General features: G+C 67.3%; 49 protein-coding genes (1 of these 49 running past the window's edge). 16 read left to right on the plus strand and 33 right to left on the minus strand.

From position 1 onward, the window contains the following. Positions 1–54: 54 nt before the first annotated feature. The 4 genes from AB1I47_RS11850 to AB1I47_RS11865 form a co-directional block, all read right to left on the minus strand. Positions 55–1,296 (minus strand): cyclopropane-fatty-acyl-phospholipid synthase family protein, encoded by a 1,242-nt coding sequence (locus tag AB1I47_RS11850; protein WP_354683944.1) that lies wholly within the window; start codon positions 1,294–1,296, stop codon positions 55–57. 214 nt (positions 1,297–1,510) lie between these two features. Beyond that, positions 1,511–2,149: a pyridoxamine 5'-phosphate oxidase gene (pdxH, locus tag AB1I47_RS11855; protein ID WP_354683945.1), complete on the minus strand. Its 639-nt coding sequence runs from the start codon at positions 2,147–2,149 to the stop codon at positions 1,511–1,513. A 146-nt stretch (positions 2,150–2,295) separates the two neighbouring features. Further along, the gene (locus AB1I47_RS11860) at positions 2,296–3,489 is read right to left on the minus strand and encodes an MFS transporter (protein ID WP_354683946.1); all 1,194 of its coding nucleotides are present in this window, start codon (positions 3,487–3,489) and stop codon (positions 2,296–2,298) included. 365 nt (positions 3,490–3,854) lie between these two features. Next, positions 3,855–6,152, minus strand: coding sequence for an AsmA family protein (locus tag AB1I47_RS11865; protein ID WP_354683947.1), 2,298 nt, complete (start codon positions 6,150–6,152; stop codon positions 3,855–3,857). A 213-nt stretch (positions 6,153–6,365) separates the two neighbouring features. On the opposite strand from AB1I47_RS11865, the gene tcdA reads away from it, so the two are divergent. Next, positions 6,366–7,214 carry a tRNA cyclic N6-threonylcarbamoyladenosine(37) synthase TcdA gene (gene tcdA, locus AB1I47_RS11870; RefSeq protein ID WP_354683948.1) on the plus strand — a complete coding sequence of 283 codons (849 nt, stop codon included), beginning with the start codon at positions 6,366–6,368 and terminating at the stop codon, positions 7,212–7,214. Positions 7,215–7,225: 11 nt separating this feature from the next. Here the strand turns inward: tcdA and AB1I47_RS11875 are convergent, their stop codons facing one another. Then, the gene (locus AB1I47_RS11875) at positions 7,226–7,804 is read right to left on the minus strand and encodes a P-loop nucleotide/nucleoside kinase family protein (RefSeq protein WP_354683949.1); all 579 of its coding nucleotides are present in this window, start codon (positions 7,802–7,804) and stop codon (positions 7,226–7,228) included. 123 nt (positions 7,805–7,927) lie between these two features. Here AB1I47_RS11875 and AB1I47_RS11880 point away from each other — a divergent pair, with 123 nt between their 5' ends. After that, entirely contained in the window at positions 7,928–8,368 is a 441-nt protein-coding gene (locus tag AB1I47_RS11880) for a bacteriohemerythrin (RefSeq protein WP_354683950.1), read from the plus strand. A gap of 5 nt (positions 8,369–8,373) precedes the next feature. Here the strand turns inward: AB1I47_RS11880 and AB1I47_RS11885 are convergent, their stop codons facing one another. Together AB1I47_RS11885 and trxA are read right to left on the minus strand one after the other, a co-directional pair. Beyond that, positions 8,374–8,751 (minus strand): cupin domain-containing protein, encoded by a 378-nt coding sequence (locus tag AB1I47_RS11885; protein WP_354683951.1) that lies wholly within the window; start codon positions 8,749–8,751, stop codon positions 8,374–8,376. 81 nt (positions 8,752–8,832) lie between these two features. Next, positions 8,833–9,678, minus strand: coding sequence for a thioredoxin (trxA, locus tag AB1I47_RS11890; RefSeq protein WP_354683952.1), 846 nt, complete (start codon positions 9,676–9,678; stop codon positions 8,833–8,835). 224 nt (positions 9,679–9,902) lie between these two features. Between trxA and AB1I47_RS11895 the strand changes: the two genes are divergently transcribed. Further along, entirely contained in the window at positions 9,903–11,609 is a 1,707-nt protein-coding gene (locus tag AB1I47_RS11895) for a long-chain fatty acid--CoA ligase (RefSeq protein WP_354683953.1), read from the plus strand. 145 nt (positions 11,610–11,754) lie between these two features. Here the strand turns inward: AB1I47_RS11895 and AB1I47_RS11900 are convergent, their stop codons facing one another. Then, a complete protein-coding gene (locus AB1I47_RS11900; RefSeq protein ID WP_354683954.1) occupies positions 11,755–12,555 on the minus strand; it encodes an ankyrin repeat domain-containing protein in 801 nt (266 codons plus the stop codon). A 17-nt stretch (positions 12,556–12,572) separates the two neighbouring features. Beyond that, on the minus strand, positions 12,573–13,340 hold the full coding sequence (locus AB1I47_RS11905) for a gamma-glutamylcyclotransferase (protein WP_354683955.1): 768 nt from the start codon (positions 13,338–13,340) through the stop codon (positions 12,573–12,575). 256 nt (positions 13,341–13,596) lie between these two features. Here AB1I47_RS11905 and AB1I47_RS11910 point away from each other — a divergent pair, with 256 nt between their 5' ends. Continuing rightward, the gene (locus AB1I47_RS11910) at positions 13,597–13,917 is read left to right on the plus strand and encodes a hypothetical protein (protein ID WP_354683956.1); all 321 of its coding nucleotides are present in this window, start codon (positions 13,597–13,599) and stop codon (positions 13,915–13,917) included. A gap of 43 nt (positions 13,918–13,960) precedes the next feature. On the opposite strand, the gene AB1I47_RS11915 is transcribed toward AB1I47_RS11910, so the two are convergent. The 7 genes from AB1I47_RS11915 to AB1I47_RS11945 form a co-directional block, all read right to left on the minus strand. Then, a complete protein-coding gene (locus AB1I47_RS11915) occupies positions 13,961–14,308 on the minus strand; it encodes an FKBP-type peptidyl-prolyl cis-trans isomerase (RefSeq protein ID WP_018008195.1) in 348 nt (115 codons plus the stop codon). A gap of 61 nt (positions 14,309–14,369) precedes the next feature. After that, on the minus strand, positions 14,370–14,918 hold the full coding sequence (locus AB1I47_RS11920) for a YaeQ family protein (RefSeq protein ID WP_354683957.1): 549 nt from the start codon (positions 14,916–14,918) through the stop codon (positions 14,370–14,372). Positions 14,919–15,041: 123 nt separating this feature from the next. Further along, the gene (locus AB1I47_RS11925; RefSeq protein WP_354683958.1) at positions 15,042–15,350 is read right to left on the minus strand and encodes a hypothetical protein; all 309 of its coding nucleotides are present in this window, start codon (positions 15,348–15,350) and stop codon (positions 15,042–15,044) included. Between the two features lie 111 nt (positions 15,351–15,461). Continuing rightward, positions 15,462–16,055, minus strand: coding sequence for a YceI family protein (locus AB1I47_RS11930; RefSeq protein ID WP_354683959.1), 594 nt, complete (start codon positions 16,053–16,055; stop codon positions 15,462–15,464). Positions 16,056–16,058: 3 nt separating this feature from the next. Then, on the minus strand, positions 16,059–16,442 hold the full coding sequence (locus AB1I47_RS11935) for an MAPEG family protein (protein WP_354683960.1): 384 nt from the start codon (positions 16,440–16,442) through the stop codon (positions 16,059–16,061). A gap of 82 nt (positions 16,443–16,524) precedes the next feature. After that, positions 16,525–16,758, minus strand: coding sequence for an RNA-binding S4 domain-containing protein (locus tag AB1I47_RS11940; protein WP_354684025.1), 234 nt, complete (start codon positions 16,756–16,758; stop codon positions 16,525–16,527). Next, complete coding sequence (locus tag AB1I47_RS11945; RefSeq protein WP_354683961.1) at positions 16,758–18,515, minus strand: glutamine--tRNA ligase/YqeY domain fusion protein; 1,758 nt, start codon at positions 18,513–18,515, stop codon at positions 16,758–16,760. Before AB1I47_RS11945 ends, AB1I47_RS11940 begins: the two co-directional genes overlap by 1 nt. A gap of 273 nt (positions 18,516–18,788) precedes the next feature. On the opposite strand from AB1I47_RS11945, the gene AB1I47_RS11950 reads away from it, so the two are divergent. Next, complete coding sequence (locus AB1I47_RS11950; protein ID WP_354683962.1) at positions 18,789–20,228, plus strand: CoA transferase; 1,440 nt, start codon at positions 18,789–18,791, stop codon at positions 20,226–20,228. A gap of 13 nt (positions 20,229–20,241) precedes the next feature. On the opposite strand, the gene AB1I47_RS11955 is transcribed toward AB1I47_RS11950, so the two are convergent. The 4 genes from AB1I47_RS11955 to AB1I47_RS11970 all read right to left on the minus strand — a co-directional run bounded on the left by AB1I47_RS11955 (position 20,242) and on the right by AB1I47_RS11970 (position 24,719). Further along, positions 20,242–20,859, minus strand: coding sequence for a pyridoxamine 5'-phosphate oxidase family protein (locus AB1I47_RS11955; protein WP_354683963.1), 618 nt, complete (start codon positions 20,857–20,859; stop codon positions 20,242–20,244). A gap of 56 nt (positions 20,860–20,915) precedes the next feature. Next, positions 20,916–21,776, minus strand: a complete 861-nt coding sequence (locus AB1I47_RS11960; RefSeq protein ID WP_354683964.1) for a PhzF family phenazine biosynthesis protein — start codon at positions 21,774–21,776, stop codon at positions 20,916–20,918. A gap of 292 nt (positions 21,777–22,068) precedes the next feature. After that, on the minus strand, positions 22,069–23,694 hold the full coding sequence (gene ggt, locus AB1I47_RS11965) for a gamma-glutamyltransferase (RefSeq protein WP_354683965.1): 1,626 nt from the start codon (positions 23,692–23,694) through the stop codon (positions 22,069–22,071). Between the two features lie 47 nt (positions 23,695–23,741). Continuing rightward, entirely contained in the window at positions 23,742–24,719 is a 978-nt protein-coding gene (locus AB1I47_RS11970) for a Bug family tripartite tricarboxylate transporter substrate binding protein (RefSeq protein WP_354683966.1), read from the minus strand. Positions 24,720–24,894: 175 nt separating this feature from the next. Between AB1I47_RS11970 and AB1I47_RS11975 the strand changes: the two genes are divergently transcribed. Both AB1I47_RS11975 and katG read left to right on the plus strand, forming a co-directional pair. Beyond that, positions 24,895–25,782, plus strand: a complete 888-nt coding sequence (locus AB1I47_RS11975) for a LysR substrate-binding domain-containing protein (RefSeq protein WP_354683967.1) — start codon at positions 24,895–24,897, stop codon at positions 25,780–25,782. A 307-nt stretch (positions 25,783–26,089) separates the two neighbouring features. Next, positions 26,090–28,351, plus strand: a complete 2,262-nt coding sequence (katG, locus tag AB1I47_RS11980; protein ID WP_354683968.1) for a catalase/peroxidase HPI — start codon at positions 26,090–26,092, stop codon at positions 28,349–28,351. Positions 28,352–28,418: 67 nt separating this feature from the next. Here the strand turns inward: katG and AB1I47_RS11985 are convergent, their stop codons facing one another. The 3 genes from AB1I47_RS11985 to AB1I47_RS11995 form a co-directional block, all read right to left on the minus strand. Continuing rightward, on the minus strand, positions 28,419–28,895 hold the full coding sequence (locus AB1I47_RS11985) for an aminoacyl-tRNA deacylase (protein WP_354683969.1): 477 nt from the start codon (positions 28,893–28,895) through the stop codon (positions 28,419–28,421). A gap of 214 nt (positions 28,896–29,109) precedes the next feature. Then, the gene (locus AB1I47_RS11990; RefSeq protein ID WP_354683970.1) at positions 29,110–30,612 is read right to left on the minus strand and encodes a tripartite tricarboxylate transporter permease; all 1,503 of its coding nucleotides are present in this window, start codon (positions 30,610–30,612) and stop codon (positions 29,110–29,112) included. A gap of 13 nt (positions 30,613–30,625) precedes the next feature. After that, on the minus strand, positions 30,626–31,087 hold the full coding sequence (locus tag AB1I47_RS11995) for a tripartite tricarboxylate transporter TctB family protein (protein ID WP_354683971.1): 462 nt from the start codon (positions 31,085–31,087) through the stop codon (positions 30,626–30,628). Between the two features lie 352 nt (positions 31,088–31,439). On the opposite strand from AB1I47_RS11995, the gene AB1I47_RS12000 reads away from it, so the two are divergent. Further along, complete coding sequence (locus tag AB1I47_RS12000) at positions 31,440–33,221, plus strand: potassium/proton antiporter (RefSeq protein WP_354683972.1); 1,782 nt, start codon at positions 31,440–31,442, stop codon at positions 33,219–33,221. A 97-nt stretch (positions 33,222–33,318) separates the two neighbouring features. Here AB1I47_RS12000 and AB1I47_RS12005 read toward each other — a convergent pair whose 3' ends face one another. The 3 genes from AB1I47_RS12005 to AB1I47_RS12015 form a co-directional block, all read right to left on the minus strand. After that, the gene (locus AB1I47_RS12005; protein WP_354683973.1) at positions 33,319–34,314 is read right to left on the minus strand and encodes a Bug family tripartite tricarboxylate transporter substrate binding protein; all 996 of its coding nucleotides are present in this window, start codon (positions 34,312–34,314) and stop codon (positions 33,319–33,321) included. Positions 34,315–34,342: 28 nt separating this feature from the next. Then, positions 34,343–34,798, minus strand: coding sequence for a DUF2214 family protein (locus tag AB1I47_RS12010; RefSeq protein ID WP_354683974.1), 456 nt, complete (start codon positions 34,796–34,798; stop codon positions 34,343–34,345). 96 nt (positions 34,799–34,894) lie between these two features. Beyond that, entirely contained in the window at positions 34,895–36,115 is a 1,221-nt protein-coding gene (locus AB1I47_RS12015) for a CaiB/BaiF CoA transferase family protein (RefSeq protein ID WP_354683975.1), read from the minus strand. A gap of 262 nt (positions 36,116–36,377) precedes the next feature. Between AB1I47_RS12015 and alaS the strand changes: the two genes are divergently transcribed. Continuing rightward, complete coding sequence (gene alaS / locus AB1I47_RS12020; protein WP_354683976.1) at positions 36,378–39,002, plus strand: alanine--tRNA ligase; 2,625 nt, start codon at positions 36,378–36,380, stop codon at positions 39,000–39,002. 1,014 nt (positions 39,003–40,016) lie between these two features. Here the strand turns inward: alaS and AB1I47_RS12025 are convergent. From AB1I47_RS12025 to AB1I47_RS12035, 3 genes are all read right to left on the minus strand, one after another. Next, positions 40,017–40,778: a slipin family protein gene (locus tag AB1I47_RS12025; RefSeq protein ID WP_354683977.1), complete on the minus strand. Its 762-nt coding sequence runs from the start codon at positions 40,776–40,778 to the stop codon at positions 40,017–40,019. Between the two features lie 2 nt (positions 40,779–40,780). Continuing rightward, entirely contained in the window at positions 40,781–42,325 is a 1,545-nt protein-coding gene (locus AB1I47_RS12030; protein WP_354683978.1) for an NfeD family protein, read from the minus strand. Between the two features lie 94 nt (positions 42,326–42,419). Continuing rightward, complete coding sequence (locus AB1I47_RS12035; protein ID WP_354683979.1) at positions 42,420–43,313, minus strand: LysR family transcriptional regulator; 894 nt, start codon at positions 43,311–43,313, stop codon at positions 42,420–42,422. Between the two features lie 132 nt (positions 43,314–43,445). Here AB1I47_RS12035 and AB1I47_RS12040 point away from each other — a divergent pair, with 132 nt between their 5' ends. From AB1I47_RS12040 to AB1I47_RS12065, 6 genes are all read left to right on the plus strand, one after another. Next, entirely contained in the window at positions 43,446–44,705 is a 1,260-nt protein-coding gene (locus tag AB1I47_RS12040; RefSeq protein WP_354683980.1) for a YbfB/YjiJ family MFS transporter, read from the plus strand. A gap of 133 nt (positions 44,706–44,838) precedes the next feature. Further along, on the plus strand, positions 44,839–45,612 hold the full coding sequence (locus tag AB1I47_RS12045; RefSeq protein ID WP_354683981.1) for a class II aldolase/adducin family protein: 774 nt from the start codon (positions 44,839–44,841) through the stop codon (positions 45,610–45,612). 36 nt (positions 45,613–45,648) lie between these two features. Then, positions 45,649–45,837 carry a 4-oxalocrotonate tautomerase gene (locus tag AB1I47_RS12050; protein WP_354683982.1) on the plus strand — a complete coding sequence of 63 codons (189 nt, stop codon included), beginning with the start codon at positions 45,649–45,651 and terminating at the stop codon, positions 45,835–45,837. Positions 45,838–45,863: 26 nt separating this feature from the next. Then, positions 45,864–46,895: a threonine aldolase family protein gene (locus tag AB1I47_RS12055; RefSeq protein ID WP_354683983.1), complete on the plus strand. Its 1,032-nt coding sequence runs from the start codon at positions 45,864–45,866 to the stop codon at positions 46,893–46,895. 43 nt (positions 46,896–46,938) lie between these two features. Beyond that, positions 46,939–47,523: an NUDIX domain-containing protein gene (locus tag AB1I47_RS12060; RefSeq protein ID WP_354683984.1), complete on the plus strand. Its 585-nt coding sequence runs from the start codon at positions 46,939–46,941 to the stop codon at positions 47,521–47,523. A gap of 49 nt (positions 47,524–47,572) precedes the next feature. Further along, on the plus strand, positions 47,573–47,800 hold the full coding sequence (locus AB1I47_RS12065) for a sulfurtransferase TusA family protein (RefSeq protein ID WP_354683985.1): 228 nt from the start codon (positions 47,573–47,575) through the stop codon (positions 47,798–47,800). Between the two features lie 72 nt (positions 47,801–47,872). Here AB1I47_RS12065 and galU read toward each other — a convergent pair whose 3' ends face one another. Further along, on the minus strand, positions 47,873–48,763 hold the full coding sequence (gene galU, locus AB1I47_RS12070) for a UTP--glucose-1-phosphate uridylyltransferase GalU (RefSeq protein WP_354683986.1): 891 nt from the start codon (positions 48,761–48,763) through the stop codon (positions 47,873–47,875). 123 nt (positions 48,764–48,886) lie between these two features. Continuing rightward, positions 48,887–51,754, minus strand: coding sequence for a valine--tRNA ligase (locus tag AB1I47_RS12075; protein WP_354683987.1), 2,868 nt, complete (start codon positions 51,752–51,754; stop codon positions 48,887–48,889). A 291-nt stretch (positions 51,755–52,045) separates the two neighbouring features. On the opposite strand from AB1I47_RS12075, the gene AB1I47_RS12080 reads away from it, so the two are divergent. Next, entirely contained in the window at positions 52,046–54,394 is a 2,349-nt protein-coding gene (locus tag AB1I47_RS12080) for a UvrD-helicase domain-containing protein (RefSeq protein ID WP_354683988.1), read from the plus strand. 281 nt (positions 54,395–54,675) lie between these two features. On the opposite strand, the gene AB1I47_RS12085 is transcribed toward AB1I47_RS12080, so the two are convergent. Continuing rightward, entirely contained in the window at positions 54,676–55,482 is an 807-nt protein-coding gene (locus AB1I47_RS12085; RefSeq protein WP_354683989.1) for a BPSS1780 family membrane protein, read from the minus strand. 5 nt (positions 55,483–55,487) lie between these two features. Further along, positions 55,488–56,201 carry the 3' portion of a homoserine kinase gene (locus AB1I47_RS12090; RefSeq protein WP_354683990.1) on the minus strand. The gene runs 291 nt beyond the window's last position, so only the last 714 of its 1,005 coding nucleotides appear in the window; the start codon falls outside the window, past its right edge; the stop codon is at positions 55,488–55,490.

The raw sequence follows: 56,201 nt of genomic DNA on the forward strand, positions 1-56,201 counted from the left end.
GGCGGGCACAGGCAGCCCGCCAAACAGGTCTTCAGTCAATCGCGAATGCTGTCGTCAGTCGTTGTTGCCGATGGCATTGTCGTAGATATAGCGGCGCGACCACGGCAGCGTGTCCGCCGGCAGGCCGGCCTTGTGGCAGACCACCTGGTAGATCGACATCTTCTGGGTCTCGAACGCATGCGCGCAGCCGGCCAGGTAGACGCGCCAGATGCGGTATTTCTTCTCGCCGACCATGTTGCGGATGGTCTCGCCCTGCGCCTCGAAGTTGTCGGCCCAGTGGTGCAGCGTCTGCGCGTAATGGCGGCGCAGCAGCTCGACATCGAAGGCTTCGAGGCCGCCCTTCTGCATCGTGGTCAGCACCAGGCCGATATGCGGCAGCTCGCCCTGCGGGAACACGTAGCGGTCCATGAACTCCGAACCGTCCATCGGCCGCTTCCCGTTGTCGGGGTCGGGCGAGGTAATGCCGTGGTTGATCGCCACGCCGCCATCGGCCAGCAGCTCGCGGATGCGACCGAAGTAGCCGGGCAGGTTGTCCTTGCCCACATGCTCGAACATGCCGACGCTGGTGATGCGGTCGAAGGTGCCGGCGGTGTCGCGGTAGTCCTGCAGGCGTATCTCGATGCGGTCGGACAGGCCCGCGGCCCTGACGCGCTCGGTGGCCAGGTCGAACTGGTTCTGCGACAGCGTAATGCCCACGCAGCGCGCGCCGAACTTCTGCGCCGCGCGCAATACCAGCGCACCCCAGCCGCAGCCGATGTCGAGCAGCGTCTGCCCGGGCTGCAGCCGGATCTTGGTCAGGATATGGTCGATCTTCTTGAGCTGCGCGGTGGCCAGGTCTTCGTCGCCGTTCTCGAAATAGGCGCACGAGTAGACCATGTTGGGATCGAGCCAGAGCTTGTAGAAATCGTTGGAGACGTCGTAGTGGTACTGGATCGCCGCCTTGTCTTCCTGCTTGGTGTGCGAAAAATGGTGCGCCACTTTTGCCAGCGCGCCGCCGGCGCGGCGCGTCGCTGCGGCGGAGAAGCCGTAGGCGACCTTGATGATGTCGGCCAGCCTGCCGTCGAGGTCGATCTTTTCCTGCACGTAGGCTTCGCCCAGGTTGTCCAGGCTCGGCGTCATCAGCAGCGGCAGCGCCGCGGCCTCGCGCACGGTCAGCGTGACCTCCGGCTTGTCGAAGTGCCCGAGCGGGTATTCGGTGCCATTCCACAGGCGCAAGCTGACCGGCAGGTTGGCATTCTCACGCAGGTCAGCGATCCAGTTGTCGAGTTGCTTTTCCAGGGCTTGCTTGAAAAACATGCGCTTTACCTCCCGATGGTTGCGGCACACGCTTCGACCGACGCCTCGGGCATGGCTGGAACACACCGAGCCTTGCCCAGGTCCGCCGCGAGCTTGCAAAAAGTAGCCAAGCGACGCCTGTCTCACTTTAGTCGAATTCCGCAGCCCGTGCAGCGCACGCCGCAAGCCCCCGGGACAGGCCCGGTCGGGCACTGGGACGTCCGGCTATCCAGGCTCAGGGCGACAGCCGCACGATCTGCCAGATGCCACCGCGCTGCAGGCGATAGGCGATACGGTCGTGCAGGCGCGACGGGCGCCCCTGCCAGAATTCCATGGCGGTCGGCACCAGGCGGTAGCCGCCCCAGTAGGGCGGACGCGGCGGGTTTTCGCCGTACTTGCTGCGGTATTCCAGTTCGCGCTGCTCCAGCACGTCGCGGCCGGGCACTTCGCGGCTCTGTTCGGAAGCCCACGCACCCACGCGCGAGCCCAGCGGACGCGAGGCGAAATAGGCGTCGCTCTCGTCGTCGGTCACTTTCTCGACGTAGCCTTCGACGCGCACCTGGCGCTCAAGCTGTACCCAGTGGAACAGCAGCGCTGCGCGCGGGTTGGCCGCGAGATCGAGGCCCTTGCGGCTCTCGTAATTGGTGAAGAAGGTGAAGCCGCTGTCGTCGATGCCCTTGAGCAGCACGATGCGCGCCGAGGGCTGGCCGTCGGCGCTGACGGTGGCCAGCGTCATGGCATTGGGTTCGGGCAGCTTGGCCGTGACCGCTTCGTCGAACCAGCGTTTGAACTGGCTCATCGGGTCTGGGGCCACGTCGTTTTCGGACAGCGAGCCCAGGACATAGGAACGGCGAAGGTCGGCGAGTTGAGTCATGTCGCAGTTATCAGGAAATCGGTCGGGATGCGCGGTGCGCCCGGGGGCGGGGGCCGCAAGTCCGGCTGATTTGAGTATAGCGAATGCACCGGGGGGCGCATTTGTGCGCCGACAAGGCGTATCGACCGCGTCACCTCGGGCGTGGCTCACGCCGGCGGCGGCAGCACCTTGCGCCCGTGGCGCCGCGAGTAGTAGCCTGCCGCGCCCATCGCGCCCGCCATCGACAGGAAGATCGGCAGCATGCCCAGCGCCGTGCCGACCACGCCAAACGTCAGCGGCCACACCACCTGGCTGGTATTGAGCACCGCCGAGCGCAGCCCCAGCGCCTCGCCGGCACGGCCGTGCGGCGATTCCCGGTGCAGCAGGTTCATCACGTTAGGCTGCGCGCTGCCAAGTGCCAGCCCCAGCACGAAGGCCAGCCCGCACATCAGCCAGAAGTGCGCGACGAACGGGTAGACCAGGTAAGCCAGCGCGCCCACCAGCAGCGCGGCGCGGATGATTTTCCACTCCGACAGCCGGCGCGATATCAGCGGCATCGCCACACGGATGGCGAAGGTGGCGATGGCGAAGGCGCCCAGCACCCAGCCGATCGACGACGGCGACAGGCCGATGCGCGAACCCTGGATCGGGATCAGGAAGGCATGCAGGTCCCACGCCGCCGACAACACCGCGCTGGCGATGAACACCGCGCGCAGCTCGGGATGCTGCAGCAGGTCGAGCGTGGAATGGCCGCTGCCGTCCCCGACGGCAATGCGCCCGACATGGCCGCCATGCGCCGGCAACCGCGGGCGCACCCATTGCAGGCCGGCCTGGCCGACCAGCGCCACCGCCACCAGTACCAGGAAGGCGGGACGAAAGCCCGCATGCTCGATCACATAGCCCATCGCCACCGGACCCAGCGTGCCCGATACCGACAGCCCCAGCGCATGCCAGGTGTAGTTGCGCAGCCGCGTGTCGTTGGTGGAGACCATGCCGATCAGCAGCTGCATCGCCACCTGGACCAGCATGAAGCCCACGCCGATCAGCGCGCACGACACGTACAGCGCGCCGATGTCATGCCACAGCGCCGGCAGCAGCGTGCCCGCCACGACCATCAGCGAACCCGCGGTCATCGGCTTGCGCGGCCCGATCTGGTCGATGCGCTTGCCGGCGCGGATCGCCAGCAGCATCGGCAACACCGCATACAGCGACATCAGCACGCCGAGCGTGATGGTGGAAGCCTTGAGGGAAATCGCGAACAGCGACACCACGACGCGGCTGGCGTTGAAGGCCACGTGGTTGCACACCGTCAGCGCGATCAGCCAGGTGATCGGCGGGACGGCGGTGTGCGGCAGCGACATGGCGGGGGCGAGTGACGTCGTGGGGCCGCGCTCGCGGGCGGCCGGCGGCCGTGCGGAGGCGGGGGAATAAGCGCAGCCAACCGGCCGCAAAACAAGGGCGGCCGTGGCCGCGCCTTTCGAAGGATGCGTAACGGGAGAACCCACAGGGCGAACCCGCACCGCATCCAATGCTCGCCATTGCTTGAGATTCTTGTAAATGACCGTTTAATTATGCGCCTGCTATGGGCGCGGCACAACGGCAAAATGCGACAGGATGACGCAGGGGCGCAAGGTGTTGCGAATTTGCTTCAGTGGGTGGGGCGGCTTGTTATGCCACGCGATCAAAACCGACGTCGTTACCGCGCAGCGGGAACGACGGTAGTGGCTCACCCCCCTTTGTGCAACGCATCCTGCTCCGTGCGCGCCGGCGCACGCTGCTCGCCTGCGGGCTTGCCGGCCGGCGCCGCAGCTTCGCCCGGCGTGCCCGGCAGCGGCTGGCCGGCGTCCGCGCTGGTCGCCTTGGGATCCTTGTAGGTCTTGCCCGGCGGCGGCGCGGTCGGACGCTTGCGCAGCTCGGCCAGCAGCCTGGCGCATTCGGTGTTGTCGCTGCCCGGCGAGACGTCCAGCAGCGGCAGTACCGCCGTCGCCACCGGCGCCAGCAGCGCCAGCGACAGCGCGCCGCCGGCACGCAGCGCCAGCACGCCGATATCGGGGCTGACGCTCGGCTTCCTCATGGTGCCGCCCACATACAGCGGCGAGCGCAGCGAGAACACGCGCAGGCCCTTGGAGTCCGGATGGATGGTCAGCGCCAGCCGTTCGTCGCGCAGGTCGATGCCGCCGGTGGTCTCGATCACCGCGTCGTCCGTATCCAGCACGAAGGTGCGCGCCCGCGCGATGCCATTGCTGAAGGCAAAGTCGCTGACGCCGCAGTTGATCTGCACCGGCTTGTCGCCGAACAGCTTGGCCACCACCACGCTGCCCAGGTTCAGGCCGATGGTCTCCAGCAGCACCTTGCTGACCGTGCCGTTCTCCACCAGCAGCCGCGCCTCGCCGTTGGACGAGCCCATCAGCGCCGCCACCGAATTGCCGGTGGCCGACAGCTTGGCGCTGCCGTTGAGCTCGCCGATGCTGGCGCGCATCAGATCGACGGTGGGGAAGAGCTGCTTGAGCTTCATGCGCCGCGCCTTCATGTCGACCATCGCACCCATGGGGTTGCGCTTGCCGTCCAGCCGCACGGTCGATACCAGGTCGCCGCCGGCCACGCCGAAGTTCAGCGGGTCGAGCAGCAGCACGCCGTTCTCCAGCTTTACGTGCGTGACGAGGTCGCTGATCGGCAGCTCGGCGTCGCGGATGATGCGCTTGCCGGTGAAGCGCACGTCCGCGTCGATCTTGTCCCAGCGCTCGGTACGGAACGGCTTCACCGGCAGCACCTTCTCGGGCGGTTGCGCCACCGGGCTGTCCTTGGCCGGGCGCCCGGGCTCGGCGTCGGCGCCGATCAGCGGCGCCAGGTCGACGAAGCGGAGCTGGTTGGACACCACGTTGCCGGCCAGCAGCGGGCGCGGATCGCGCTTGGTGAAGGTGAGCGTGCCGGACACGTCGCTGCCGCCGACGCGGCCGGTGAACTTCTGGTACTCGTAGATCGAGCCTTCCTTGCGCAGCGTCGCCATCAGCCGGCCACGGGTCTGGTACGGCGGCGTGGACGGCAGCACCACGCCGGTCAGCGCATAGAGCTTGGCCATGCTGTCGCCGGCGAGCGTCAGGTGCACATCCACCGCGGCGAGGTGGGCGGGATTGGTCACCGTGCCTTCGATCGTCGCGCGCGTGGTGCCCACCCGCACGTCAGCCAGGATCGGGAACGGCACGTCGGTATTGCGCAGGCTCAGCACCGTGCCGGCCTTGCCGTTGGCGTTGATGGTGGCGTCGTTGTAGCGGCCGGTGGCTTTCCAGCGGATGCCGTAGCGGTCGTCCGGGCCCTTGGCGGTGGCCGCGGGGCCCGAGGCGCCGGGCGCCGAAGCCGCCGGCGCGGACGCGACGCCGGGCGCGCTGGCCGGGGGGCCTGGCTGCACCGCGGAGGCCTGGGGCTCGATCAGGGCGCCGTCGCGGGCCTTGTCATAGAGCGGGTTGTCGCCGATGGTGTCGAGTTCGGCCTGCAGCTCGATCTTCTTGAGCTGGTCAGACAGCGCCAGGTTGCCGCGCGCCAGCACCACCTCGCCGATATCCAGCTCCCATTCGGACGGGCCCTTCTTGGGGCCGAACTCAAGGGTCCAGTTGTTGCGGGCGTCCGGCAGGCGCTCCAGCCACACCGCCGGGCTGTCGACGACAATGGTGGGCACCGCGATCTGGTTCGCCAGCAGAGGTATCGGACGCAGCACGAAGATCAGTTCGCGCACGGTCGCCAGATTGGGCTGTTTGGCCCAGTCGGTATTGCCGATGGTGATGTCGCGCGCCGACAGCCGCGGCCATGGCACCAGCGTATGCCAGCCTTTCTCGCCTTCGCCGCGGCGCCAGGTCACGGTCAGGTCGCCGTTGATGGCGAAGGGGCGGCCGATGGCCTCGCTGACGCGGTCGTTGAGCCAGGGCTTGAGGCGGTTCCAGTCGAAGGTCAGGATCAGGATCACCAGCAGCGCAATCAGCGCGATGGGTGTCAGGACACTCCACAGAACGACCTTGCGGCGCACGGGCATGAGGCGGGCTCCTGTGTGGCGGGGACAGGTCCGGCGCGGCCCCCGGCGTGGACGCGGGGCGGCGAACGGAACACTGCACGTCTATTGTATAGTTGCGCGCTTGCCGACTTTGTCGGGGATTGGCTGACATCGCCGCCGGAGAATGCCGGATTTTTTGCGCCGGTCATGGCCGCGTCAGGCCCTCGCCAACCCCCCGCAACCCGATCCTCCAGCATGAACGATGCCGCACACGACCTGGCCGGCCTGCCCGAGCCGCTGACCCACGAAAGCCCGGCCGACGACGACTACCACCGCCGTTTCGGCGGGGTGGCGCGGCTCTACGGCGCCGCCGGGCTGGCGCGGCTGGAGGCGGCCCATGTATGCGTGGTCGGCATCGGCGGAGTGGGCAGCTGGGCGGCCGAGGCGCTGGCGCGCAACGCGGTCGGCCGCATCACGCTGATCGACCTGGACCATATCGCACTGTCCAACACCAACCGCCAGATCCACGCGCTGGGCGACGCCTACGGGCGCGCCAAGGTCGAGGCCATGGCCGAGCGCATCGTGGCCATCAACCCGCGCTGCCGGGTGACGCAGATCGATGACTTTGTCACCACGGAAAACGTGCCAGCGCTGCTCGGTGCCGGCTATGACTATGTGATCGACGCCATCGACGCGGTCCGCGTCAAGACGGAGATGCTGGGCTGGGCGCGGCGCCAGGGCGCGCCGGTGATCACCTGCGGCGGCGCCGGCGGCCAGCTCGATCCTACCCGCGTGCGCATCGACGACCTGGCGCGCACGATCCAGGACCCGCTGCTGTCCAAGGTGCGCGCTGCCCTGCGCAAGCAGTGGGGCTTTACCCGCGACCCGAAGAAGAAGTTCGGCATTGCCGCGGTCTATTCGGACGAGCCGCTGCAATACCCCGAGCCGGAGCAGCAGGCCTGCGAGATCGACGAGGCGCCGCCACCCGCCAGCCATGGCCCGCAGGGGCTGGCCTGCGCCGGCTTCGGCTCGTCGGTGGCGGTGACGGCGGTGTTCGGCTTCGTGGCGGCGTCGGCGGTAATCAGCGCGATCGCGCGCGGCTGAAGGCCTGCCGGTCAGGCGCTCAGCGCGCGCAGCAGGCCGTCGACCTCGGCATCGCCGGGGGCGAGATTGTCGAAGAAGATCAGTTCCGGGTATTCCGCCGCCGTCGGCATGAAGCGCCGCATGCGGTAGGCCTCCCAGTGCTGCAGCTTGTAGGCATCGTTGGGATTGCCGCGCCTGATGATGCGCGCATGCGCCTCGTCCTCCGGCAGGTAGACCCACACGATGCGCACCGTGGTGCCGTCGGCCACATGCAGCCAGTCCGGGTCGTTCAGCAGGTGGGCGCGCACCTCGCGCGACAGCGGGCCGATCACCAGCACGCTGATGCCGAGCATCAGGTTCTCGCGCGCGGTATCGAGCAGCCCCTGGTATTCCGGGTCGCGCAGGTTGTCCAGGTAGGCCGGGCTGTCGCGGTCGTTGGGATCGCCGGTGATCGCGGCCATCGCCGCGGCGCTGTAGCGGCCGTACAAGGTGTCCTTGTCGAGCAGGCAGAAGGGCTCGCCGGTGGCCTGCATCAGCGGGCCGGTCAGGCGGTGGGCGAGGGTGGTCTTGCCGGTGCCGGCATGGCCGCAGAAGAAGATCAGTCGTGGCATGAGGTCGTCAGGTTGCGGGCGGGGCGCATACCCCACAGCATAACGCCCGGCTTGCGCGGGATCAGACCGGTTCCTTGCCGATTGGGTATCCTTGCCGTTTTCCCATCTTTGCAGCCGACCCCCATGGACGCCAAAGACCAGCTTTCCTCCGCCGGCCTGCCCGATCACCTTCATCTGGGCGAGCCGGTCACCGACGCCACCCATGCCGAGTTCGTGCAACTTCTGGACGCCGGGGCCAGGGCCGATGACGCCGGCTTCCTGGCGGCGATGGACGAGTGGATCGACCATACCCGCCATCATTTCGCCCAGGAAGAACAGTGGATGGAGGCGATGGGCTTCGGCCCGCGCCATTGCCATGCGGGCGAGCACCAGCAGGTGCTGGCGGTGGCCGTCGCGGTGCGCGACAAGGTGCACACCGATGGCGAGTTCGGACTGGGCCGCCGGCTGGTGGCCGAGCTGTCAGGCTGGTTCGACCATCACGTCAAGTCGATGGACGCGATGATGGTCGGGCATATGCGCGAGAACGGCTTTACGCTGGTCGAAGGGCCGGCAACGACGGCCTGAGCGCTTTACAGCGGCCGCGCGGCGTCGCGGTCGATCACCACGAAATACTTGCGCACCGGCTCCAGCACCTGGAACAGCCCGGTAAAGCCGGCCGGGATCACGCAGGCGTCGCCGGGGCCGAAGTCGCTGGCCCGGCCGGCCTCGTCGCTGATGCGGATGCGGCCGCTGATCACGTGGAAGAACTCTTCCTTGCCGGCCGGGAAGGCAATGCGCCAAGCGCCCGGCTCGCACGCCCAGATGCCGCAATCGAAATCGCCATGCTGCGCGCTGTAGTGCGTCCAGGTGGTGCGCTCGGGGTTGCCTGACACCAGCCGGTCTTCGCGCGGGCGGTCGTGGGTCGGGGCGGGGTCGGTCTTGAAGTCGATCAGGCGGGGCGTGGACATGGCGACGGGTAAAAAATGGCAGGTATCTGAGCCTGCCAGTTTACCGCGCCATACACCGCGCCAGCGAACGCGCTCCGATGGTCAGTTCAGCGACGTGCTGAGCTGGCGGCGCCAGCGCGACACCACCTCGGGCCGGTCGGCCAGCATCTCGAAGACGGACAGCATGGTCTTGCGGCCGATATCGTCCTCGAAGCCGCGGTCGGTGCGCACGATCGCCAGCAGTTGCTCCAGCGCCGGCTCGTACTGCTGGCGCGCGATCAGCAGCCTGGCCAGGTCCAGCCGCGCCGCCAGGTCGCCCGGGTCGGCGGCGATGCGGCCGGTCAGCGTGGCCTCGTCGGGCAGGCCGGACAGGTTTTCCATCGCTTCGATGCGCGTGCGCAGCGCGGCGTAGGCGTCCTGCTGCGCGGCGCCCGGCGACAGCGCCTCGAATTGCTGCTTGGCGTCGTCTATGGCATTGCCGTCCAGCAGGAAGCCGATATAGGCCAGCCGCGCGGCATCGGTTTCAGGGTCGAGCGCAATGGCTTCGGCGAACTTGGCCCCGGCGCCGGCGCGATCGCCCTCGGCGGCGAGCTGCTGCGCATCGTACAGCGCCAGCTGGGCGGGCTTGGGGCTGAGCCGGCCAAGGAATTCGCGCAGCCCGGACTCGGGCAGCACGCCGATGAACTGGTCCACCGCCTGGCCTTCGGCGATCGCCACCACATGCGGGATGCTGCGCACGCCGAAATGGGCGGCCAGCTCCTGGTTCTCGTCGACATTGACCTTGACCAGCTTCCACTGGCCGCCGGCCTCGGCTTCCAGACGTTCCAGCATCGGGCCCAGCGTGCGGCAGGGGCCGCACCACGGCGCCCAGAAATCGACCAGCACGGGCGCATGGCGCGAGGCGTCGATCACTTCGGTTTCGAAATTCTGCAGGGTGACGTCGCTCATGGGGAGTCCTGGAAAGGGAAAGCGGCAGCAGCCTGGGACGGCTGCTGAGAGGGATAACCATACCCCTATTGTGAGGGCGAAGGCGCCGAATGCAACGCCGGCGCCAATACTCGCCCGGCGGCGTCCGGGAAAGTCTGCGGTTGAAAATAGAACGATCGTTCAGTTATAGTCCTTGACCATACCGACAGACCCGGTCCCCGAGACCGACGCACAGGAGACATTTCATGCAGACCCCCGCCCGCCCGCATTTCCAGTTCTGGCCGAAGCGCCTGCCGACCGCCATCGTGCTGCCGGAGACCTCGCTCTGGTACAACCTGGAAGTGTCGGCGCACCGCTATGCCGACAAGGCGGCGATCCGCTACTTCGGCAACGCCATCACCTTCCGTGAACTGGAGGCGCAGGCCACCGCGCTGGCGGGCTGGCTGCAGCAGCAGGCCGGCGTGAAGAAGGGCGAACGGGTGCTGCTGTACATGCAGAACTGCCCGCAGTTCATCGTCAGCTACTACGCCATCCTGCGCGCCGATGCCGTAGTGGTGCCGGTCAATCCGATGAACCGCGCCGAGGAATTCAAGCACTACGTCACCGACGCGCAGGCGCGCGTCGCGATCTGCACGGCGGACCTGGCCGCGGGCGTCGAACAGGCGGTGGCGGAACTGCCGCCGGCCGAACGCCTGCAGCACCTGCTGGTGACGCAGTACGCCGATGCGCTGCCGCCCGCGTACGCGCATCCGGAAGACGCGCCGCCGGCCTGGCTGACCACGCCGCATGCGCTGCCCGCCGGCGCCAGCGCGTGGACCGAGGCGCTGGGCGCCGGCCTGCAGCCGGGGCCGCACACCGCCGGCCCCGACGACATGGCGGTGATGCCGTACACGTCGGGCACCACCGGCTTTCCCAAGGGCTGTATCCATACGCACCGCTCGGTGATGCACAACATCGTCGGCGGCGCGACCTGGTCGGGCTCGGGCGCCGAGTCGGTGATCCTGTCGGTGCTGCCGCTGTTCCACGTCACCGGCATGCAGTACGGCATGAACGGGCCGATCTGCAGCGGCGCCACCGTGGTGATGCTGCCGCGCTGGGACCGCGAGGTGGCCGGCCGCCTGATCTCGCGCTACCAGGTCACGCACTGGACCAACATCCCGACCATGGTGATCGACTTCCTGGCCAGCCCCAACCTGGCGCAGTTCGACCTGACCAGCCTGCGCTATATCGGCGGCGGCGGCGCGGCCATGCCGCAGGCGGTGGCCGAGCGGCTGCGCGAGCAGTTCGGGCTCAGCTACCTGGAAGGCTACGGCCTGTCCGAGACCATGGCGCCCACGCACGGCAACCCGGCGGACCGGCCCAAGCTGCAGTGCCTGGGCATGCCGACCTTCAACACCGACGCGCGCGTGGTCGACCCCGTCACGCTGCAGGAGCTGCCGCCCAACGAGGTCGGCGAGATCATCGTCAGCGGCCCGCAAGTGTTCAAGGGCTACTGGGGCAAGGAAGACGCCACGCGCGACGCCTTTATCGAATTCGAGGGCAAGACCTTCTTCCGCACCGGCGACCTGGGCCGCATGGACGAGGAGGGCTACTTCTTTATCACCGACCGCCTCAAGCGCATGATCAATGCGTCGGGCTTCAAGGTCTGGCCGGCCGAGGTGGAGAACCTGCTGTACAAGCACCCCGACGTGCAGGAGGCCTGCATCATCGGCACGCGCGACCCGTACCGCGGCGAGACCGTCAAGGCGGTGGTGGTGCTGCGCGCGCATGCGAAGGGCAAGACCACGCCGGAAGCGATCATCGAGTGGGCCAGGGAGAATATGGCCGCGTACAAGTATCCGCGCGTGGTGGAGTTTGTGGATGCGCTGCCGAAGTCGGGGACGGGGAAGGTGATGTGGCGGCAGTTGCAGGAGAGTGAGAATGCGCGGGCGGGGGAGAAGCCGGCGGCTTAAAACGTAAAACGAAGCCAACGGTTTTGGGTGCGCCAAAGCCCGCCCGAACTAGCCTAAGCAAGCGCCGGGCCCTCACCCCAACCCTCTCCCGCACGCGGGAGAGGGAGCACACAATCGGCAAACGGGGCGCTTCAGACAGTGCCACTCAATGCCCCCGCACCCGCATCAGCATCTTCACCATCGTCTTATACCCCCGCTCCCGCGCATGCCGCGTCGGCGTCACGCCCTCGCGGTCGGCCAGGTTGGCATCCGCCCCGGCATCCAGCAGCAACTGCACCGTCTGCTCATAACGCTCGCTGCCATCGCCCAGGACTACCGCCTCCAGCAGCGCCGTCCAGCCCAGGTCGTTGACATGGTCGACCGCAACGCCAGCCTTCAGCAATAGCTTCACCACTTCCACATGCCCGTGCTGGCTGGCGACGATCAGCGAGGTGCCGTCATAGCGGTCGGTGCTGGCCAAGTCCGCGCCGTTGGCCAGCGCCAGCCGTACCACGTCGGCCTGGCCGGTGGCGGCCGCCAGCAGGAAGGGGCTGTTGGCGTCGGCGTCCTTGCGGTTGACATCGGCGCCGGCCACGATCAGCGTGCGCGCGACTTCGCTGTGCCGGCCCTGCACCGCGGCCAGCAGCGCGCAGCGTCCGCGTTCATCGGCGGCGCGCGCCGAAGCTCCCGCGGCCAGCAGCCGTGCCACCAGATCCTGGTCGCCCGCGCCGGCGGCGGTGATCAGGTTGCGGTCCAGTGTGCTGATGGCATCGTTGCGCGCCGGGTCGCGCGCGGTCGTGCCGCGCGGTGGACGCCCTGCCGGGGGCTGGCCGGCCCCGCCGCCGGGGCGCGCCGCCAGGGTCTGGCCGCCTTGCGCCGCCAGCAGTCCGCCGCCCATCAGCAAGCCCATCAACCCCAGCAGCTCATTGAGTGCCTGTCTGCGGGTGCGGGCGGCGGGGCGCGTCATGGCGGCAGCTCCTTGGCTCAGACGGTTTCGCGCCGGTTCGCCGGCAGCGGCGGCGGTGTGGCGTCATGGTCGCAAGCCGCCGTGGCCTGCGCCGCGCGTTCGGCGTCGGCGGCGTCGTCGGCCTGGAGCTGGCGCCACAGCCGTCCGAGGTAAGGATCGTCGACGCCATTGGTGGCCAGGCCCAGCAGGGTCTGCTGCAGGTATTCGCGCGCCGGGCCATAGAGGCCGGCGGCGTGGCGCAGGCGTTCGACCACGCAGTTGTCCGGCAGCCGTCCGGCATAGGCTTCGTGCGTCCGGTTCATGACGAAAGCGAGCGCGCGCTGTTCAGGGCCGTCATCGTCGGTGCGGATGCGCAGCCAGCGCGGGTGGTAGGCGCCGGTCAGCATCTCGCGGCGCCACAGCACGCGGAATTCCTGCTCGACCACATGGCTGGGAATGCGGAACACCATGCCGTGGCAGCAGCCGCCGCGGTCCAGCCCCAGCACCAGCCCGGGGTTGTCCCAGGTGCCGCGGTTAATGCGCGAGTAGAGGTAGAAGCCGCGGTGATAGCCGTGCACGGTGGCGCGGCGGCGCTCGGTGTGCACCACCATCGGGTTCCAGATCAGGGAGCCATAGCCGAAGACCCAGACGTCACCACCCAGCGCGGCATCCTCCGGCCGGCACGCCAGCGTATCGGAAAGGGACTGCTCCAGGACATGCTCGGGCAGCAGCGAGGACGCGACCGGCGAACTGCACAGCGACGTGCGCAGCCGGTCGGATTCGAGGTCCTGTCGCGTAATGGCCATGCTGCAAGCATAAATCAAAGCGGCGCCACGGGCAGGTGGGGTAAATGACATAAGTGCCAGTTTTTTCCCGGAATTGCCTGAGGCAACGGCGCAGGTGTGGGCGGCTGACAACGGTCGGCGCGGCGTGGCGCCGGTGCCACCCGGACATGCACGCCGGCGCATCCTTGTCCGGCATCAGAGCGCCGCGATTTACTGCCCCGGCCCGGCTGCCGTGTCCTTACAATGGGAGCCTCAATCCGACCAGGGGGAACCTGCGATGGCGCGTACGCTTACGGTGGTGTTCGGCAGTGGCAAGGAATTTGAATTCACGATCGGCACGGACGAGCTCGCCGCGGTCAGCGAGGATGCCGCGTGGCGCTGGTTCGACCATGAGTACACCGAGCTGGACTGCCAGGCATCGAGCCCGGTCGGCAAGGTGCTGGTGATCGACAAGATCCTGAATGTCGCCAAGTTTTCCGGGGAAGCCCGCTTCTCCGGCGATCCTGCCTGGGCGCAGGACTATGCGCGCCATGCGGCGCGTCTGCTGGACCGCGACAAGGTCCGCGTGGATGTCGGCAACGCCGCCATCGGGTTCTAGCGATTCAATGGTCGTCCCCGCGCAGGCGGGGACGACCCGGTTCTTATACCGCCAGCAATTCCACTTCAAACAGCAGCGTCGCGTTCGGCGGGATCACGCCGCCGGCGCCGCGCGCACCGTAGCCAAGGTCGGCCGGGATCACCAGGCGGCGCACGCCGCCGACCTTCATGCCTTGCACGCCTTCGTCCCAGCCGCGGATCACATGGCCGGCGCCCAGCGGGAACACGAACGGGTCGTTGCGGTCCTTGCTCGAGTCGAACTTGCGGCCGGCCTGGCCGTTCTCGTACAGCCAGCCGGTGTAGTGCACGGTGACGTGCTTGCCGGCGGTGGCTTCGGCGCCGGAGCCGACGGTGGTGTCTTCGTATTGCAGGCCAGAGGGCGTGGTTTGCATGGCGTATTTCCTTCCGATGGGAAAAGACGGGTGGGAGGAGAATGCAGCGCGCAGGCTGCGTTCAGGCTTGGGCGCGCTGGAGCACGTCCAGCGTCAGTTGCACGTTGCGGTCATCGTCTGCGACCCAGATATCGCCGTCCTGGATCGTCACCGACAGGCGCATCGCGCGCTGCGCGAGCGCGGCCAGCGCATCGACCGCTTCCGTCGGGACATTGTAGACGGTCACGTTGCGCAGCTTGCCGGCCTTGCCCGCCATGCCCTTCCACCATTCGCGCGCGCTGGGCCCGTTGTAGGTGTAGACAGTGACGCGTTCGGCGCGGGCGGCGGCGCGCTTCAGGCGCGCTTCATCGGGCTGGCCCAGTTCGATCCAGTGGGCGATGTCGCCGGTCAGGCGCTTGTCCCAGAGGTCGGGCTCGTCAGGCTCGTCCAGGCCGCGGGTGAAGGCCAGCGTTTCGGTGGCTTCGCAGGCAAAGGCCAGCAGGCGCACCATCATGCGCGCGTCGTTCTCGGAAGGATGCTGGGCGATGGTCAGGCTGTGGCTGCCGTAGTAGGGCCGGTCCATGTCGGACACGGCCAGCTCGGCTTTGAAGATGGTGGATTTGAGCGCCATGGAGTGAAGTGAGCGGCTGGCGCCCCGGCGCGGGAGCGCGGCGCGGGAGACGCAAAAGGCCGCATCATACGCGATTGGCATTGCGCGGGTTCGTTCGGCGCGGCCCTGCGCCGTGGGCCGGCCTCAGCGCTTGCGGTATTCCTTCAGGTAGAAGCGCAGCAGCGCCGACAGCAGCAGCGTGCCAAGGAAGGCGGCCGCCACCACCAGCGCCTGGCCGGCGGAGGTCTCGAGCTGGCCGGCTACGCCCAGCCGGAACAGCCAGGTGCCGACCATCATCGCCAGGAACGGCATCAGCAGCGCGCCGCGGCCGTAGGTGCGTACCGCCCACAGCGGGAAACGGCGCAGGAAGTCGCCCGGAATGCTGCAGGCCAGGCAGGCCCCGGCAGCCGCCAGCGCGGCGGCCACGATGTCGCCGGAATGAATGTCAAACATGTTCTTTGTCTCGCGTCGCCGCACACGCAGGCGAGCGTGGCAGGAATTGGCAAAGCGCTGATTCTACAAGAGAAAAACGCGCCACAGGTGACGCTTCCGGTTCGCTTCGGGTTATTGCGCAGGCACGCCCGCGGGCGATGCCTCGACCGCCACTTGCAGCGTTACGGTGTCGCCCACGTCAGGCAGGAAGCGGGTCATGCCGAAGGCACTGCGCGGCACCTCGGCGCGGAAATCGCCGCCGCAGACCTGGCGGCTGACGCCGAACAGGGTGACCTCGCCACAACGGAAGCGCTCGGCCTGCAGCCGCACCGGCTGGGTCACGCCATGCAGCGTCAGTTCGCCCTCGACCGCGACCAGCCGGCCGCTCTCGGCGATGAAGCGCTGCGCGCGCACGCGCGCAACGGGGTACTGGGCGACATCGAAGAATTGTGCCGAGCGCAGCACGCCGTCCAGCGTGCGGTTGCCGGTATCGACCGACGCCAGGTCCACCGTCACGTCAAATGCGCCGGCGCCATTGTCGGCGTCATAGACGATGCGCCCGTCGATCTTGCCGAAGCGCCCGCGCACCGAGCTGCGCTCGAAATGGCTGGCGGCGAAATAGACCGTGGTGTGGGTCGGGTCGATGGTGTATTCGACCGGGGCCGCCAGCGCGCTGGCAGCGCAACTGATGGCGGCAACGAAAATCAGCGCGCGTCGTCGGCTCATGGCTCAGTGGACAAAGACCGGCAGCAGGAAGATCCCCACCACCGACAGGTAGCCGATGGTCCAGCACAGCGTGCGCAGCGTGGCGCGGTCGGCCAGGTAGCACACGGTGTAGAGGATGCGGGTAACGATAAACACCACCGACAATTCGTCGATGCGCGCCTGCGGCGCATCCAGGTAGCTGGCGGCCAGCACCGCGGCGGCAAAGAAGGGAAAGGCCTCGAAGTGATTGCGGTGCGCCATGTCGGCGCGGCGCGCGCGGCCGGTCTGCTTGTCCAGCCAGCCGCGCGGGTCATGGTTGTCGAAACCCGGCGCGCTGGCCTTGGCGATCGCCACCGTTACCAGCGGCAGGATGCCGGCCAGCAGCACGCACCAGAACGCGATCGGCATGGTTGCAGTCCTTTCGTCCTTTCGGTGGCGACGCCTGCGCGGCCCTCAGCGGCAGCGGCCGTCCATGACCCGCTCTACGCGGTCAGGCCGCGACCACGCGGATCTCGATACCCGCCAGGCCGACCACCTGCCCGGCGCGGATCTTCGCAGTCTTGCGCGATTCGGGCGCGCCGTCCACCGACACCTCGCCCGCGGCGACCAGCGCCTTGCCGGCGCCGCCGCTGTCGCACACGCCCGCCAGCTTCAGCAGGTCATTGAGCGCGATGAACTCGCCCTCGAGCGGGAAGGTAATGGTCTGTATGCCTGATCTGGCCATCACTTGCCCCAGCTGTCCTTCAACCCGACGATGCGGTTGAAGACCGGCTTGCCCGGCTGCGAATCGATGCGGTCAGCGACAAAGTAGCCGTGGCGCTCGAACTGGAAGCGGTCTTCGCGCTGCGCCTCGCGCAGGCCCGGCTCCAGGTAGGCGGTGATCACCTTCTTGGAGTCCGGATTCAGCGCGTCCAGGAAGTTCTTGCCGCCGGCGTCCGGGTTAGGATCGTTGAACAGGCGGTCGTACAGTCGCACCTCGGCCTCATAGCCGTGCGCTGCGCTGACCCAGTGGATCACGCCCTTGACCTTGACGCTGTCGGCGCCCGGCGTGCCGCTCTTGGTGTCGGGCAGATAGCTGGCGTGCACCGCCACGACATTGCCGTCGGCATCCTTGTCCACGCCGGTGCACTCGATCACGTAGCCGTACTTCAGGCGCACCTTGTTGCCCGGGAACAGGCGGAAGTAACCCTTCGGCGGGTTCTCGTTGAAATCCTCGCGCTCGATCCACAGCTCGCGCGACAGCGGGAACACGCGCTTGCCCAGTTCCGGCTTCTTCGGATGCACCGGTGCCGAGCATTCCTCGCTCTGGCCCTCCGGGTAGTTGTCCAGGATCAGCTTGAGCGGGTCCAGCACGGCGACGCCGCGCGCGGCGCGCCCGTCGAGGTCGTCGCGCACCGCACCTTCGAGCGTGCTCATGTCGATCCAGCTGTCGGCCTTGGCCACGCCGACGCGGTCGCAGAAGAGCTGGATGGACTCCGGCGTGTAGCCCCGGCGGCGGATGCCGACGAGGGTGGGCATGCGTGGATCGTCCCAGCCGTCGACGCGCTTGTCGTCGACCAGCAGCTTGAGCTTGCGCTTGCTGGTGATGGCGTAGGTCAGGTTCAGGCGCGCGAACTCATACTGGTGCGGCAGCGGGTCATGGAACACGCCGCAGTCGCGCAGGTGTTCCAGCACCCAGTCGTACAGCGGGCGGTTGTTCTCGAACTCCAGCGTGCATAGCGAGTGCGTGATGTTCTCGATCGCGTCCGAGATGCAGTGCGTGAAGTCGTACATCGGGTAGATGCACCACTTGTCGCCCGTGCGGTGGTGATGCGCATGGCGGATGCGGTAGATCACCGGGTCGCGCATCACGATATTGGGCGCGCTCATGTCGATCTTTGCGCGCAGCACGTGCTCGCCGTCGGCGTATTTGCCGGCGCGCATGTCACGGAAGAGCTGCAGGCTCTCTTCGACGCTGCGTTCGCGGTACGGCGAGGGCTTGCCCGGCTCGGAGAAATTGCCGCGGTTGGCGGCGATCTGCTCGGCGGTCTGGCTGTCGACGTAGGCGGCGCCGCGCTCGATCAGCTTCTCGGCAAACGCGTAGAGCTGGTCGAAATAGTCGCTGGCGTAGTACAGGTGGGCGTGCTTTTCGCCGTCCTTGCCCTGGCTGTCCCACGAAAAGCCCAGCCAGTGCACCGCGTCGATGATCGAATCGACGTATTCGGTGTCTTCCTTGACCGGGTTGGTGTCGTCAAAGCGCAGGTGGCAGCGGCCGCCGTAGTCGCGCGCCAGGCCAAAGTTCAGGCAGATGCTCTTGGCATGGCCGATATGCAGGTAGCCGTTGGGCTCCGGCGGGAAGCGGGTGATGACGGTCGGCAGCGGTTCGCCGGCCTTGTCCTGGCGGCCGGCGTAGGTGCCGGCGGCGAGGTCCTGGTCGATGATGCTCCGCAGGAAATTGGAGGCGGCGGGGGTGCTGTCGGTAGGCTTGTTGTCGTGGCTCATGGTGGCGCCGGTTGGCCGGCCGCAATGGTGTTACCGCACAGGGTTCCCAAGGTTCGGCCGGGTCGTCAGATTGCGTGGCGGAATGCCAATACCGGGATTTTACCGTGCCGGCGGCGCCGCACGGCCTGAGCAGCGGCTGATTTGCGGCCATATCGCGGGTTTGCGCGGCGCCGATCCGTGCCGCTGCGACGAAAGTGATGTGTCGGAGTAGCATAAAGACCCGTGCCGGCTGGCCCTTGGCGCCGGATTCCGACCATCGTTGCAGGAACGCTCATGAATACTCTTCCCGATGCGGCACCCACGCCGCCCGAGCCCTCCGATGTTGTCGCCGCGCTATGGCGCGACGCCGGCCTGCCGGCGGAGGCACTGGCTCACCTGAACCTGGACGGCGCCGAGCCGGTACTGCCATCGACCTTCGCTGTCGGCACCGCGGCACAGGCCAGCCTGGCGGCGTCGGCGCTGGCGGCGGCCGCGCTGTGGCACAGCCGCACCGGCCGCTGGCAGCAGGTCGGCGTCGACATGCGCCACGCCATCACCGAGTTCCGCAGCGAGCGCTACCTGCGCGTGGACGGCGGTCCTGCGCCCGAGCTGTGGGACAAGATCGCCGGCGTCTACCGCTGCGGCGACGGCCGCTGGGTCAGGCTGCATACCAATTTTCCCCATCACCGCGATGGCGTGCTGCGCCTGCTGGGCTGCGCCAACGACAAGGCGGCGGTGCAGGCCGCGCTGGAAAAGTGGGAGGCGGAGGCCTTCGAAACCGCCGCATCGGACGCCGGCATGGTGGTCGCTGCCATGCGCAGCTTCGACGAATGGGACCGCCATCCCCATGCCGCCGCGTTGCGCGGGTTGCCGCCGGTGACGCTGGAGCGCATCGGCGACGCGCCGCCGCAGCCGCTGCCGCCACCGGCATCGCCAGACGCGCAACCGCTGTCCGGCGTGCGCGTGCTCGATTTCACCCGCATCATCGCCGGCCCGGTGGCCGGGCGCACGCTGGCTGCGCACGGCGCCGACGTGCTGCTGGTCACCGCGGCGCACTTGCCGTCGATCCCGCCGCTGGTGATTGATACCGGCCGCGGCAAGCGCAGCTGCCAGCTCGACCTGCGCGATCCCGACGACAAGCGCACGCTGCACAAGCTGCTGCACGGCACCGATGTGATGGTGCAGGGCTATCGCCCCGGCGGGCTGGCCGAGCTGGGCGCCGGGCCCGAAGCCGCGGCGCGGGCGCGGCCGGGCATCGTCTATGTGTCGCTGAGCGCGTACGGCCATGTAGGGCCGTGGTCGCACAAGCGCGGCTTCGATTCGCTGGTGCAGATCGCGACCGGCTTCAACCATGCCGAAGCGCAGGCCGCCGGCAGCGATACGCCGCGCCCGCTGCCGGCGCAGGTGCTGGACCATGCCGCGGGCTACCTGCTGGCGTTCGGCGCGATGGCCGCGCTGCACCGGCGTGCCGTCGAGGGCGGAAGCTGGCATGTGCGCGTATCGCTGGCGCAGGTGGGGCAGTGGCTGCGCGGACTGGGAAGGGTGCCAGACGGCCTGAAGGCGCCCGAGCAGAAGATCGACGATATCGCCGACCTGCTCGAAGCGGTGCCCTCCGGATTCGGCATGCTGACCACCGTCCGGCATGCGGCGCATCTGTCGGAAACGCCGGCGCGCTGGACGCTGCCGTCGGAGCCGCTCGGCACGCATGCGCCCGGGTGGCTGCCACGCGCGTAAGCGGGGAGGAGGCCTAGTAGAGGGTGGTGCGCTGCCGCTCGGGCAGGTCGCGGTCGTAGGCGGCGCCGTCGATGGCGTTGTCGCTCAGCGTGGCCAGGATCTCGCCGTTGCTGGGCAGGGTCCTGCGTGCGATTTGCGCGTCGGCCGACCACAGCCGCGAGCGGATCAGCGCGCGGGCGCACTGGAAGAACACCGCTTGCACCGTCACCACCAGCACCGTGGTCGGCGCCTTGCCGTCGACCACGCAGCGCGCGATCAGCTCGGGGTCCGTGCTGATCTGCGCGGTGCCGTTGACGCGGATGGTCTCGTTGACGCCGGGAATCACGAACAGCAGCCCGACGCGAGGATCGGCGACGATATTGCGCAGGCTGTCGATGCGGTTGTTGCCGCGCCGGTCCGGCAGCAGCAGCGTGCGCTCGTCCAGCACCTGCACGAAGCCGGGCGCATCGCCGCGCGGCGAGCATTCGGCCCAGCGCTCGCCCACGGTCGACAGCAGGCAGAACGGCGCTGCCTCGATAAAGGCGCGGTAGTGCGGGTGCAGGTAGTCGACTTCCTTGGTCAGCGACGGCGCGGCGGGCTGTGCGTACAGGGCTTCCAGTTCGGCCAGCGAGGTGATGGCGTGCGAGGTCATGGCGGATCGGGCGTTAGCGTCGGCAGGTGCAAGCCGTCAATGTAGCGCAGGTGCGCTTACAGGGTCACGGTGCCGCGGCCGATTTCGATCACGCGGCCGCCCACGCGGATCGCACCGTCGGCACCGACCGCCAGCCACAGCCGGCATGGCCGGCCCACGGCCTCGCCCTGGTCGATCACGTATTCCGCCGGCAGCGCATGGCCGGTGGCCAGCAGCCAGCCGCCGAGGTTGGCGCAGGCCGAGCCCGTGCCCGGGTCTTCGGCCACGCCGCCGCCTTGCTTGGTGAAGAAGTAGCGCGACAGCATGCGGCCCGGCTGTTCAGGATCGAAGGCAAAGACATAGGCGGTCTTGCGGCCCAGGCTGCTTTGCGGCCAGATCTCCAGGCGCGAACTGTCCGGGTTGGCGCGGCGCACGGCCTCGGTGCTGCGTACCGCCACCAGCAACTGGTCGGCGCCGGTATCGACCCACATCGGCGCGACCAGCAGGTCGCGTGCGTGCAGGCCGAGCAGGCTCGCCAGTTCGGCGTCGGGCAGGCCGGCCGGGGCGGTCTTTGGCTTGCCGCTGTGCGGGGCGGTAAAGGTCCAGACATCGCCCTGCGCGGTGACGGGCACCACGCCGGCCAGGAATTCCAGCGTCAGCGCGTCGCCGGTGCGGCACAGCTCGCGCACCACGTGCGCGGTGCCCAGCGTCGGATGGCCGGCGAAGCGCATCTCATAGCCCGGCGTGAAGATGCGCACACGCGCGCTGGCGTTCTCCGACGGAAAAATAAAGGTGGTTTCCGACAGGTTGAACTGCAGCGCCAGCGCCTGCATGGTGGCATCGTCCATGCCGCGCGCGTCCTCGAACACGCACAGGGGATTGCCGCCGAAGGTGGATTCGGCAAAGACGTTGAGCAGGCGGAAAGCGTAGGTGGTCATGGCGCGGGGGCTCCGGGGGGCTTGTCGAGCACAAGTGTACGGAGCGCGGGCGCGGGTGCCATGCACAGTTGGTGTGGTTGCGGGCGGGCCAGTTGCGGCGCGTGGCATTGGTTTGCGACGACGCTTGCAGCAAGCTGCTCTCTCCCCCTGAGGTCCCTGAGGGGAGAGGGAGAACACCTTGCTTAGGCTAGTTCGGGCGGCTTTGGTGCACCCAAAAACGTTGGCCCTGCTTGAGGTGGCTCCCTGCTAGACCACCCCTCACCCCGGCCCTATCCCCTGAGGGGAGAGGGAATCAGAACCCCACCGCCTGCCCGTCCCGCCGGCTGTCGCTGGCCGCCACATACCCATGTTCGGCATCCTCCGACAACCGCCAGATAAACTGCCCCGAGCCAAAATCCATATACGGATCGTCCACCGACTTCAACTTGTGCCCGCGCGCCTTCAACCCCTCGACCGTCGCCGGGTCCATGGTGCCCTCCACATCCAGCGTGAAGTCGCGGTTGACCTTCCAGCGCGGCGCGCAGCACGCGGCCTGCGGCTGCTGGTTGTAGTCGAGCATGCGCACCACGGTCTGCAGGTGGCCCTGCGGCTGCATGTCGCCGCCCATCACGCCGAAGCTCATCACGGGCCGGCCGCCCTTGGTCAGGAAGGCCGGGATGATGGTGTGGAACGGGCGCTTGCCGCCGGCAACCACATTGGCCGACTTCGGATCCATCGAGAAGCCCACGCCGCGGTTCTGCAGGCTGATGCCGGTGCCCGGCACCACCACGCCCGAGCCGAAGCCCATGTAGTTGGACTGGATGAACGAGATCATCATGCCGTTCTCGTCGGCGGCGGTCAGGTAGATGGTGCCGCCCACCTTGGGCATGCCGAAGTTGAAATGCGTGGCGCGCTGCATGTCGATCAGCTTCGCGCGCGACTTCAGGTACGCGTCGTCGAGCATGTCTTCCGGCGTGACTTCCATGCTGCGCGGATCGGCCACGTAGCGGTAGAGGTCGGCAAAGGCCAGCTTCATCGCCTCGATCTGCAGATGCTGCGAATCGACCGAATCCACCGGGATCGACGCCATGTCGAACTGGCCGAGGATGCCCAGCGCGATCAGCGCGGCGATGCCCTGGCCGTTGGGCGGGATCTCGTGCAGCTCGTAGTCGCGGTAGGACTTGCTGATGGGCTTGACCCAGTCGGGGCGGTAGTTGCGCAGGTCGTCCAGCGTCATCGCGCCGCCGCACTGCTTGCTGTACGCGGCGATCTTCTCGGCGATCTCGCCTTCGTAGTAAGCGCGGCCGTGCGTCTCGCCGATCTTGCGCAGCGTCTCGGCGGCGGCCTTCATCGTGAATTTCTCGCCGACCAGCGGCGCGCGGCCGTGCGGCATGAAGGTCTCGGCATAGCCGGGCTGGTCCTTCAGCTCAGGCACCGCGGCGGCCCACTTGTGCGCCACCACCGGCGGCACGGCGTAGCCGCGCTCGGCGATCTCGATCGCGGGTTCCATCAGGTCGGCGAACGGCAGCTTGCCGAAGCGCTCGTGCAGCGCGGCCCAGCCTGCGATCACGCCGGGTACGGTGACCGAGTCCCAGCCGCGCACCGGGCGATTCGCCAGGCCGTTGGCGTCGGTGCCGTATTTGTTCTTGAAATACTCCGGATTCCACGCGGCCGGCGCCACGCCCGAGGAGTTCAGGCCGTGCAGTTCCTTGCCGTCCCACAGGATGGCGAAGGCATCGCTGCCCAGGCCGCACGACACCGGCTCGACGATGGTGATGGCTGCCGCCGCGGCAATCGCGGCATCGACCGCATTGCCGCCCTTGAGCAGCATGCGCAGCCCGGCCTGCGCGGCCAGCGGGTGCGAGGTGGACACCACGTTGCGCGCAAACAGCGGGATGCGCACCGAGGGGTAGGGGTTGGTCCAGTTGAAGTTCTGCATGCTTGTCTCTGTCCTTTGCCGGCGGTGGCCTGGGGCGGCCCTCGCCATTATTCTGCCGTGATCTTGCGATCGCTGATCAGCTTGCCCCAGCGGGCGCTGTCCTTCTTCACCATCGCAGCAAACTGCGCCGGCGTGCCGCCGACCGGCTCGGCACCCAGCTTGCCCAGGCGTTCCTTCACCTCGGGCGACTGGATCGCCTTGTTGAACTCGGCGTTGAGGCGGCTGACGATATCGGCCGGCAGGCCCTTGGGGCCATAGATGCCGAACCAGGTATCGGATTCGAAGCCGGGCAGGCCCGATTCGCTGGCGGTCGGGATTTCCGGCGCCAGCGGCGAGCGCCTGGCGCTGGTCACCGCCAGCGCCTTCAGCTTGCCGTCCTTCACATGCGGCAGGCCCGACACGATGCTGTCGAACAGGACCTGCACCTTGCCCGAAATCAGGTCAGGCACGGCCAGCGCAGTGCCGCGGTAGGGGATGTGGGTGATAAACACGCCCGCCTGCGCCTTGAACGCTTCGGCGGTCAGGTGCACCACGGTGCCGTTGCCGCTGGAGGCGTAGTTGAGCTCGCCGGGATGCTTCTTGGCGTAGTCGACCAGTTCGCGCACGTTCTTCACCGGCAGGCTGTTGGGCACCACCAGCACGTTGGTCGCGATCGCCACCTGGCCCACCGGCGTGAAATCGGTCTCGGTGTTGTACGGCAGCCGGGTATTGATATACGGTCCGATCGAATGCGTGCTGGTGGTGGCGATCAGCAGCGTATAGCCGTCGGGCGCGGCCTTGGCGGCCATGTCGGAGCCGATCGCGCCGCCCGCGCCGGGCCGGTTGTCGACCACGATCTGCTGGCCCATGCCGGCGCCGACCTTCTGCGCGATCGCGCGCGCCAGCAGGTCGGTGGCGCCGCTGGCAGGGAAGGGCACGATCAGGCGGATCGGCTTGCTGGGATAGTTGTCAGCCAGTGCGGGCGTGGCGGCCAGGCACAGGCCGGAGGCAAGGCCAATGCCGACGAGGCGCAGCCAGGTTTTCATTCTTCTCTCCGGTGTCAGGCGAACGGCTTCGTGTGGATCCAGTTCATGAGCCGCCCTTCATTATTCCGCGCTGCCGGACACAAAGAAAGCTAATATTCCTTTCCACTGTCACAAGGAAAACTTAAGTGTCATGTCCTTGCCGGCATCGTCCTGTCCTTGTTTGCCGGGTGCGTCCATGAGCACTGTCCGATTCCTCAGAACCTTCGTCGCCGTGGCCGAGCACGGCTCCTTCGCCGCGGCCGCCGGCCAGGTGGCGCTGACCCAGGCCGCGGTCAGCCTGCAGATGCGCGCGCTGGAAAACGAGCTGCGCCGCGAGCTGTTCGACCGCAATGGCCGCGTGGCGGTGCTCAATGCCGACGGCCGCGCGCTGCTGCCGCAGGCGCGCAAGCTGCTGGCGCTGTATGACGAGATGCGCCAGCCGCTGGCATCGGACCAGGCCATGGCCGGCGCGGTCGCGGTAGGCGCCGTGGTGTCGGTAATGGGCGGGCTGTCGCACGCGGTGGCGCGGATGAAGCGCACCTATCCGGCGCTGGATGTGCGCCTGGTCGGCGCCAAGTCGATCGAGCTGGCTGCGCAGGTGGAGGCGGGCGAGCTCGACGCCGCGATCCTGGTCGAGGGCGCCACCCGTGTGCCCGGCACGCTGCGCTGGACGCCGCTGTACCAGGAGCCACTGGTCGCCATCGCCGCGCGCGGCAGCCCGGGGCGTGACGCACGCGAGGCGCTCGCCGGCAATCCCTATTTGCGCTTTGACCGGACCCAGCGCACCGGCGTGCTGATCGAGCGCGCGCTGCGGCGCGCGCACCTGAAAGTCAATGAATTCCTCGAGCTGAACGCGATCGAGGCGCTGGTCGAACTGGTGCGGCAAGAGGTGGGTGTGACCGTGGTGCCGCTGCTGCGCCGCGCGCGCTGGCGCGACGATGAGGCGCTGCGCGTGCTGCCGCTGCTGGTCAACGGCGAGCCGGTGATGCGTCACATCGGCATGCTGGAGCGGCGCGCCCACGGGCGCGGGCAGGTGACCGCGGCCGTGCGGGCGGCCTGTAGCGAGCTGTTCGGCGTCCAGTGAGCGTTGCGTCGACACCATAACCCCGGTCTATCGGGAGGATAGTCAGAATCGCATTCTCCTGGCGTCCCGCTGTGCATATATTTGGGTTGCGGACAGCCGCTGACGCGGCTGCATTGCCATGGGCGCCCGACCTGCCGCGTCGGCGTACGCCCATGCGGATCGTGCACCGGCAGTCATCAGCCGGCATGCTTTTGAAGGAGATTCCCGGCGCGGATTCGCAAGATTCACCAGAGCGGGATCGCTGCAACAGCGACCCCCGGCGCCATCGCTGCAGGCGTGTTCAGTACGTCCCACAAGGAGAGAACGCATGTCTAACGAAGCAAAGTGTCCCTTCACACATACCGCCGGCGGCGGTACCACGAATCGCGACTGGTGGCCAAGTCAGCTGCGCCTGGACCTGCTCAGCCAGCATTCCGGCAAGTCCAACCCGCTGGGCGCGGACTTCAACTATGCGCAAGCCTTCAGGAGCCTGGACCTGGCGGCGGTAAAGAAGGACCTCGCGGCGCTGATGACCGAGTCGCAGGACTGGTGGCCGGCGGACTTCGGCCACTACGGTCCGCTGTTCATCCGCATGGCTTGGCACAGTGCCGGCACCTACCGCATCGGTGATGGCCGCGGTGGCGCAGGGCGCGGCCAGCAGCGTTTCGCGCCGATCAACAGCTGGCCGGACAACGTCAGCCTGGACAAGGCGCGCCGGCTGCTATGGCCGATCAAGCAGAAGTACGGCCAGAAGATCTCCTGGGCCGACCTGCTGGTCCTGACCGGCAACGTCGCGCTCGAGACCATGGGCTTCAAGACCTTCGGCTTCGGCGGTGGCCGCGCAGACACCTGGGAGCCGGACCTGGATACGTACTGGGGCGATGAAAAGACCTGGCTGGGCGGTGACCTGCGTTACGGCAAGGGTGCCGCCGGCAAGTACGATGACGCAGGCGTGCTCGTCGCCGACGAGGACATGCATGGCGCCGAGGCCAGCCGTACCGACCATGGCCGCCACCTGGAGAACCCGCTGGCCGCCGTGCAGATGGGCCTGATCTATGTGAACCCTGAAGGCCCCGACGGCAACCCGGACCCGCTCGCCGCGGCGCACGATATCCGCGAGACCTTCGCGCGCATGGCGATGGACGATGAAGAGACGGTCGCACTGATTGCGGGCGGCCATGCCTTCGGCAAGACACACGGTGCCGGCCCTTCGGACAACATCGGGGCCGAGCCCGAGGGTGCCGACCTTGAACTCCAGGGCCTGGGGTGGTCAAGCACCTATGGCACCGGCAAGGGCGCCGACACGATCACCAGCGGGCTGGAGGTGACCTGGAGCAATACCCCGACGAAGTGGGGCAACAGCTATCTGGAGAACCTGTTCGGCCACGATTGGGAGCCGATCAAGAGTCCCGCGGGCGCCAACCAGTGGGTGGCCAAGGACGGCGGGGAAACCATCCCGCACGCCTACGATCCGTCGAAGAAGCTGCGGCCGATGATGCTGACCACGGACCTGTCACTGCGTTTCGACCCGGACTACGAGAAGATCGCGCGGCGCTTCCTGGAGCATCCTGACCAGCTTGAGGATGCCTTTGCCCGCGCCTGGTTCAAACTGACCCACCGCGATATGGGCCCGCGCGCCCGTTACCTCGGCCCGGAAGTGCCGGCCGAAGAACTGATCTGGCAGGATCCCATCCCGGCGGTCGACCATCCGCTGGTCAACGAGCAGGATGTCGCCGCGCTCAAGCAGAAGGTCCTGGCGTCGGGGCTGCCGGTCTCGCAGCTGGTGCAGACCGCCTGGGCCTCGGCCTCCAGCTTCCGCGGTTCGGACAAGCGTGGTGGCGCCAATGGCGCGCGCATCCGCCTGGCGCCGCAGAAGGACTGGGCAGCCAACGAACCCGAGCAGCTGGCCAAGGTGCTGAAGATGCTCGAAGGGATCCAGGCCGAGTTCAACGGCGCGCAGTCCGGCGGCAAGAAAATTTCGCTCGCCGACCTGATCGTGCTGGCCGGTGATGCCGGGATCGAGCAGGCCGCGCAGAAGGCCGGCCATCAGTTGACCGTGCCGTTCACGCCGGGCCGCATGGATGCCTCGCAGGAACAGACCGACGTGCTGTCGGTCGGCGCGCTCGAGCCGAAGGCAGACGGCTTCCGCAACTTCCTCAAGCAGAAGTACGCGGTCCCGGCGGAGGCGCTGCTGATCGACAAGGCGCAATTGCTGACCCTGACCGCGCCCGAGATGACGGTGCTGATCGGCGGGCTGCGCGTGCTGAACGTCCATACCGGGCAGGATGCGCATGGCGTCTTCACCGACCGGCCGGAAACGCTGACCAACGACTTCTTCCGCAACCTGCTCGACATGTCTACGGAGTGGAAGCCGCTGTCGGAGGACAGGGACGTGTTCGAAGGGCGTGACCGCAAGACCGGTGAGAAGAAGTGGACCGGTACCCGCGTCGATCTGGTGTTCGGTTCGAATGCCCAGTTGCGGGCGCTTTGCGAGGTCTACGCAAGCGAGGACGCGCAGGAGAAATTCGTCCGGGACTTCGTTGCCGCCTGGGTCAAGGTGATGAACCTCGACCGGTTCGACGTCGCTTAAGCGGCCCACGCAAAGACAAGCGGCCGGCAGGCGCCGGCCGCTTGGCTTGTCAGGGCATGACCCTGTCCTACATCGTCCGGTGCGCGAAATGCCCGCGCCGCGCGTCGGCCATCAGTTCGAGGAACTGATCGGTGCTCATGTGCACCAGTTCCTGATGGTCGCCCGCCTCGAAGTAGACGTCGGGGTGCGTCAGCAGACTGTCGTCGAGCCAGGTCTGCGTGCCGTACGCCATGCCGACCGGCGGGATCGCGCCGCGGTCGCAATCGCTGAACACTTCGCGCACGCCATCCTCGTGCGCCAGCGACAGCTTGCGGCCCGTCTGCTCGCAGATTTCCGACAGTTTCAGGTGGTGGGTGGAAGGAATCACGGCTGCGACGTAGCCGCTGCCGTCCTCCAGCAGGACGGTCTTGGCCAGACGGTCTCCGGGAATGTTTGCAGCCTGCGCAGTGGCCACGCTGCTGCTGGGGCTGTAGGGGTGGCGAACGGTGTCGAACCGGGTCTGCTTGTTGCTCAGGCATCTCGCCAGCGTGGTAGCCATGGTCATGATTTCAACCTCCGACGCGCTCATCGCGACAGTTGTCCACGTGTCAGTAATATAGGTCGTCGGGCGGCGGTTGCGGGGGGCATTCTCCCGTGTGCGGCTGGCTCTTCGTGTTCCTGAACGGTCACGCAAATCGGCGCACAACAAAAAAAGGGCACCTCGCGGTGCCCTAGTCTTGCGTTGTGCCGCCGGTGCAGGCACCGGCGTTGTTACTTGCTTATTCTTCCTGGAACGCTTCTTCGCGCTTGGCCTTGATCGACGGCAGCGCCACGATCACCACCAGCACCGCGGCGGCGATCAGCAGGCCCAGCGACAGCGGACGCGTCAAGAACACGCTGAAGTCACCACGCGAGAGCAGCAGCGAGCGGCGGAAGTTCTCTTCCATCATCGGCCCCAGCACGAAGCCGAGCAGCAGCGGTGCCGGTTCGCAGCGCAGCTTGATGAACAGGTAGCCAATCACGCCGAAGGCAGCGGTCTGGAACACGTCGAAGGTGGTGTTCTGGACCGAGTACACGCCGATGCAGCAGAACGTCAGGATGGCCGGGTACAGGTAGCGGTAGGGCACCTTCAGCAGCTTCACCCAGATACCGATCAGCGGCAGGTTCAGCACGATCAGCATCAGGTTGCCGATCCACATCGAGGCGATCAGGCCCCAGAACAGCGCCGGGTTGCTGGTCATCACCTGCGGGCCGGGCTGGATGTTGTGGATGGTCATCGCACCCACCATCAGCGCCATCACCGCGTTGGGCGGAATGCCCAGCGTCAGCAGCGGGATGAACGAGGTCTGCGAGGCCGCGTTGTTGGCCGATTCCGGACCCGCCACGCCTTCGATCGCGCCCTTGCCGAATTCCTGCGGGTACTTGGAGGTCTTCTTCTCCAGCGAGTACGCCGCGAACGAGGCCAGCGAGGCACCACCGCCCGGCAGGATGCCCAGTGCCGAGCCCAGCGCGGTGCCGCGCAGCACCGCCGGGATCATGCGCTTGAAGTCCTGCTTGGTCGGGAACAGGTTGGTGATGTGGTCGGTGAAGGTCTCGCGGTGTTCCTTCTGCTCCAGGTTGGCAATGATTTCAGCAAAGCCGAAGATACCCATTGCCACAGAGACGAAGTTCAGGCCGTCGGTCAGTTCCGGCACGTCGAACGAGAAGCGCGCCGCGCCCGAGTTCACGTCAGTGCCGACCAGGCCCAGCAGCAGGCCCAGCACGATCATGGCGATGGCCTTGACCAGCGAACCCGACGCCAGCACCACGGCGCCGATCAGGCCCAGCACCATCAGCGAGAAGTATTCGGCGGGGCCGAACTTGAACGCCAGTTCCGACAGCGGTGCGGCAAAGGCGGCCAGGATCATGGTGGCGACGCAGCCGGCGAAGAACGAGCCCAGACCCGCTGTCGCCAGCGCCACCCCCGCTCGCCCTCGTCTCGCCATCTGGTAGCCATCGATGGTTGTCACCACCGACGACGATTCGCCGGGCAGGTTCACCAGGATGGCGGTGGTCGAACCGCCGTACTGGGCGCCGTAGTAGATACCGGCCAGCATGATCAGCGCGGCCACCGGCGGCAGCGTGTAGGTCACTGGCAGCAGCATGGCGATGGTGGCCAGCGGCCCCAGGCCCGGCAGCACGCCGATCAGGGTACCCAGCAAGCAGCCCAGGAAGGCGTATGCGAGGTTCTGGAAGGTCAGGGCAGTGGCGAAGCCCAGACCCAGGTTGGTGATAAGTTCCATGTTGGCGGGCTCCTTAGCTTGCCAGGAAAGCCGGCCACACCGGCATCTGCAGGTTGATGCCGTACACGAACGCGCCCAGGCTGATCAGCACCAGGATGACCGCGTTGAGGATGGCACCCTTCCAGCTGAACTCGTGGCTGGCCATCGACGACACCAGCACCAGCACCAGCACCGACAGCACCATGCCCAGCGGCTTCAGCAGCAGGCCGAACAGCACGACCGAACCGAGGATCCACAGCAGCGTCTTGATGTCCCAGCGGGCCAGCGTGTCTTCTTCTGTCTTGGTCGACAGCGAACCAGCCAGCACCAGCACGCCCAGCAGGGCAAGCACGATGCCGAGCCAGAACGGGAAGTATCCGGGTCCCATTTTTGCGGCGGTTCCCATGGAATAGCCGCGTGCGACCCAGGAAAAGCCGAATCCGACCAGGATGAACATCAGGCCGGAGGCAAAGTCCTTTTGGCTACGTATGCGCAAAGTGAATCTCCTCGTTTAGACGCTTGAAATCTGCGGCTGACCCCTTGTTGCGCTGCATCAATACGCACTGCGCGCGGGGCCCTCCTGCGGGGCAGGGTGGAAGTTAAGGGGGCGACCTTTCAGCTACCTTTCAGATGTCTGCAAAGAGGGTCATGGTGAGGGTATCCCCTAGTGAAAATGCGCTTAAAAGAGCCGCCGGACGCAGGCTGGAGGCGGGTTGGCGGGTAGTTGGCCGGCGCTCCGGCGGGGCCGCTGCGCTATCATCCGGGACGACCCGCCGCCACCCGGGAGACCGTCGCGGTGAAAGGTTTGTAGGGTTCCGCAACGGAACCCACGCAACGCAAGGAGCGGTTTGGAGAGCATCGACCACATCATCCTGATCGGCGCCGTCGTGATGTCGTTAGGCATCGTGCTGGGCGCGTTCTCGGCACGCTTCGGCGTGCCGGTCCTGCTGGTCTTCCTGGCCGTCGGCATGCTGGCCGGCGTGGATGGCCCGGGCGGCATCCGTTTTTCCGATACCTGGCTCAGCTTCCTGGTCGGCAACCTGGCGCTGGCCATCATCCTGCTCGATGGGGGGCTGCGCACGCGCTTTGCCACCTTCCGGGTGGCGCTCCGGCCATCGCTGTCGCTGGCGACCGTCGGGGTGCTGGGGACCGCCGGGCTGGTGGGCTGGTTCGCCGCGTGGCTGCTCGGCATCGACTGGCGCCTGGGGCTGCTGCTTGGTGCCATCGTCGGCTCGACCGACGCCGCGGCGGTGTTTTCGACGCTCAACAGCAGTGGCACCCGACTCAAGGAGCGCGTCGCGAGCGTGCTCGAGATCGAGTCGGGCATCAACGACCCGATGGCGATCTTCCTGACGCTGACGCTGATCGAATGGCTGACTGCCCCAGACGGCATGACGCCGCTGGGGCTGCTGACACGGCTGGTGGTGCAGTTCGGCGTCGGCGGCGTGCTCGGGCTGGCGCTGGGCTATTGCCTGGCCACCGTGCTGGAGCGCATCCACGTCGCCGAAGGGCTGCAGGCAATCCTGCTGTGCTCCGGCGGCGCGATGGTGTTCGCCCTGGTGCAGGCCGCCGGCGGCAGCGGTTTCCTGGCGGTGTACCTGACCGGCATGCTGATCGGCAACCGCGAGCGCGCGGTCACCTCCGACACCATGCGCGCGATGGACGGCATGGCCTGGCTGGCGCAGTCGGCGATGTTCCTGCTGCTCGGCCTGCTGGTCTCGCCGCACCGGATCTGGGAAGTCGCCGGCCCGGCCGCGGCGGTGGCCGCGTTCCTGATGGTGGTGGCGCGTCCGGTGGCGGTGTGGCTGGCGCTGCTGCCGTTCCGCTTTAATGCGCGCGAGACCGGCTTTATCGCCTGGATGGGACTGCGTGGCGCCGTGCCGATCGTGCTGGCGCTGTTCCCGCTGCTGCGCGAGGTGCCGCAATCCGGGCTGCTGTTCCGCATCGCCTTTGCCGTGGTGCTGTTCAGCCTGCTGTTCCAGGGCACCACGGTGTCGGTGGCGGCGCGGCTGGCACGCGTGCGCCGGCCCGGCTACCCGGAGCCGGTCGCACGCTCGCGCCTGCGCGGCACGCGCGCGCCGATCCTGGAGGTGATGCAGTTCTGCGTGGGCCCGAATGCCCCGGTGGAGGACGTCCGCGCCGACCAGCTCGAACTGCCGCCGCGCTGCCGGCTGATGACCGTGGCGCGCGACGACGCGCTGGCGGCACCGGACCAGACCGTGCTGCGCGCCGGCGACAGCGTCTGCGTGCTGGCGCCGACCACGACGCTGCCGATGCTGTCGGCGCTGTTCCAGTCGCCGGGCCGCGCGCCGACCTTTGAAGAGGTGTCGCACGACTTTTTGCTGTCAGGCGACGCGCCGCTGAAGGAAGTGGCGGCGATGTACGGCATGCGCGCGCTGACGCCGGAGGAGGAGCCTTTGACGCTGGAGGCGGCGATGCAGCGGGTCTTTACCTCACCGCCGGTGGAAGGCGACAGCGTAGAGATTGCGGGGTTGCCGCTGACGGTGACGCGGATGGAGGGGGCGCAGATCATCCAGGTGGGGTTGTTGCTGCCGCGGCTGGAGGGGGATTCCGGGGGACGGATCTGGCGTCGCCGGCAAAAGGATGAGGCGGCGCGCCAGCAGGGCTGACGGCGTTCGTTGTGTGACGACGCCTGCAGCAAGCTCCCCTCTCCCGCCTGCGGGAGAGGGGTGGGGGAGAGGGCAGGCGTTTGCGTGCGCCTTTGCTTCAGTCCACCTTCGCGCCCGACACCTTCACAATCTGCGCATACTTCTTCAACTCTTTCTGAATCAACGCCGCAAACTGCTCCGGCGTCGTCGGCGCCGGCTGCGCGCCGATGCGCGCCAGCCGCGCCTTCATATCCTCCGTCTTCAGGATCGCCACGATCTCGTGGTTGAGCCGCTCGACAATTTCCCGCGGCGTATTGGCCGGCGCGAATACGCCGAACCACGTCGAGATATCGAAGCTCTCCAGCCCCAGCCCCTTGCCGGCCTCGGCAATGGTCGGCAGCTCCGGGAACGCCGCCGCGCGGCCGGCCGTCGTCACGGCAAAGGCCTTGAGCTTGCCCGCCTTGATATTCGCCGACGCCGAAGCCAGGTTGTCGAAGATCAGGTCGGTCTGGCCCGACAGCACCGACAACTGCGCCGGCGCGGCGCCGTTGTACGGGATATGGACCATGCTGACCCTGGCCATGCTCTTGAACAGCTCCCCCGACAGGTGCCCGGCGCTGCCGTTGCCGCCCGAGGCGTAGTCCAGCTTGCCGGGGTTCTTGCGCGCATACGCAACCAGGTCGCGCACATTGTTGATCTGCAGCTCGGCCGCCTTGCCCGGATGCATCACCAGCACGTTGGGCACGTCCGCCACCAGCGTGATCGGCGCGAAGTCCTTCACGGGGTCATACGGCATCTTGCTGAACAGCGTCGGGTTGATGGCATGCGTTGCCACCGCGCCCATGACGATGGTGTAGCCGTCGGCCGGCTGCTTGGCGACGTAGTCCGCGCCCAGGTTGCCGCCGGCACCCGGCTTGTTCTCGACCACCACCGGCTGGCCCAGGCTGTCGCGCAGTTTTTCGCCGATGGCGCGCGCGACGGTGTCCAGCGGTCCCCCGGCCGGATAGGGCACGACGAAGCGGACCGGCTTGGTCGGGTAGGCATTCGCCGCCATGGCGGCGGTGGCGGGCAGCATCGCGGCCATCAAGGCCGCGGCAAGCAGTTTCTTCAGCATGTCTGGGACTACAGCAGGATTGGGATTGTTATCTGGCGCCGATGCCGCGCGCCATCATCACCGCGCACAGCGGCAGCAGGATCAGCAGGTGCGCCTCGATCATGACCCAGCGGCGCGCCGCCTTCAGCTCCGACGGCGGCGGCACGTAATCGCGCAGCGTGCGCGCCTGCTTGCGCCAGCGCGCGATGGCGAAGGTCGGCGGCAGCGAGCACAGCGCGATCAGCACGAATACGCCCACCTTGGCGTGGAACCACGGGTTATGCAAGTAAAAATCGAGGCCCTTGGCGCCGTAGAACAGCCGCAGCACCCCGGTGCCCAGCACCACCATCGCCGACAGGAAGTAGAACAGGTCATACAGCGACAGGCGCCGCACCGCGGCCGGCGTGATTTCCGGGCGCAGCACCACCGCCTCGGCGGCCATCAGCGTGATCAGGACGAAGATGGCAAGGAAATGCAGGAAGGCCAGGATGGCGTCGGTCAGCATGGGTTCTCCTTTGCTCCTTAGCTTCAGCGTGGACTGAACGGCGTGCGGAAGACAACCGGCGGCGGGACCATGCCGGCCGCCGGCAGGAGGAGAATCTTACAGCACACCCTTTGCCCGTAGTGCTTCGATCTGCTCAGCGCTGTAGCCCAGCGCTTCCGCCAGCACCGCGTCAGTGTGCTCACCCAGCAGCGGCGGATGGCGCAGCGCCTCGGGCGGCGTGGCGCTCATCTTGATCGGGCTGCCGACCAGCTTGACCTCGCCGGCGCTGGGGTGGGGCAGGTCCACGCGCAGGCCGCGCGCCTTGACCTGGTCGTCCTCGAACACGTCGTCGAGCGTATTGATCGGGCCGCACGGCACGCCGGCCGCTTCGAGGTCGCGGATCCACTGGGCGCGGGTGCGCGGGCGCACCATCTCGGCCAGGATCGGCACCAGCACGTCGCGGTGGGCCACGCGCTGCGGGTTGGTGGCAAAGCGCGGGTCGTCGGCCAGCTCGGGCATGCCACCGTCGGTCACGAACTTGCGGAATTGCCCGTCGTTGCCCACCGCGACGATGATCCAGCCGTCGGCGGCCTGGAAGGTCTGGTAGGGAACGATGTTGGGGTGCGCATTGCCCCAGCGGCGCGGCGCCTCGCCGCTGGCCAGGTAGTTGGTGTTCATGTTGGCGAGCATCGCCACCTGCACGTCCAGCAGTGCCATGTCGATGTACTGGCCCTCGCCGGTGCGGTCGCGGTGGGCGAGTGCCGCCAGCACGGCGATGGTGGCGTACTGGCCGGTCATCAGGTCGGAGATCGCCACGCCGGCCTTCTGCGGGCCGCCGCCGGGCAGGTCGTCGCGCTCGCCGGTCAGGCTCATAAAGCCGCCCATGCCCTGGATAATGAAGTCGTAGCCCGGGCGCGCGGCGTACGGGCCGGTCTGGCCGAAGCCGGTGACCGAGCAGTAGATCAGGTCCGGCTTCACCTGCCTGAGCGACTGGTAGTCCAGGCCATATTTCTTCAACTGGCCGACCTTGTAGTTCTCCAGCACCACATCGCTTTGCGCCGCCAGCTCGCGCACGATCCGCTGGCCTTCCGGCGTGCTGATGTCGCAGGTGACCGAGCGCTTGTTGCGGTTGGCGGCCAGGTAATAGGCAGCCTCGGCGGTGTCGCGCCCGTCCGTGCCCTTGAGCCACGGCGGGCCCCAGGTGCGGGTGTCGTCGCCCGCGCCCGGGCGCTCGATCTTGATCACATCGGCGCCGAAGTCGGCAAGGTTCTGGGCGCACCATGGCCCGGCAAGCACGCGGGTCAGGTCGAGGACGCGGAGATGGCTTAAGGCTCCCATGGCGGTAGGCGGATGCTGAGGTATTGCGGGGAATGCACTGTACCACCGGGCCGGCGTGAGGCGTGGTGTGAAGTGGCGTATAAGTCGCTTCCGGTTGCCGGATTTGGGCGATAGCCGGCCGGCCGCGCAGCGCCCCGGCCCGGCGTGGCCCGCGTGTCCTTTGGGGCTGGCTTGCCCGTATAATCAACGGTTTGCAAATCCAATACTGACTCGTCGCGCCCTGTGTGGTGTCCTCACTGACAAGGCAAGCGTCCGCCATCCCATGAAAGTCTCAGACATTCGCAGCAAGTTCCTGCAGTTCTTCGAATCGAAGGGCCATACCGTGGTCCGCTCGTCCAGCCTGGTGCCGGCGAACGACCCGACGCTGCTGTTCACCAATTCCGGCATGGTGCAGTTCAAGGACGTGTTCCTGGGCACCGACAAGCGGCCGTACACCCGCGCCACCTCGGCGCAGCGCTCGGTGCGCGCCGGCGGCAAGCACAACGACCTGGAGAACGTGGGCTACACCGCCCGCCACCATACGTTCTTCGAGATGCTGGGCAACTTCTCGTTTGGCGACTACTTCAAGCGCGATGCCATCCTGTACGCGTGGGAACTGCTGACCAAGACCTACCAGCTGCCGGCCGAGAAGCTGTGGGTGACGGTCTACGCGGAAGACGACGAGGCCTACGACATCTGGGCCAAGGAAGTGGGCGTGCCGACCGAGCGCATCGTGCGCATCGGCGACAACAAGGGCGCGCGCTATGCGTCGGACAACTTCTGGCAGATGGCCGACACCGGCCCGTGCGGCCCGTGCTCGGAAATCTTCTACGATCACGGCCCGGACGTGTGGGGCGGCCCCCCGGGATCGCCCGAGGAAGACGGCGACCGCTACATCGAGATCTGGAACCTGGTGTTCATGCAGTTCAACCGCGACGAGCAGGGCAACATGACGCCGCTGCCCAAGCCGTGCGTGGACACCGGCATGGGCCTGGAGCGCATTGCCGCTGTGCTGCAGCACGTGCACAGCAACTATGAGATCGATCTGTTCCAGGCGCTGATCAAGGCTGCCGCGCGCGACACGCATACCAGCAACCTGAACCAGAACTCGCTGAAGGTCATCGCCGACCATATCCGTGCGTGCTCGTTCCTGATCGTCGACGGCGTGATCCCCGGCAACGAGGGCCGCGGCTACGTGCTGCGCCGGATCATCCGCCGCGCCATCCGCCACGGCTACAAGCTGGGCCAGAAGACCCCGTTCTTCCACAAGATGGTGGCGGACCTGGTCGAGCAGATGGGCCAGGCCTATCCGGAGCTGGCCGAGGCGCAGTCGCGCGTGACCGAAGTGCTGAAGGCCGAGGAAGAGCGCTTCTTCGAGACCATCGAGAACGGCATGTCGATCCTGGACGCGGCGCTGGCTGAGCTCAAGCTCAAGGGCGGCAAGACGCTCGACGGCGAACTGGCGTTCAAGCTGCATGACACCTTCGGCTTCCCGCTGGACCTGACGCAGGACGTGTGCCGCGAGCAGGAAATCGGCGTGGATGAAGCCGCGTTCGATGCGGCGATGAACCGCCAGCGCGAGCAGGCGCGCGCCGCCGGCAAGTTCCGGATGGCCGCAGGCCTGGAGTACACCGGCGACAAGACGGTGTTCCACGGCTACGAGAAGCTGGAACTGCCGCAGGCGAAGGTCACCGCGCTGTATGTGGACGGCGCCGCGGTCGACGCGATGCAGCCGGGGCAGACCGGCGTGGTGGTGCTGGACAATACCCCGTTCTATGCCGAGTCCGGCGGCCAGGCTGGCGACCAGGGCGTGCTGAAGGCAGACAATGCTGTCTTCGCCGTTGCTGACACCACCAAGATCCAGGCCGACGTGTTCGGCCACCAGGGCACGCTGCAAGCCGGCGTGCTGAAGGTGGGCGATGCCGTGACGGCACAGGTCGATTCACTGCGCCGCGCGCGCACCGTGCGCAACCACTCGGCCACCCACCTGATGCACAAGGCGCTGCGTGAAGTGCTGGGCAGCCACGTGCAGCAGAAGGGCTCGCTGGTGGATGCGGACAAGACCCGCTTCGACTTCTCGCACAACGCGGCGCTGACGGAAGATCAGATCCGCCAGGTGGAGGAAATCGTCAACGCCGAGATCCTGCGCAACGAAGACACGCATGCCGAGATCATGCCGTTCGATGACGCGGTCAAGAGCGGTGCGATGGCGCTGTTCGGGGAGAAGTACGCTGACGATGTGCGCGTGCTGTCGATCGGCACGTCGAAGGAACTGTGCGGCGGCACCCACGTGCATCGCACTGGCGATATCGGCCTGTTCAAGATTGTGATGGAAGGCGGTGTTGCTGCCGGCATCCGCCGCGTGGAAGCAATCACGGGCGACAACGCGCTGCATTACCTGCAGAAGCTGGACGCCAAGCTGAACGAAGCCGCAGCCGTTTTGAAGGCGCAGCCGTCGGAGTTGGTGCCGCGTATCGGCCAGGTGCAGGACCAGGTGCGGGCGCTGGAGAAGGAGCTGGAACGGCTGAAAAGCAAGCTGGCGGCGTCGCAGGGCGATGAGCTGGCGGCGCAGGCGGTGGACGTGAAGGGGCTGAAGGTGCTGGCTGCGCAGCTGGACGGCGCGGATGTGAAGACGCTGCGCGAGACCATGGACAAGCTGAAGGACAAGCTGCAGAGCGCGGCTATCGTGCTCGGTGCGGTGTCGGATGGGAAGGTCAGCCTGATTGCCGGGGTGACTGCCGATGCGACGGGTAAGGTGAAGGCTGGCGAGCTGGTGAACTTTGTCGCGCAGCAGGTTGGTGGCAAGGGTGGTGGTCGGCCGGATATGGCGCAGGCGGGGGGTACTGAGCCTGCCAAGTTGCCGCAGGCGCTGGCTGGGGTGAGTGAGTGGGTGGCTTCTAAGGTTTGATGGGGTTGTTGGGTGAAAGAGGGGCGCTGCGGCGCCTCTTTTTTTATGGGCGGTAGAGTTGTGTCTTTATCGATGATCGGCGGCTCTCGATGTTGGTGACATGTTGGCGTTGTTCTGCCGCTCTTGTTGTCTCTGATCGACAGCTCGCGCTGTTGGTGACATGTTGTTGCTGTGGAACCGCCTGGTTCCGCCCTCCTGGGCGGGTCACTTTTTGTCCGAGCGACAAAAAGTAACCAAAAAGCGCGTCGCCTGAGCGGCTGGCTATCCATTGCACGGTGTTGGTGATTCAAGCGGCGGTGCTTGCCGTTTTGCGTGGTTGGCCGTTCGAGCCAGCTACGCTGCCTGTCCGGTGCCTGCGTCGACGGACTATTGGACGAACCCGACTTTGGGCTGTTGGCAACCTGCTAACCAGGTTATTGGTGAGACGCCTTCGGCTGCGCTGCGCGCGGCGTTCAATGGTGGCAGACCCACCGGCAGCGTCTTACTCCAGCGATTGGTCTTGGGCCCGTGACCGTCGTCGCTGTGCGAGCGCAGCGACGCACTCCCGGCCCCGCCCCTCGCCCCAGATGATGCGCCGCGCGCAGCGCAGCCGTAGGCGTTGACGCGATGCCCCGGTTAGCAGGCGGCCTACGCCCGTCTTGGGGATCGTCCAAAAGTGGGAATTCGCCAGGCACTGTCACTGACTCACCTGGCGTTAGCAGGGTCGAACGGCTGACCCATCGAACGGAAATCACCACCGCTCGAACCACCAACGCCGCGAACTTGATAGCCAGCCGCTCAGGCGACGCGCTTTTTGGTTACTTTTTGTCGCTCGGACAAAAAGTGACCCGCCCAGGAGGGCGGAACAGAACGGTTGACGGGCGACAACATGTCACCAAGAGCGCGAGCCGTCGATCATAGACAACGACAGCGGCAGAACAACGACAACATGTCACCAAGAGCGCGAGCCGTCGATCATAGACAACGACGGCGGTAAAACAACGCCAACATGTCACCACCTGTAAAAGCCGTCGATCACCGACCCCCACCCGCCTTCTCCCCCAACACCGTCAACAACTCCATCGGCATCGGAAACACGATCGTCGAACTCTTGTCCCCCGCAATCTGCGTCAGCGTCTGCATATAGCGCAGTTGCATCGCCTGCGGCTGCCGCGCCAGCATCTGCGCGGCCTCCAGCAGCTTGACGGAAGCCTGCAGTTCGCCCTCGGCATGGATCACCTTGGCGCGCCGCTCGCGCTCGGCTTCGGCCTGCCGCGCAATGGCGCGGATCATGGATTCGTTCAGGTCGACATGCTTGATCTCGACATTCGACACCTTGATGCCCCACGCGTCCGTCTGCGCGTCCAGCGCCTGCTGGATATCGAGATTCAGCTTCTCGCGCTCGGCCAGCATTTCATCCAGCTCGTGCTTGCCCAATACCGACCGCAGCGTGGTCTGCGCAAGCTGGCTGGTGGCTTCCAAAAAATTCGCCACCTGGATGATGGCGCGCTCCGGGTCGACCACGCGGAAATACACCACCGCATTGACCTTCACCGACACGTTGTCGCGCGAAATCACATCCTGCGGCGGCACGTCCATCACCACGGTACGCAGGTCCACCCGCACCATCTGCTGCACGGCCGGGATGATCAGCACCAGGCCCGGGCCCTTGACCTTCCAGAACCGTCCGAGCATAAACACCACGCCGCGTTCGTATTCGCGCAGCACGCGGAACGACGTGATGATGAGCAGTGCCAGCAGGAAGATCAAACCGCCGAAGCTGAATCCGAATGCCATGGTCAGGCTCCCTTGTCTGGAGTCGGTTGGGGTGGAGTCGGTGGCGCAAGCGCGCCGTTGCCGGCGGCGATCACATCGAGTATCAGGCCGTGCCGCGCGGTGACTACCACCGGCGTGCCGCGCGGCAGCGGGGTGGCACTGCGCACGCGCCAGTTCTCGCCGCGCACCATGGCCCAGCCTTCGTCGCGCAGGTCGTCCAGCAGTTCACCGCGGCTGCCGACCAGCGTGTCGGCGCCGCTGACCACCGGCCGCTTGCGCGAGCGCAGCAGCACCGCCGACATGCCGAACACGAAGATCCCCGACATCGCTGACAGTGCGGCCACCATCGGCAGCGGCACGCCAAAGCCCGGCACGTCGGTGTCGATCAGCATCACCGCGCCGAAGGCAAAGGCGATGATGCCGCCCACCCCGAGCGCGCCGAAGGTTGGCAAGAACAGCTCCGCCACCATGCAGCCGATGCCCAGCGCCACCAGCGCCAGGCCGGCGTAGTTGACGGGCAGCATATGCAGCGCGAACAGCGCCACCAGCAGGCAGATCGCGCCGGCGATGCCGGGTACCACCATGCCGGGCGTGGAGAACTCGAAGATCAGCCCGTAGATGCCGATCATCAGCAGCATCAGCGCCACGCTCGGTTCGGTGATCACGGCCAGGAAGCGGCTGCGCCAGTCGGGTTCCAGTTCCACCACCGGTGCATGGGCGGTGTGCAGCACCGTGGTCTTGCCGCCGGCGGCAGTGAGCTTGCGGCCCTCGATCTGGCGCAGCAGCGCCGGCAGGTCCGAGGCGACGATATCGACCACGCGCTGCGCCAGCGCCTCGTCGGCCGACAGGCTGACCGACTCGCGCACCGCGCGCTCGGCCCATTCGGCATTGCGTCCGCGCAGTTGCGCCAGGCCGCGGATATAGGCCGAGGCATCGTGCATCTGCTTGCGCGCCATGGCGTCGGCACCCGCCGGTTCGCTGGCGGGGGCGGAAGCGGGCTTGGCGCCCGGCACCGCGTCGGGCCGCTGCGGTCCGCCGATGCCGACCTGCACCGGGGTGGCAGCACCCAGGTTGGTGCCGGGTGCCATCGCGGCGATATGGCTGGCGTAGAGGATGTAGGTGCCCGCGCTGGCGGCGCGCGCGCCGCCCGGATAGACATAGCTGGCTACGGGTACCGGCGAGGCCAGGATCGCCTGGATGACGTCGCGCATCGACGCATCCAGCCCGCCCGGGGTGTCCATCTGCAGCACCACCAGTTGCGCGCCGGCCTCGCGGGCGCGCGTCATGCTGCGCAGGATAAAGCTGGCGCTGGCCGGCGCGACCGCCCCTTTGAGCGGGATCACGTAGACCGGCGCGGTGGCCGTGGCAGCCGGGGCCGCCGGCGCCGAGGCAGCGGAGGCGGGCGCGGCCCGGGCATCGGGACTCGCAACGAAAGCTGCCAGGAAAGCAGCCAGCAAAGTCGCGACGACAGTGGCGAGCGCGGCGGCGCAGCACGCCAGCACCAGTCCGGCCAGCAGGTGGCCGGGCAGCAGCCGCAGGGCCCGCGGGAGCGCGGTGGCAGGTTTCATCGGGAAGGCGGGGCACGCATGGTGCCGTGGTGGCGCCACTTCCAGTGTAGACCACCGGCCACATGTTGCACGGGCTGTGCCACCCGCTTTTGGCTCAGGCCGCGGCCAGTTCCCGCTTGCCGGCGGGGCCGGGCGCTGGCGCCGCGAGGGCGTCGACCAGCGCATGCAATGCCGCGCTGGCCATGGCCGGGTGCCAGGCCAGCATGGTGCGCACCCGGCCGGCGTCGCCCAGGCTGTGCTGGCTGATCGCCGGCAGGTCGCGGTACAGCGCCAGCACCGAGCGCGGCACGATGGCCGCGCCGATGCCCGCCGCCGCGCAGGCGACGATGGCATGGTACGAGCCGAGTTCCAGCACGCGCGGCGGCGGGGCGTCGCCGATGGCGTACCAGGCCTCGACGCGCGCGCGGTAGTTGCAGCCGGGCTCGAACGCCAGCAATGTCGGCACTTCCAGGTCTGCCGCGGTGCGGATCGGCCGATGGCGCTCGCGCGCGATCACCACCAGCTCTTCCTCGAAGGCGGCGATGGTGGACAGCGCCGGGTCGGGCACCGGCTCGGACACGAAGGCGCAGTCGACCTCGAACCGCGCCAGCGCATCGAGCGCCTGGCGCGTGGCCAGCGTCACCAGTTCCAGTTGCACCTCGGGCCAGGCCTGGTGATACGCGGCCAGCACATTGGGCAGCCGGCTGGCGGCGGTGCTTTCCATCGACGCGATGCGCAGCCGTCCGTGCGGACGGGCCGGCAGCACCGCCTGGCGCGCCTCTTCGGTCAGCTGCAGAATGCGGTTGGCGTAATCCAACAGCGTCTGTCCGGCCGGCGTCAGCACCATGCGCCGGCCGTCACGCAGGAACAGCTCCACGCCGAGCGACTGCTCGAGCTGGCGGATGCGGGTGGTGACATTGGACTGCACCCGGTGCAGCCGCTCGGCGGCGCGGGTAATGCCGCCGGCTTCGACGACGGCGCGGAAGATTTCCAGTGCGGCGAGATCCATGGCCGGAGGCTCCTGAAGGGATTCCCATCTCGCATCAGGATGCATCGCATCTTGATAATTCATTTTTCGGGATGGTTCGCCAAGCGTAGCATACAGGGATCGCAATGCAATGCTGCCCCCACAGCCAGCGTCATGCCCAACCTGCACAGCATCGATCATGAACCCGGCGCTACGGCCGGCACCGGCCTGGCGGCGCGGACCATGGCCCGCAAGGCCGGGCCCGTCGCGGTGGCGCTGGCCGGGCTGGTGTCGCTGGCGGTGGTGATGGGCATCGGCCGCTTCGCCTTTACGCCGCTGCTGCCGATGATGCTGCACGACGGCTCCGTCACGCTGCAGCAGGGCGGCTGGCTGGCCACGGTCAACTACATCGGCTATTTCGCGGGTGCCGCGCTCTGCATGTTTATCCGCCCCGACGCGGTGCGGATGGTGCGCCGGGGGCTGGTGGCGACGGTGCTGCTGACGCTCGGCATGGCCCTGCCCGGCGGCATGCCGGCCTGGTCGCTGTGGCGCGCCGCCGCGGGCGTGGTCAGCGCGGTGGTGATGGTCTACACCGCGGCATGGTGCCTGCAGCGGCTGTCGGAGCAGGGCAAGCCGGAACTGGGCGGGCTGATCTTCTGCGGGCCGGGGCTGGGCATCGTGGTGACCGGGCTGGGCACCTCCGGCATGGTCCATGCGGGCTGGCATGCCGACTACGGCTGGCTGGCGTTCACGGCGCTGGCCGCGGTGCTGTCGGCGGCGGTGTGGCGCGTGTTCGTGGCCGAACCGGCGCCCGCCCAGCCGGCCTCCGTGCAGCAACCGGCCGCCGCAGAAAGCCATCCCGCCCGGCTCGACATCCAGACCTGGACCCTGACGCTGGCCTACGGCCTGGCGGGCTTCGGCTACATCATCACCGCGACCTTCCTGCCGGTGATCGCGCGCCAGGCGCTGCCGGGCACGATCTGGGCCGACCTGTTCTGGCCGATCTTCGGCGCGGGCGTGGCGGTGGGCGCCTTTCTGGCCACGCGGGTGGGCATGGCGCACGACAGCCGCACCCTGCTGGCACTTTCCTACGGCATGCAGGCGCTGGGCGTGGCGATCGCGGTGGTATGGCCGACCGTGGCGGGCTTTGCGCTCAGCAGCCTGCTGGCGGGGCTGCCGTTCACCGCGCTGGTGGCGTTCGCGATGCGCGAGGCGCGCCGGCTGTGGGGCCCGCATGCGCCGCGGCTGATGGGGCTGATGACGGCGTCCTACGGCCTTGGCCAGATTGCCGGACCGCCGCTGGCGACCGCGCTGGTGGCGCGTACCGGCGGCTTCGCCAGTTCGCTGGCGTGCGCGGCGGCAGCGCTGCTGCTGGGGGCGCTGGTGTTTGCCTGGATGCGGCGCGCGTGGCCGCCGCAGCCGCCCCGGAGCTGAGCGCGGCGGTTGCGCTACAGTATCGGCTTTGCCGCCTGACGCGCCACGCTTTGCGATCCTTGCAGCAGTGGCGCGGCACAGAAGGCCGGGGCCGTACCCGGCACGCGAGACCGGGCGGCGCAGGAGCGACCCCATGTCTTTTGCCTTGCAGCCCGCGCGCGCCGCGGGCACTTCCCATCCCATTTCAGCCGAGGAACAGCGCGTGCGCGTCGACCTTGCCGCGGCCTACCGCCTGGCCGCGCGCGAGGGCTGGGATGACCTGATCTACACCCATATCTCGGCCACGGTGCCGGGCGAGCCCGACCACTTCCTGATCAATCCCTTCGGTTTTGCCTTCGACGAGATCCGCGCGTCGGACCTGGTCAAGATCAACGGCCGCGGCGAGGTCGTCGGCGCAACGGTGCATCCGGTCAATGTGACCGGTTTCGCGCTGCACGCCGCCGTGCATGCGGCACGGCCCGATGCGATGTGCGTGATGCACCTGCATAACACCGCCGGCATCGCGGTCTCGGCGCAGGCCGCCGGGCTGTTGCCGCTGTCGCAGCACGCGCTGCGCTTTTACGGCCGCATCGCTTATCACGACTACGAAGGGCTCGCCTTTACGCCGGCCGAAGGCACGCGCCTGACCGCGTCGCTGGGCGAGCATCCGGCCATGCTGTTGCGCAACCACGGCACGCTGACGGTGGGCCGCACCGTGGCCGAGGCCTATGTGCTGATGGCGACGCTGATCAAGGCGTGCGAGATCCAGATCGCGGCGCAGGCCGGCGGCGCGCTGGTGCAGCCCGAGGCGGCGATCGCGCACAAGACGTCGGAACAGCTCTACGACAACGGCGCGGTAGAGGGCGAGATGGAGTGGCCCGCGTTGCTGCGCAAACTGGATAGAATCGACCCCTCGTACCGGGACTGATGTCCCGACAACAACATCCACGCACAGGAGCATTGCATGCCGACTTTCCACGTCGAAATGTTTGAAGGCCGTACCATCGAGCAGAAGCGCAAGTTCGTCGAGGAAGTGACGCGCGTCACCTGCGAAACGCTGGGCTGCTCGGCGTCTGCCGTAGACATCATCATCACCGACATCAAGCGCGAGAACTGGGCCACCGGCGGCGAACTGTGGGCCGACAAGAAGTAGCATCCGGGACCGCACTGCACCAGACCATGCAGCACTTCGCCTCCGACAACTACGCCGGCTTCTGCCCGGAATCGCTCAAGTATTTCCTGGAAGCCAACGCCAGCGGCCACGAGCAGGCCTATGGCGACGACACCTGGACGCAGAAGGTCTGCGACCGCATCCGCGACCTGTTCCAGACCGACTGCGAAGTGTTCTTCGTGTTCAACGGCACGGCGGCCAATTCGCTGGCGCTGTCGGCGTTGTGCCAGTCGTACCACTCGGTGATCTGCCACGAGCTGGCGCATATCGAGACCGACGAGTGCGGCGGTCCGGAATTTTTCTCCAACGGCTCCAAGCTGCTGACCGCGCCGGGCGCCGGCGGCAAGCTGACGCCCGATGCGGTCGAGGCGCTGGTGACGCGCCGCTCCGATATCCACTATCCCAAGCCCAAGGTGGTATCGCTGACGCAGTCGACCGAAGTCGGCACCGTCTATACGGTGGAAGAGGTGCGCGCCATCGCCGCCATTGCCAAGCGCCGGCAGTTGCGCGTGCATATGGACGGCGCGCGCTTTGCCAATGCCGTGGCGACGCTGGGCGTGCATCCGTCCGAAATCACCTGGCGTGCGGGTGTCGATGTGCTGTGCTTCGGCGGCACCAAGAACGGGCTGCCGGTGGGTGAGGCGGTGGTGTTCTTCGACCGCCGCCTGGCCGAGGACTTTGCCTATCGCGTCAAGCAGGCCGGGCAGCTAGCGTCGAAGATGCGCTTTATCTCGGCGCCGTGGCTGGGTTTGCTCGAGAACGACGTGTGGCTCGCCAACGCGCGCCATGCCAACGCGATGGCGCAGCTGCTGCAGCAGCGCATCGCCGATATCCCGGGCGTACGCATCATGTTCCCGACGCAGTCCAACGCCGTCTTTGCCGAGCTGCCGCTGCCGGCGATCGAGGCGCTGCGCGCGAAGGGGTGGCGCTTCTACACTTTTATCGGCGCCGGCGGCTGCCGCTTCATGTGTTCGTGGGACCTGCAGCCGCAGACGGTGGAGGCGCTGGCCGCCGACATGCGCGCGGCCTGCAGCGTATAGGCCAGTGCCACACTGATAACGAGACCCCTTCAGGAGCCCCCATATGCAATACCGATTCTGCCCGCAGTGCGGCGCGCCGCTGGAGGTGCTGCCGTTGTCCGGTCGCGAACGCCACGCCTGCGTGCAGCAGGAATGCGGCTTCGTGCACTGGAACAACCCGCTGCCGGTACTGGCGGCGGTGGTGGAATACCAGGACAAGCTGTTGCTGGCGCGCAATGCCGCGTGGCCGGAGAAGATGTTCGCGCTGGTGACGGGCTTCCTGGAGCGCGACGAGCCGCCCGAGCTGGGCGTGGCGCGCGAGCTGAAGGAGGAAACCAACCTCGATACCGAGTCGGTCGCGCTGATCGGCGTCTACGAGTTCATGCGCAAGAACGAGCTGATCATCGCCTACCACGTCAAGGCGACCGGCACCGTCGCGCTGTCCGAGGAACTGGCCGAGTACAAGCTGGTGGCGCCGGAGGATGTGCGCGTGTGGTCGGCCGGCACCGGCTTCGCGGTGGCCGACTGGCTGGCCGCGCGCGGCTACCCGGTGCGCTTTTTCGATCGCCAGACCGGCGAGGACATCCCCGACCCGCGCCGCCCGCACGACTTCAGCCAGGTCGGCGCTTCGCTACAATACCGGTGGTAAGGCCGGTCCGAAAGCCAGCCTCATAGCCCAGAATCGAAGGAAGAGACGAATGGAGTTCCAGAAAGAAGTGGATGCGCGCGGCCTGAACTGCCCGCTGCCGATCCTGCGCACCAAGAAGGCGCTGGCCGACATGGCCAGCGGCGACGTGCTCAAAGTGCTGGCAACCGACCCCGGCGCGACGCGCGATTTCCAGGCCTTTGCCAAGCAGACCGGCAATGAGCTGATTTCGCACTCGGAAGTGGACAAGGTGTTTGTGTTCTATATGCGCCGCCGCTGATCAGCGGCAATCGCGAACGAAGAAAAAGCCGCTCGAAAGCGGCTTTTTCTCTGGCTGCGCGAAGCGGGGCGCTTAGCTGTTAGGCCGCGTCAGATGCTCGCGCGATTCCAGGTAGGCGCTGAACTCGTCGCGCACTTCCGGGTGCTTGAGCGCGAACTCCACGGTCGCCTTCAGGTAGCCCAGCTTGCTGCCGCAGTCATAGCGGCGGCCCTCGTAGCGATAGGCCAGCACCTGCTCCTGGCTTAGCAGGGACTGGATCCCGTCGGTCAGCTGGAACTCGCCGCCGGCACCCGGCTTCAGTTCGCGCAGGTGGTCGAAGATGCGCGGCGTCAGGATGTAGCGGCCGACCACGCCGAGGTTGGACGGCGCGTCTTCCGGCGCCGGCTTCTCGACGATGTTCGACACCTTGATCACGCCCGGTTCCCACTCGCGGCCCTCGATCACCCCGTAGGAACGGCTCTGCTCCGGCGTGATTTCCTCGACGCCCAGCACCGAGCAGTTGTAGTGGTTGTAGGTATCCACCATCTGCTTCATCACCGGCGGGTTGCCGTCGATCAGGTCATCGGCCAGCATGATCGCGAACGGGGTGTCGCCGACCAGCTTGGCGGCGCACAGCACCGCGTGGCCCAGGCCCAGCGCCTCGGGCTGGCGCACGTAGTAGCACTCGACATTGGCGGGCTTGATCGAGCGCACCACATCCAGTAGCGCCTGCTTGTTCTTGGCCTCGAGCTCCACTTCCAGTTCGTAGGCCTTGTCGAAATGGTCCTCGATCGCGCGCTTGGAACGGCCCGTGACGAAGATCATCTCGGTAATGCCGGCCGCCATGGCTTCTTCCACGGCGTACTGGATCAGCGGCTTGTCGACCACTGGCAGCATTTCCTTCGGGCTGGCCTTGGTGGCTGGCAGGAAGCGGGTGCCCAGGCCCGCGACCGGGAAGACGGCCTTGGTGACGCGATTTTCCATATCTTGTGTACCTCTCGGATTCTGGTTCATAACCCTGCCAGCCAATTCCGGCGCCGTCTGTCCGGCTCCGTCCGACGATCCGGTAACGGAGCCCCGGACTGGCAGGTGCGTCACGGCTGCCCGTCAGGCCGGCAGCCGCTGTAACTGGCCCTGCAGCTTGGCCAGTGTCTGCTCGAAATCGGCCAGGCGCTGCGTCTCCTGCGCCACCACGGCGGGCGGCGCCTTGGCGACAAAGCTCTCGTTGGAGAGCTTGGCGCGGCACTTGCCGATTTCTCCACCGATGCGCTCGACTTCCTTCGACAGGCGCGCGCGTTCGGCGGCAACGTCGATCTCGATCTTCAGCAACAGGTGGTTGCCCCCGGCAATGGCGACCGGCGCACCGGCGCCTTCTGCCTGCAGGGCGGATTCATCTTCGAAGACCCGAACCTCGGAAAGTTTCGCCAGGGCCTGGATATGTGCGCTGGCCGCCTTCAGGAAGGCGCTGTCGCCCTCGGCATAGAGGGGGATGCGCTGCGCCGGCGAGATGTTCATTTCGCCACGCAGGTTGCGGCAGGCATCGATCACTTCCTTCAGCCGTGCGACCCATTGCTCGGCTGCCTCGTCGATCTTGGCGACGGCCGGCAGCGGGTAGGGTTGCAGCGCGATGGTCTCCGAGCCGTCGCCCTTGGCGCGGCCGGCCAGCGGGGCCACCTTCTGCCACAGCTCCTCGGTGATGAACGGGATGATCGGATGCGCCAGGCGCAGCACGGTCTCCAGCACGCGCAGCAGCGTGCGGCGGGTGGCGCGCTGCTGGGCTGCGGTGCCGTTCTGGATCTGCACCTTGGCCAGTTCCAGGTACCAGTCGCAGTACTCGTCCCAGACGAACTTGTAGATCGCGTTGGCGATATTGTCGAAGCGGTATTCGGCGAAGCCCTTCTCGACCTCGGCCTCCACGCGCTGCAGCAGCGACACGATCCAGCGGTCGGCCTGCGAGAAATCCAGGTAGCCGTCCGGACCGCAGTCGTTGTTGCACGGGCCCATGCCGCAGTCATGGCCCTCGGTGTTCATCAGCACGAAGCGGGTCGCGTTCCACAGCTTGTTGCAGAAGTTGCGGTAGCCCTCGCAGCGGCCGGTGTCGAAGTTGATATTGCGGCCAAGCGTGGCCAGCGAGGCGAAGGTAAAGCGCAGCGCATCGGCGCCAAACGCGGGAATGCCCTCGGGGAATTCCTTCTTCGTCTTCTTCTCGATCTTGGGCGCGTCCTTGGGACGGCGCAGGCCGGTGGTGCGCTTCTTCAGCAGCGTGTCGAGGTCGATGCCGTCGATCAGGTCCACCGGGTCGAGCGTGTTGCCCTCGGACTTGCTCATCTTCTTGCCTTCCGAATCGCGCACCAGCCCGTGCACGTAGACGGTATGGAAGGGCACCTTGCCGGTGAAGTGCTTGGTCATCATGACCATGCGCGCCACCCAGAAGAAGATGATGTCGTAGCCGGTGACCAGCACCGACGACGGCAGGAAGTGCTGCAGCTCGGGCGTTTCCTCGGGCCAGCCCAGCGAGGAGAACGGCACCAGTGCCGACGAGAACCAGGTGTCGAGCACGTCTTCCTCGCGGCGCAGCGCGCCGGTGCTGCCGGCTGCGCGCGCCTTGGCGACGGCCTCTTCCTCGGTAAGGGCGACGAAGCAGTTGCCGGCATCGTCGTACCACGCCGGGATCTGGTGGCCCCACCAGAGCTGACGGGAAATACACCAGTCCTGGATATTGCCCAGCCACTGGTTGTAGGTACTGATCCAGTTCTCCGGCACCACCTTGATCTCGCCGCTCTGCACGGCTTCGAGCGCCACCTCGGCGATCGAGCGGCCGGGGTAGAAGGTGCCTTCCGGCGCCGGCTTGCTCATTGCCACGAACCACTGGTCGGTCAGCATCGGCTCGATCGCGCTGCCGGTGCGCTCGCTGCGCGGCGTCATCAGCTTGTGCTTCTTGACTTCGGCCAGCAGGCCCTGCTTGTCGAGGTCGTCGACGATGGCCTTGCGCGCTTCGAAGCGGTCCATGCCGGCATAGGCGGCGGGCGCATCGGCGACGATCTTCGCATCCAGCGTCAGGATCGACAGTTGCGGCAGGTTATGGCGCTGGCCGACGGCGTAGTCGTTGAAGTCATGGCCCGGGGTCACCTTGACCACGCCGGTGCCGAACTCGCGGTCGACGTACTCGTCGGCGATCACCGGGATCTGGCGGCCGGTCAGCGGCAGGTGCACGAACTTGCCGATCAGGTGCGCGTAGCGCTCGTCTTCCGGATGGACCATCACGGCGACGTCGCCCAGCATGGTTTCCGGGCGCGTGGTGGCCACGGTCAGGTGGGTCAGGCCACCCCTGGCGTCAGCCTCGACCAGCGGATAGTGGATATGCCACAGCGAGCCCTCTTCCTCGACGCTGTCGACTTCCAGGTCCGACACGGCGGTGCCCAGCACCGGATCCCAGTTGACCAGCCGCTTGCCGCGGTAGATCAGCCCCTGCTCGTACAGCCGCACGAAGACGTCGGTGACCGCCCTCGACATCTCCGGCGACATCGTGAAATATTCGCGGCTCCAGTCGATCGACGCGCCCATGCGCCGCACCTGGCGGGTGATGGTCGAGCCCGATTCTTCCTTCCACGCCCACACCTTCTCGGTGAACTTCTCGCGGCCCAGGTCATGGCGCGACACGCCCTGCGATTCGAGCTGGCGCTCGACCACGATCTGCGTGGCAATGCCGGCGTGGTCGGTGCCCGGCACCCACAGCGTATTGGCACCAGACATGCGCGCGTGGCGCGCCAGGCCATCCATGATGGTCTGGTTGAAGGCGTGGCCCATGTGCAGCGTGCCGGTCACATTGGGCGGCGGCAGCTGGATCGCAAAGTCCGGGCGGGCAGGGTCGAAGGTCGGCTTGGCAATGCCTCGCTTCTCCCACTCGGGGCCCCATTTCGCCTCGATGGCGGCGGGTTCGAAGCTCTTGGCAAGCGATTGGTCTTGGGCGGTCATGCTGGGATGTCGAGGTTGGCGTCTGTTGCGTCGCAGGGCGGTGCGGCGCCTGCGCCTGGCGGCCTGCGGCGGCCGCTGGGGCCGGCATTGCGCCAGTGAAACGCCAAATTATACGGGGGCGCGCCGGCCGCTGCCTATTCCGGGGACGAGGGGATCGCCGGCTAAGCCTTGGCGGCGCCAGTTTGGGCGCCGGTTTGCGGGGGCGGGCCGGGCTGTTTTCGGACATCCGGAAGTGACGGATCGGACAGGGGCCGACCGGTATAATCGACGCCATTCCACAAGGCCTCTCCGATGTCCGACCTGCTTGCCAACCTGAACGCCGAACAACTAGCCGCCGTTACCCTGCCTGACGAACCGGCGCTGATCCTGGCGGGCGCGGGCAGCGGCAAGACCCGCGTGCTGACCACGCGGATCGCGTGGCTGATCCAGAACGGGCACGTGTCGCCGGCCGGCATCCTGGCGGTGACCTTTACCAACAAGGCCGCCAAAGAGATGCAGACGCGCTTGTCGGCGATGCTGCCGATCAACACGCGCGGCATGTGGATCGGCACCTTCCACGGCCTGTGCAACCGCATGCTGCGCGCGCATTTCCGCGACGCCGGCCTGCCGCAGACTTTTGCCATTCTCGACAGCCAGGACCAGCTCTCGGCGATCAAGCGGTTGCTGAAGTCGCTCAACGTTGATGACGAGAAGTACCCGCCCAAGAACCTGCAGTACTTCATCAACAACGCCAAGGAGCAGGGCCTGCGCCCCGCCGACGTCGAGGCCAACGACGACTTCAACAAGCGCTTCGTCGACCTCTACGCCGCCTACGACATGCAATGCCAGCGCGAAGGCGTGGTCGACTTCGCCGAGCTGCTGCTGCGCTGCTACGAGCTGCTGCGCTACAACGACGCCATCCGCCAGCACTACCAGCACCGCTTCCGCCATGTGCTGGTCGACGAGTTCCAGGACACCAACGTGCTGCAGTACCAGTGGCTCAAGCTGCTGGCCGGCTACGGCACGCAGAACCCGGCCGCGGTCTTTGCGGTCGGCGACGACGACCAGAGCATCTACGCCTTCCGCGGCGCCAACGTCGGCAATATGCGCGACTTCGAGCATGAGTTCCGCGTGCGCCGGATGATCAAGCTGGAGCAGAACTACCGCTCGCACGGGCATATCCTGGATTCGGCCAACCACCTGATCGCGCACAACGCGCGCCGCCTGGGCAAGAACCTGCGCACCGACGCCGGCCACGGCGAACCGGTACGCGTGTTCCAGGGTGGCTCCGACCAGCAGGAGGCCGCCTGGATCATCGAGGAGATCCGCGACCAGATCGCGCAGGGCGCGAGCCGCGCCGAGATCGCCATCCTGTACCGCAGCAACGCGCAGTCGCGCGTGATCGAGCACGCGTTGTTCTCGGCCGGCATCCCGTACCGCGTCTATGGCGGCCTGCGCTTCTTCGAGCGCGCCGAAATCAAGCACGCGCTGGCCTATATGCAGTTGCTGGAGAACCCGCGCAACGATGCCGCCTTCGGCCGCGTGGTCAACTTCCCGGCGCGCGGCATCGGCGCGCGCTCGCTCGAAGTGCTGCAGGACATGGCGCGCCAGTATGACTGCTCGCTGGCAGAGGCGGTGGCCTACGTGCCCGGCGCGGCCGGCAGCAAGCTGGCGGCGTTCACGCGGCTGATCGAAACAATGCGCGACGATACCCGGCGCATGACGCTTGCCGAGACCGTCGAGTACGTGATCAACACCAGCGGCCTGATCACCTACTATCAGGGCGAGAAGGAAGGACAGGACCGCATCGAGAACTTGCAGGAACTGGTCACTGCCGCACAGGCCTTCGTGGTCGAAGAGGGATACGGGCTGGAAGCGCTGGCCGCGGTGATCCCGGTCGATCGCTCTGCGGCCATGCCCGCGCTAGCCGACGGCGACCAGGCGCAGCAGGTGCTGGACCCCGAGGCGCTGCCGGTGGTGATGACGCCGCTGGTCGCGTTCCTGACCCATGCCTCGCTGGAAGCGGGCGACAACCAGGCCCAGGCCGGCCAGGACGCGGTGCAGATGATGACCGTGCACGCCGCCAAGGGGCTGGAGTTCGACGTGGTCTTTATCACCGGGCTGGAGGAGGGGCTGTTCCCGCATGAGAACAGCATGATGGATCCCGATGGCCTGGAAGAGGAACGGCGGCTGATGTACGTGGCGATCACGCGTGCGCGCGCGCGGCTGTTCCTGTCGTTCGCGCAAAGCCGCGTGCTGCACGGCCAGACGCGCTACCACGTGCGCTCGCGCTTCTTCGAGGAACTGCCGGAAGCATCGCTGAAGTGGCTGACGCCGCCGGCGCAAAGCTACGGCGGCGTGCGCAGGCAGGAACGGGACAGCGCATGGGGCAAGGACTGGTTCCGCAAGCCCGAAGACGTGCCCTACACCGGCACGCGCCCGACCGGCGGCATGGACAACGGCAATGGCTACGCGGATGCCAAGCGCGAGGCCGGCACCGGTTTCCGCGTGGGCCAGTCGGTGTTCCACAACAAGTTCGGCGAAGGCGTGATCACCGCGCTGGAGGGCGATGGCACGGATGCGCGCGCCAATATCAACTTCAAGCGCCATGGAGCCAAGTGGCTGGCGCTGTCGGTGGCGAAGCTGGATGCGATTGATTGAGGGGTGAGGGGCGTTGCTTGCGACGACGCTGGCAGCAAGCTCCCCTCTCCCGCTTGCGGGAGAGGGGCCGGGGGAGAGGGCAGGAGCGTCAAAGGCTGACGCCCATGGGTTAAAACCGCAGGCCCCGCTTGATGTGGCTCCTAGCTAGCCCACCCCTCACCCCAACCCTCTCCCCCTGAGGTCCCTGAGGGGAGAGGGAGAACACCTTGCTCAGGCTAGTTCGGCGGCTTGGGCGCACCCAAAACCGCTCTCCTCGTCCGCGGCGGCGGGTGCGGCAGGACTCAGACCCCCGGCGCCATCGGCGCCGCAGGCTCCACCCCCGGCGGCGTCACATTGAAACAACCCCGGTACGTCGCATAAAACGAGCAATACAAAATCGCCAGCATCAGCAGCGAATAAGGCGTAACCAGGAACGACAGCACCGCCTCCGCGCCGAAGACGCTGAACACCGCCTCCAGCATGAACGGAATCGCCACCAGCAGCATCGCGAACAGCACGATATAGGTGAAGAACGCCCCGCGGTTGCGCCAGCACGCGGTCCAGCTGAAGAACAGCGCCTTGACCGGCGGCACGCCGTGCCAGGCGGCCAGCAGCGGCGCGAACCAGAACATCATCGCGATCGGCGTGTACAGCAGCGCGCCGATCATCATCGCGTAGTAGAGCTGGCGCACGGCCTCGGCCGACGGCGCCTCTTCCTTCAGCACGATCGGCACCAGTGCGCTCATGTCCACCACCGAGCCCGCGATCAGGCCCAGCACGAACACCAGCCCGGCGTAGATGCCGCCCAGCACCAGCAGGCTGCGCGTGGCTTCCTTGCCGTTGGCGCGAAAGCCCGCCAGCAGCACGGTGGGCAGCACGCGCTTGTTCTGGATCACGTCGCGGCAGGCGGTCATCACGCCGACCGACAGGCCGGGCGTGACCACCAGCAGCGCAATGATGCCGATCAGCGGCACCACGATGGCGAGCTGCGCGGCGATCAGGTAGACGAACAGCAGCATCAGGAAGGTCAGCGGGTTCTTGCGGAACAGCCAGATGCCCTGGCGGAACCAGACGTAGCCTTCCTTGGCAGGGACTTCCAGTAATTGCATACGGATCAGATCCAGGGGAGCGGGGCGCGCCCGGGGTGCGCCGGGGTGGCGTCCAGGCGCCGCCGCAGGATGCGTTCGAAATGGGTCGGATCGTGCGGCTGCAGCATGTCGGCCTCGCGCGGGAGGTAGAAGTCCCACAGTCGCGAAACCCAGAAGCGCAGCGCACCCGCGCGCAGCATGTCCTGCCAGTGCGCGGCCTCGGTATCGGTCAGCGGCCTGACCGCATGATAAGCCCGCAGCAGGGCCTGCGCGCGCGCGTGGTCGAGTTCGCCGCTGGCCAGGTCGATGCACCAGTCGTTGACGGTGACCGCCAGGTCGAACAGCCACTTGTCATTGCCGGCGAAGTAAAAATCGAAGAAACCGCCCAGCCGGTGGCGGCCGCTGCCGTCCTCTTCGAACAGCACGTTGTCGCGGAACAGGTCGCAGTGGCACGGGCCTTCGCCCAGGCTGGCGTAGTCGGCGCTGGCAAAGAACGCGGCCTGGTGGGCGATCTCCCGCTGCAGCAGCGCGCGCTGGCCGGCGTCGAGAAAGGGCAGGATCTCGCGCTCGGTCTGCTGCCACCACGGCAGGCTGCGCAGGTTGGGCTGGCGGCGCGGGTAGGCCTGGCCGGCCAGGTGCATGCGCGCCAGCATGTCGCCGACTTCGGCGCAGTGCTGCGCGTCGGGCGCCAGCTGCGACGCGCCCGGCAGGCGCGTGACGATGGTGGCGGGCTTGCCCTT

Origin of the sequence: Cupriavidus necator, from assembly GCF_040578825.1 — a bacterium.
GTDB classification, from domain to species: Bacteria; Pseudomonadota; Gammaproteobacteria; order Burkholderiales; family Burkholderiaceae; genus Cupriavidus; species Cupriavidus necator_E.

Excerpts from the sequence above, each read along its gene's own strand:
- AB1I47_RS11850 (WP_354683944.1), bottom strand. The coding sequence starts at position 1,296 with ATGTTTTTCAAGCAAGCCCTGGAAAAGCAACTCGACAACTGGATCGCT.
- pdxH (WP_354683945.1), bottom strand. The coding sequence starts at position 2,149 with ATGACTCAACTCGCCGACCTTCGCCGTTCCTATGTCCTGGGCTCGCTG.
- AB1I47_RS11860 (WP_354683946.1), bottom strand. The coding sequence starts at position 3,489 with ATGTCGCTGCCGCACACCGCCGTCCCGCCGATCACCTGGCTGATCGCG.
- AB1I47_RS11865 (WP_354683947.1), bottom strand. The coding sequence starts at position 6,152 with ATGCCCGTGCGCCGCAAGGTCGTTCTGTGGAGTGTCCTGACACCCATC.
- tcdA (WP_354683948.1), top strand. The coding sequence starts at position 6,366 with ATGAACGATGCCGCACACGACCTGGCCGGCCTGCCCGAGCCGCTGACC.
- AB1I47_RS11875 (WP_354683949.1), bottom strand. The coding sequence starts at position 7,804 with ATGCCACGACTGATCTTCTTCTGCGGCCATGCCGGCACCGGCAAGACC.
- AB1I47_RS11880 (WP_354683950.1), top strand. The coding sequence starts at position 7,928 with ATGGACGCCAAAGACCAGCTTTCCTCCGCCGGCCTGCCCGATCACCTT.
- AB1I47_RS11885 (WP_354683951.1), bottom strand. The coding sequence starts at position 8,751 with ATGTCCACGCCCCGCCTGATCGACTTCAAGACCGACCCCGCCCCGACC.
- trxA (WP_354683952.1), bottom strand. The coding sequence starts at position 9,678 with ATGAGCGACGTCACCCTGCAGAATTTCGAAACCGAAGTGATCGACGCC.
- AB1I47_RS11895 (WP_354683953.1), top strand. The coding sequence starts at position 9,903 with ATGCAGACCCCCGCCCGCCCGCATTTCCAGTTCTGGCCGAAGCGCCTG.
- AB1I47_RS11900 (WP_354683954.1), bottom strand. The coding sequence starts at position 12,555 with ATGACGCGCCCCGCCGCCCGCACCCGCAGACAGGCACTCAATGAGCTG.
- AB1I47_RS11905 (WP_354683955.1), bottom strand. The coding sequence starts at position 13,340 with ATGGCCATTACGCGACAGGACCTCGAATCCGACCGGCTGCGCACGTCG.
- AB1I47_RS11910 (WP_354683956.1), top strand. The coding sequence starts at position 13,597 with ATGGCGCGTACGCTTACGGTGGTGTTCGGCAGTGGCAAGGAATTTGAA.
- AB1I47_RS11915 (WP_018008195.1), bottom strand. The coding sequence starts at position 14,308 with ATGCAAACCACGCCCTCTGGCCTGCAATACGAAGACACCACCGTCGGC.
- AB1I47_RS11920 (WP_354683957.1), bottom strand. The coding sequence starts at position 14,918 with ATGGCGCTCAAATCCACCATCTTCAAAGCCGAGCTGGCCGTGTCCGAC.
- AB1I47_RS11925 (WP_354683958.1), bottom strand. The coding sequence starts at position 15,350 with ATGTTTGACATTCATTCCGGCGACATCGTGGCCGCCGCGCTGGCGGCT.
- AB1I47_RS11930 (WP_354683959.1), bottom strand. The coding sequence starts at position 16,055 with ATGAGCCGACGACGCGCGCTGATTTTCGTTGCCGCCATCAGTTGCGCT.
- AB1I47_RS11935 (WP_354683960.1), bottom strand. The coding sequence starts at position 16,442 with ATGCCGATCGCGTTCTGGTGCGTGCTGCTGGCCGGCATCCTGCCGCTG.
- AB1I47_RS11940 (WP_354684025.1), bottom strand. The coding sequence starts at position 16,758 with ATGGCCAGATCAGGCATACAGACCATTACCTTCCCGCTCGAGGGCGAG.
- AB1I47_RS11945 (WP_354683961.1), bottom strand. The coding sequence starts at position 18,515 with ATGAGCCACGACAACAAGCCTACCGACAGCACCCCCGCCGCCTCCAAT.
- AB1I47_RS11950 (WP_354683962.1), top strand. The coding sequence starts at position 18,789 with ATGAATACTCTTCCCGATGCGGCACCCACGCCGCCCGAGCCCTCCGAT.
- AB1I47_RS11955 (WP_354683963.1), bottom strand. The coding sequence starts at position 20,859 with ATGACCTCGCACGCCATCACCTCGCTGGCCGAACTGGAAGCCCTGTAC.
- AB1I47_RS11960 (WP_354683964.1), bottom strand. The coding sequence starts at position 21,776 with ATGACCACCTACGCTTTCCGCCTGCTCAACGTCTTTGCCGAATCCACC.
- ggt (WP_354683965.1), bottom strand. The coding sequence starts at position 23,694 with ATGCAGAACTTCAACTGGACCAACCCCTACCCCTCGGTGCGCATCCCG.
- AB1I47_RS11970 (WP_354683966.1), bottom strand. The coding sequence starts at position 24,719 with ATGAAAACCTGGCTGCGCCTCGTCGGCATTGGCCTTGCCTCCGGCCTG.
- AB1I47_RS11975 (WP_354683967.1), top strand. The coding sequence starts at position 24,895 with ATGAGCACTGTCCGATTCCTCAGAACCTTCGTCGCCGTGGCCGAGCAC.
- katG (WP_354683968.1), top strand. The coding sequence starts at position 26,090 with ATGTCTAACGAAGCAAAGTGTCCCTTCACACATACCGCCGGCGGCGGT.
- AB1I47_RS11985 (WP_354683969.1), bottom strand. The coding sequence starts at position 28,895 with ATGACCATGGCTACCACGCTGGCGAGATGCCTGAGCAACAAGCAGACC.
- AB1I47_RS11990 (WP_354683970.1), bottom strand. The coding sequence starts at position 30,612 with ATGGAACTTATCACCAACCTGGGTCTGGGCTTCGCCACTGCCCTGACC.
- AB1I47_RS12005 (WP_354683973.1), bottom strand. The coding sequence starts at position 34,314 with ATGCTGAAGAAACTGCTTGCCGCGGCCTTGATGGCCGCGATGCTGCCC.
- AB1I47_RS12010 (WP_354683974.1), bottom strand. The coding sequence starts at position 34,798 with ATGCTGACCGACGCCATCCTGGCCTTCCTGCATTTCCTTGCCATCTTC.
- AB1I47_RS12015 (WP_354683975.1), bottom strand. The coding sequence starts at position 36,115 with ATGGGAGCCTTAAGCCATCTCCGCGTCCTCGACCTGACCCGCGTGCTT.
- alaS (WP_354683976.1), top strand. The coding sequence starts at position 36,378 with ATGAAAGTCTCAGACATTCGCAGCAAGTTCCTGCAGTTCTTCGAATCG.
- AB1I47_RS12025 (WP_354683977.1), bottom strand. The coding sequence starts at position 40,778 with ATGGCATTCGGATTCAGCTTCGGCGGTTTGATCTTCCTGCTGGCACTG.
- AB1I47_RS12030 (WP_354683978.1), bottom strand. The coding sequence starts at position 42,325 with ATGAAACCTGCCACCGCGCTCCCGCGGGCCCTGCGGCTGCTGCCCGGC.
- AB1I47_RS12035 (WP_354683979.1), bottom strand. The coding sequence starts at position 43,313 with ATGGATCTCGCCGCACTGGAAATCTTCCGCGCCGTCGTCGAAGCCGGC.
- AB1I47_RS12040 (WP_354683980.1), top strand. The coding sequence starts at position 43,446 with ATGCCCAACCTGCACAGCATCGATCATGAACCCGGCGCTACGGCCGGC.
- AB1I47_RS12045 (WP_354683981.1), top strand. The coding sequence starts at position 44,839 with ATGTCTTTTGCCTTGCAGCCCGCGCGCGCCGCGGGCACTTCCCATCCC.
- AB1I47_RS12050 (WP_354683982.1), top strand. The coding sequence starts at position 45,649 with ATGCCGACTTTCCACGTCGAAATGTTTGAAGGCCGTACCATCGAGCAG.
- AB1I47_RS12055 (WP_354683983.1), top strand. The coding sequence starts at position 45,864 with ATGCAGCACTTCGCCTCCGACAACTACGCCGGCTTCTGCCCGGAATCG.
- AB1I47_RS12060 (WP_354683984.1), top strand. The coding sequence starts at position 46,939 with ATGCAATACCGATTCTGCCCGCAGTGCGGCGCGCCGCTGGAGGTGCTG.
- AB1I47_RS12065 (WP_354683985.1), top strand. The coding sequence starts at position 47,573 with ATGGAGTTCCAGAAAGAAGTGGATGCGCGCGGCCTGAACTGCCCGCTG.
- galU (WP_354683986.1), bottom strand. The coding sequence starts at position 48,763 with ATGGAAAATCGCGTCACCAAGGCCGTCTTCCCGGTCGCGGGCCTGGGC.
- AB1I47_RS12075 (WP_354683987.1), bottom strand. The coding sequence starts at position 51,754 with ATGACCGCCCAAGACCAATCGCTTGCCAAGAGCTTCGAACCCGCCGCC.
- AB1I47_RS12080 (WP_354683988.1), top strand. The coding sequence starts at position 52,046 with ATGTCCGACCTGCTTGCCAACCTGAACGCCGAACAACTAGCCGCCGTT.
- AB1I47_RS12085 (WP_354683989.1), bottom strand. The coding sequence starts at position 55,482 with ATGCAATTACTGGAAGTCCCTGCCAAGGAAGGCTACGTCTGGTTCCGC.